Below are 57,671 nucleotides of genomic sequence, written 5' to 3'. Positions count from 1 at the left end.
CTCAATTAATATATTTGTACAAGGTGTGCGCGTCAATAATGGCACGAAGAACTAGGAGGACATTACGCAATGGTTAGCAAAATAAATGGTAAATTATTTGCCGAAATGATTATACAAGGGGCACAAAATTTATCAAATCATGCAGATTTAGTTGATTCATTAAATGTATACCCGGTACCTGATGGAGACACAGGAACTAATATGAACTTGACTATGACATCTGGTAGAGAAGCAGTAGAAGAGAATTTATCACAACATATAGGTGAGCTAGGTAAAACATATTCTAAAGGTTTATTGATGGGTGCGAGAGGTAACTCTGGTGTAATACTATCGCAACTATTTAGAGGTTTTAGTAAAAATTTAGAAGACTATGACGAAATCAATGCACAACAATTTGCTGAAAGCTTTAAAGCTGGTGTAGATACAGCATATAAAGCAATTATGAAACCAGTAGAAGGTACAATCTTAACAGTAGCTAGAGATGCAGGAGATGCTGCAATGCGTAAAGCTGAAGAAACTGAAGATTGTATTGAGTTGATGACTTATATTTTAGAACAAGCAGAAATTTCACTTGAAAACACACCGAACTTATTACCAGTTTTAAAAGAAGTAGGAGTTGTTGATAGTGGTGGTAAAGGATTAGTAGTGGTTTACGAAGGCTTCCTAAAAGCGTTAAAAGGAGAAAAAGTATCCGCGCAATCACCAAAATTAGACAAAGATTCATTGGTAAGTGAAGCACATGATTTTCATGGTGTGATTAATACTGAAGACATTGAATACGGTTATTGTACCGAAATGATGGTTCGTTTTGGTAAAAATAAAAAAACTTTCGATGAACAAGAATTTAGAGAAGATATGAGTGCATTTGGTGATTCTTTATTAGTGATTAATGATGAAGAAATAGTTAAAGTACACGTACATACTGAAAAACCAGGTGATGTATTTAATTTTGGCCAACAATATGGTGAATTAATTAAATTAAAAGTAGAAAATATGCGTGAACAACACAGAGAAGTTGTGAAAAAAGAGCAAAATAATCAACCTGTATCTCAAAGTGATGAAAATGAAACTGTTGAAACTGCTGTAATTGCTATATCAATGGGTAATGGTGTTTCTGAGTTATTTAAATCAATGGGCGCAACACATATGATTAGTGGTGGCCAAACTATGAACCCATCGACGGAAGATATAGTGAAAATGATTGAACAATCACAATGTAAACGTGCAATCATTTTACCAAACAATAAAAATATCCTTATGGCTAGTGAACAAGCAGCTGATATTGTTGAAGCAGAAGCTATTGTTATTCCAACAAAATCTATTCCTCAAGGGATTGCTGCATTATTTAATTATGATGCGTCTGATTCACTTGATGATAATAAATCTCGTATGATTGAATCATTAGAAGCGGTTAATTCTGGTTCAGTTACTTATGCTGTTAGAGATACTAAAATAGATGGTGTTGAAATTAAAAAAGGCGCATTTATGGGCTTAGTAGAAGATAAAATTGTTACTAGCGAAGATAATGAGTTTGATACAGTTAAGGGCTTGCTTTCTCAAATGATTGAAGAAGATAGTGAAATCATAACTATGATTGTTGGGGAAGATGCAAATGAGGCTGTTACTGCCGAAATAGAAGCATGGGTAGAAGAAACTTATCCGGATGTTGAGTTAGATCAACATGATGGTCAGCAACCTGTATATCAATATTTATTTTCAGTAGAATAATTGCCGAATAGTCATTGATTTCAACACATTGACATTTACATGTGCTTGAAATTTAAACGTCATTTTAAATAGGTTATGTTGTCGAACAATGGTTTGAATACAAGTTTTACTATAGAATGTTTATGAAACAATCTGATATTGTGAGAGCGAGAGTACGAAATCAAAATTAGTTTTGATTTCTATCTCGCTCTCGTTTTTATGTAATAATTCAGGTGATTCTCAAATTTATACGAATTGTAGTCAATTATATTTTAAACTTAAAAAGAACAATGCAACCAGTTTTGGTTTATAATGTCTTATGAACTTGTTATAATGAACTAGATGTTTGAGAATGTAAGCGCAACACTTTAGAAACATTAAAAACAAGAGTGGGGTATGATTATGAAATATAAAACAGTTTTCGATATAATTGGTCCAACAATGGTAGGCCCTTCATCGTCACACACAGCAGGGGCAGTAAGAATTGGATTGGTAGCAAGAGATTTATTTAACCAATTACCAAGTCAAGTTGACATCTATTTGTATGGCTCTTTTATGGAAACATATAAAGGTCATGGCACAGATGTTGCACTTGTAGGTGGTTTGTTAGGTTATGATACTGACGACGATAGAATTCAAACGAGTTTGGAAGCAGCAGAAAATGCAGGAATGAAAGTTAATTTTATAGAAATGGCTGAAGAGAGATCGCATCCCAATACAGCTATTATAAATATGCGTAACGCTGAAAAGGAGATTTCAGTGGAAGGTGTATCTATTGGTGGCGGTAAAATTGAAGTTGTTGCAATTAATGGCTTTAATATTGCAATCAGTGGAAATTACCCGGCATTACTTGTATTTCACAAGGATACATTTGGTACGATTGGTAAAGTAGCTAATATTTTAGGAGATTCAAGTATTAATGTGGGAAGTATGCAAGTATCGAGAAAAGAAAAAGGCGATCAAGCGTTAATGACTTGTGAGTTAGACGATGCTGTAAACAAAGATATTATAGAGAAAATTAAAAACGTCGATGGTGTAGTGACGGTTTCACTCATGGGAGACGCCTAACGGAGGTATTGCATGTTTAAAAGCGTGAAAGAATTAATAGAGATGTGTGAAGCACAAGATAAGAAAATTCATGAAATCATGTTAGAACAAGAGATGGAAGTGACAGGGTTATCTGAAGCTGATGTGTATGCACATATGGATAAAAATTTACAAACAATGGAAAATGCATTGGATGAAGGACTAGCGGGAGTAACATCAACGACAGGACTAACTGGTGGAGATGCTGTACTAATTAAAGAATATTTAAAAACAGGGAAATCATTATCAGGTGCAACATTATTAGATGCAGTTAGTAAAGCAGTTGCAACAAATGAAGTCAACGCGGCAATGGGAAAAATTTGTGCGACACCGACTGCAGGATCAGCTGGCGTAGTGCCAGGTGTATTGTTTGGCTTGAAACCTAGACTTGAACCGACACGTAAAGATATGCTTAACTTTTTATTAACTTCAGGTGCATTTGGTTTCGTTGTAGCTAACAATGCGTCCATTTCAGGTGCAGCTGGTGGTTGTCAAGCTGAGGTAGGCTCGGCAGCGGCTATGGCTGCAGGTGCAACAGTTGAACTTGCTGGAGGTACGCCACAACAATCAGCTGAAGCCTTTGCAATTTGTTTGAAAAATATGCTAGGTTTAGTATGTGATCCAGTTGCTGGTTTAGTAGAAGTTCCTTGTGTAAAAAGAAATGCTGCAGGCGCTTCTAATGCAATCGTATCTGCGGACATGGCGTTGGCAGGTGTGACATCTAGAATACCGACAGATGAAGTGATTGAAGCAATGTATAAGATTGGCCAAACAATGCCATCTGCTTTGCGTGAAACTGGTCGTGGAGGTTTAGCTGGTACGCCTACAGGTCAGCGTCTAAAACAAGAAATATTTGGTGATTAATAATGTCAAAAGTCAATTTAATAGAAAGCCCATTTCCGTTATCTCAAATTAAAGGTCTAGGACCTAAACGTTTAGCGGTATTAAATGAATTAAATATTTATACCGTTGAAGATTTAATCTTATATTTACCGACACGTTACGAGGATAATACTGTAATTGACTTAAATGAAGCAGAAGACCAAGCGACAGTGACAGTGATAGGTGAAGTATATTCTACACCGACTGTCGCTTTTTTTGGTCGTAATAAATCTAAGTTAACAGTACATATCATGGTCAATAACATTGCAGTAAAGTGTACTTTTTTCAATCAGCCTTATTTGAAAAAGAAAATTGAACTACATGGAATGGTTACGGTCAAAGGTAAATGGGACAGAAGAAAGCAAGAAATTAATGGAAATAGAATGTTTTTCAATCAACAGGTTACTGAGTCTGCCCAATTTGAACCTGTGTATCGAATTAAAGAGGGTATTAAGCAAAAACCATTAAGAGATATGATACGTCAAGTATTAGATCAAGTAACGATACATGAATGGCTATCAGCAGATTTAAGGGAAAAATATAAACTAGAATCATTAGAAAATACAATTAAAGCACTTCATTTTGCAACTGATAAAGCTTCATTATTAAAAGCGCGAAGAACGTATGCATTTACAGAGTTGTTTATGTTTGAACTAAGAATGCAATGGTTGAATAGGCTTGAAAAAACTTCGGATGAAGCTATTGAAGTTGATTATGATATCAATTTAGTTAAGCATTTTATTGATAGTTTACCTTTTGAACTGACTGATGCTCAGAAACATAGCGTTAATGAAATCTTTCGTGATTTGAAGGCTCCGATACGTATGCATCGTTTACTCCAAGGAGATGTGGGCTCTGGGAAAACTGTTGTTGCAGCTATTTGCATGTACGCACTTAAAACTGCTGGTTTTCAATCGGCATTAATGGTGCCGACTGAAATTTTAGCAGAACAGCATGCTGAAAGTTTAGTGGATATATTTGGTGACAGGATGAATGTCGCGTTATTAACAGGATCAGTAAAAGGTGAAAAACGGCAACTATTATTAGATCAATTAAATAATAATGAAATTGATTGTTTGATTGGAACACATGCATTGATTCAAGATGATGTGAAATTTAATAATGTTGGACTTGTTATTACTGATGAACAACATCGATTTGGTGTGAATCAGCGACAACTACTTAGAGAAAAAGGCGCAATGACAAATGTACTATTTATGACAGCAACGCCAATTCCTAGAACGTTAGCTATTTCTGTATTTGGTGAAATGGATGTTTCATCAATTAAACAGTTACCAAAAGGTAGAAAACCAATTATTACTTCATGGTCAAAACATGAAGCGTATGAGAGCGTTTTGAATCAAATGACTAATGAATTAAAGAAAGGCCGTCAGGCTTATGTTATATGTCCGTTGATTGAAAGCTCTGAGCATTTAGAAGATGTTCAAAATGTGGTTGAATTATATGAATCATTACAAGCTTATTATGGTACTGACAAAGTGGGATTATTACATGGTAAAATGCATTCTGATGAAAAAGATGAGGTCATGCAAAAATTCAGTAATCATGAAATAGATATTTTAGTTTCAACAACCGTAGTTGAGGTAGGGGTTAATGTACCAAACGCTACATTTATGATGATATATGATGCCGATCGTTTTGGATTATCTACATTACACCAGTTAAGGGGTCGTGTGGGTAGAAGTGAGCATCAAAGTTATTGCGTACTTATTGCTTCGCCAAAAACCGAAACGGGTATTGAACGCATGAATATTATGACACAAACAACAGATGGTTTTGAACTCAGTGAACGAGATCTTGAAATGAGAGGTCCCGGAGATTTCTTCGGCGTAAAACAAAGTGGTTTGCCAGATTTCTTAGTTGCAAACGTCGTCGAAGACTATAAAATGTTAGAAGTTGCTAGAGATGAAGCGGCAGAATTGATTCAAACAGGAATATTTTTTGAGCCACAATATCAAACTTTAAGATCATTTATAGAGAAGAATTTACTGTATATGAGTTTCGATTAATAATGAGTAAAATTAAGGCACTTACCTGTAAAATCATATGACTTTGTCATTGTTTTACAGGTAAGTGCCTTGTTTTTTATACCAACTTAATGTGATATTTATATGTTGGTTTTGAATTTGAATTTAAATCGTCCGCATAATCATGTGTTTTCTGATGTTACTAGTGTTAACCGCTTTTTAGCTATTTCACACCAACATCGTCCCATGCTTTCTCAATCGCTTTACCTTCTTCGCTATTATCGCCATATAATTTATCTGCAGCAATAGTAAGTGCTGTTTTAGCATCTGTAAATTGAGCATTTGGTGTTAAGTATTCTGTGAGGGCAAGATAATAAATTTGTTCTGCTTTGTCTTTACCGATATCTGTAATTGTTAGATAAGCAGCCTTATTTGGTATACCACTATTGGCATGGACTCCGCCGTTATCTTCGCTGCCTTTTTGGTATTGATCCATGTGTGCTGGTTGATTATAATCTTCAGGGTTTTTTAAGCTTCTTAAAGCATCGCCATCTTGGTCAGGTGTATACACATCTTCACCCATTAACCAATTATCTGGATCGACAAAATAACCAAATACGTCAGAGAATGATTCATTTAATGCTCCTGATTGATAGCTATATTCTAAGCCGGCAGTACGCTCAGTTACTGCATGTGTTAGTTCATGAGCGACAACATCTTTAGCGCCCGATAGTTCTTTAAAGGTTTGGCCGTCACCATCACCGTATATCATATATTGTCCAGTCCAGGCAGCATTATTGAAATTCTTATCGTAATTTACAATAGAATTAATAGGGCCCCCTTTATCGTTATAGCTGTCTCTGTCAAATGTATCTAAATAATAATCATAAACTTCTTTAGCATAGTAATGTGCATCAACACCAGCTCGTTGAGATTTTTTATTGAAATTCGTATTATCATTGGTAATAGGGGCTATCGTGTCTGTCGTGTTATTGGCGGTTTGGGTGTCAATTGTTGCATTTTGAGACGTATCATGTAGCGTATATTGATTTTGTGATTGAGTTATGTTAAGTGGTGATTTTACATCTCCATTAACACCGGTACCTTTTCCTTCAGTTGTTGCTTTTTGAAGTGTATTTTGTTTTTTTATAATTTTACCTGTTGTAGCATCAACTTGAATCTTCCAACGTGCTACCTTAGGAGACACATAATTCAATTCAATATTATAAACGAGTTTTTGTTTATTACTATTTATATCCAAATTGTTTTTACTGACGATGTCATAGCCTTTGATATTTTCAACTTCTGCCTTTGATTTACCAATGGCTTTAAATGCATTTTTTTCAGCTTGAGCAGAAGTTATCTCGTTTGAATTTTTTACATTTATGTATGGTTTGTCGATACTACCATTTATCAATTTTACGTCACCGTTTTTGTTTACATGTACCTTAAGTGTACTATCACTAGAAGTAACGTCATTAATTTTAGCTTTCAGTGTGTAGTGTGTCACACCAGTTTTATCTGTGTTTTTATTTGCTACTTCATATTGTTTAAAGGCATTTTTATTAAATGCTTCATTTTTAGTTTTACTTGTATCCTTAACCAAATCTTGTGCATGTTGATTTAAATATTGTTTTACATCCGTCTCATTTTGAATAGTTGAATTATCAGCTTTTTTAAAACTCTCAGGTTGTACACTGTTACTTTCCTCGGCGTGAACGTTACCAGATGTAATAGCTAATATTGAACTAGCTAGTAACGTGGTAGAAAAAATTTTCCTCATAATATCCTCCTAGAAATGAATGGTATAAAAATAAATTTCTGATTATTTTAAATATATTTGAAATTTCAAATTATTTAAGATTATACGTATAGTTTATAATTAATTCAATAGGAAATAGCGAAAATAATTTTATATTTAAAATGGATAAATACAAATTATGTATAACTAATGCTAAAATTTATTATATATAAAAATTTAAATAATGATATTAAGTATTTTGTCGTTGTACAATTCAAAGTGGTTACCCTAAGCTTAGTTTTAAAATAAGTTCAGAGAAATTAATGAAAGATGAACTTTCATTGTTTACTAGCTGAAAAAGTACTCTAACCTCGGTATAGTAAAATATATTTACTTAAAAGTTACTAAATTCAAACTTACGTATGTTTTTTGTTGAGCAATTGAAAAGGAAAGTGTTATGATATGTTAGGAGTGTTTAAGACTTGGTACTAAAAACATGGGAGTTTGAATGCGATGAAATTAAAAAAACAAGAACGGCGCGATGCAATAAAAAATGAAATAGCTAAAAATCCGTTTATTACAGATTTAGATTTAAGTACTTTGTTTTCAGTAAGCATCCAAACAATTAGGTTGGATCGTACACACTTAAATATTCCTGAGTTAAGAACACGAATTAAGTCTGTAGCTAGGAAAAATTATGAAAGCATTCGTTCTATTGAAGGTAATGAAATCATAGGGGACGTGATCAATGTAGAACCTGATCAATATGCTACTTCAATTATTAATATTGATGAAGATTCTGTTTTTACAAAAAATAAGATTGCAAGAGGGCACGTTCTATTTGCTCAAGCAAACTCTTTATGTGTAGCACTTATACATAAACCAGTCGTATTGACAAGTGAAAGTAATGTTGCATTTACAAAACCAGTGAAATTGAACGAAACGGTACGTGCAAATGCGCAAACCATTGAAATTACAAATAAATTTTATATTATAAAAGTTGAATCGTATGTTAAAGATACGGTTGTTTTTAAAGGGACATTTAAAATGTATTATACAAGTGAGGATGAACAAAATGGTTAAATTAGCGATTGATATGATGGGTGGAGATGACGCACCTGAAATCGTTTTGGAAGCTGTTGAAATGGCGGTTAACAAATTTGAAGACTTAGAAATCATTTTATTTGGTGATGAGTCAAAATGTACACTAAAACATGACCGTGTAGAAGTACGTCACTGTACAGAGTCTATAACTATGCATGACGAACCTGTTCGAGCAATTAAGCGTAAAAAAGATAGCTCAATGGTTCGTATGGCAGAAGCAGTAAAATCTGGAGAAGCAGATGGATGTGTTTCAGCAGGAAATACAGGTGCGCTAATGTCAGCTGGGTTATTTATAGTCGGCCGTATCAAAGGCGTAGAACGTCCGGCGTTAGTTGTAACGTTGCCAACAGTTTCGGGTAAAGGCTTTGTATTTATGGATGTTGGTGCAAATGCGGAAGCGAAGGCAGAACATTTATTACAATATGCTCAACTTGGTAATATTTATGCACAAAAGATTAGAGGTATTTCGCAACCTTCAGTAAGTTTATTGAATATTGGAACTGAAGCTGCCAAAGGTAATTCATTGACTAAGAAGGCTTATCAATTGATGGAAACGCAAAATGACTTTCACTTCACAGGTAACGTAGAAGCTAAAGGGTTGATGAATGACGCCGCCGATGTTGTTGTTACTGATGGTTATACTGGTAATATGATTTTGAAAAATTTAGAAGGTGTAGCTAAAGCAATGGGCAAAATGTTTAAGTCTACACTTTTAAGCAGCTTGAAAAATAAAGTGGCAGCACTAATTTTGAAAAAAGACCTAAAAGGATTAATGTCGAAAATGGATTATGCTGAGTATGGTGGATCTGTATTATTAGGACTGAACGGCACAGTGGTAAAAGCGCACGGTAGTTCTAGTGCTAAAGCATTTTATTCAGCGATTCGTCAGGCGAAAATTGCGGGTGAACAAAAAATTGTTGAAACTATGAAAGAAACGGTGGGAAAAAAAGATGAGTAAAACAGCGATAATATTTCCAGGCCAAGGCTCACAAAAAGTTGGTATGGCAAACGATTTATATGAACATGACGAAGTAGCAACATCAATTCTAAACCAAGCACAACAAGCTTTAGATTTCGATATCTTAGAAACAATGTTTACAGATAGCGAAGAAAAACTTGGCCAAACTGAAAATACACAACCCGCTTTATTAACCCATAGCATAGCATTATTTAATGCGTTAAATGATTTGAATGCAGATTACACAATGGGGCATAGTTTAGGCGAGTATGCAAGTTTAGTCGCTAGTAATGTGTTGAAATTTGAAGACGCAGTAAAGATTGTAAGAAAGCGTGGTCAACTTATGGCTGAAGCTTTCCCAAATGGTGTGGGGAGCATGGCGGCTGTATTAGGCTTAGATTACGAAGAAGTTGATGCAATATGTAAACAATTATCAACTGAAGAGGAAATTATTGAACCAGCCAATATCAATTCTCCTGGACAAATCGTTGTTTCAGGCCATAAAACGTTAGTTGATCAGTTAGTAGCTGAGGGTAAATCATTAGGCGCTAAACGTGTACTACCATTAGCAGTATCAGGTCCGTTCCACTCATCTATGATGCAAGTAATCAAAGATGATTTTGCATCATTTATTGATCAGTTCGAATGGCAAGATGCTCAATATCCTGTGGTACAAAATGTACATGCCAAAGGTGAAACGGATGCAAATGTCATTAAAGCAAATATGATAGAACAATTATATTCACCTGTTCAATTCATAGATTCAACGCAGTGGTTAATTGAGCAAGGTGTGGATCACTTTATTGAAATTGGCCCTGGCAAAGTACTATCAGGTTTAATTAAGAAAATTAACAGAGATGTAAAAGTAACTTCAATTCAAACACTAGAAGATGTGAAAGGTTGGAATGAAAATGACTAAAAGTGCGTTAGTAACAGGAGCATCAAGAGGTATTGGACGCAGTATTGCAATCCAATTAGCAGAAGAAGGCTATAATGTCGCAGTAAATTATGCCGGTAATAAAGAAAAAGCTGATGCTGTCGTAGAAGAAATCAAAGCTAAAGGCGTTGAAAGTTTTGCTGTTCAAGCAAATGTAGCAAATGGCGATGAAGTCAAAGCGATGATCAAAGAAGTAGTTAGTCAGTTTGGCTCAGTAGATGTACTTGTAAATAATGCCGGTATTACACGCGATAATTTATTGATGAGAATGAAAGAGCAAGAGTGGGATGATGTAATTGATACAAACTTAAAAGGTGTCTTTAATTGTATTCAAAAAGTAACACCACAAATGTTAAGACAAAAAGGTGGCTCTATCATCAATTTATCAAGCGTTGTTGGTGCAGTTGGTAATCCAGGTCAAGCTAACTATGTTGCGACAAAAGCAGGTGTTATCGGATTAACTAAGTCAGCTGCAAAAGAATTAGCATCTAGACACATTACTGTTAATGCTGTTGCGCCAGGTTTTATCGTTTCAGATATGACAGATGCTTTAAGTGACGAACTTAAGGCACAAATGTTAGAACAAATCCCATTAGCTGAATTTGGTGAAGATTCCGATATTGCTCATACTGTAGCATTTTTAGCTTCTGAAAAAGCTAAATATATTACTGGTCAAACAATCCATGTCAATGGTGGCATGTATATGTAACCTATGAGCTATTCAATTGTTCACAAATCGTTGTTCATTTGAACGTGATAGTAGTATTTCTAGAGTAATACTATGAATTACTACTTGTATTTCAATTGATAAAATGGGAAAATATAAAAGTCTATAAGTAGACTTTTAAAAGGAGGTGAATCGACGTGGAAAACTTTGACAAAGTAAAAGATATTATTGTTGACCGTTTAGGTGTTGACGCTGAAAAAGTTACTAAAGATGCATCTTTTAAAGATGATTTAGGCGCTGACTCACTAGATATCGCTGAATTAGTAATGGAATTAGAAGACGAATTTGGTACTGAAATTCCAGATGAAGAAGCTGAAAAAATCAACACAGTTGGTGACGCGGTTAACTTTATCAATAGTATTCAAAAATAATAAGCAAATATCTGAGTCGTAGTAAAAACGGCTCAGATTTTTTTGTTTGAAAAACATCTATATTTAAATCATAGATGATTTAGGTAAACGTTAACACGAATTGATTACACACTCGTTGTAAAGCGTTACAAACTTATATATGACAAACAGTTTTTTCTTTAGTTTTATTGCACTTTCACGTAGAATAAAAGCGTATACAGTATTTTTAGCATATAGTTGTTTTTATCTGAGGAGGAAAGAGATTGACCAATCATAAAAAGAAAGAAATGGTTCAAGCATTCCAAAAAAAGTTTGCCAAAAAAATGCAAGAATTAGATTTGAATTTTAATCAAGTCGATTTATATCAACAAGCATTTTCGCATTCTAGTTTTATAAATGATTTTAATATGGATCGCTTAGATCACAATGAAAGATTAGAATTTTTAGGAGATGCGGTATTAGAATTGACGGTTTCACGCTATTTATTTGATAAATATCCAGAATTGCCTGAAGGTAATTTAACAAAAATGCGTGCAACAATTGTATGTGAGCCATCACTTGTAATATTTGCGAAAAAAATTCAATTGAATGAATTAATTTTATTAGGAAAAGGCGAAGAAAAAACAGGGGGAAGAACTCGCCCCTCTCTAGTTTCTGATGCTTTTGAAGCATTTGTAGGTGCGCTATATTTAGATCAAGGCGTAGAAGCAGTATGGAAATTCTCTGAAAAGATTATATTCCCTTATGTAGAAGATGATGAATTAGATGGTGTTGTAGACTTTAAAACACAATTTCAAGAGTTTGTGCACAGACAAAACCAAGGCGATGTGACTTATCGACTCATCAATGAAGAAGGACCGGCACATCATCGATTGTTTACTTCTGAAGTTATTTTAGAAGATAAAGCCGTAGCAGAAGGAAAAGGAAAGACTAAAAAAGAATCAGAACAAAAAGCTGCTGAACAAGCATACAAAAAATTAAAAAATAAGTGAATAGCTTAAATGCATTTTTATAATAAGTAACACATTGATAATATTAATTCTAAAAATATCGTTTATTAAGCAATGCATTAACTTAAAGGTTAATGTAAAAGTGTTTCTAAATTGATACAAGAGAAGGAACATTTTGAAGGAGAATAGCATGGTTTATTTAAAATCTATAGATGCCTTTGGTTTTAAATCTTTTGCTGAGCATACAAATGTTCAGTTTGATGAAGGCGTAACAGCAATAGTTGGACCAAACGGTAGCGGGAAAAGTAATATCACTGATGCAATAAAATGGGTGTTAGGTGAGCAGTCGGCTAAATCTTTACGTGGTGCAAAAATGGAAGATATTATTTTTTCAGGTGCAGAACATCGTAAAGCCCAGAATTATGCAGAAGTAAAATTAAAGTTAGATAATAGTGCAGGCAAGTTACAGGTAGAAGCTACTGAATTAACAGTGACGCGTCGTTTGTATAGAAGTGGCGAAAGTGAATACTACCTGAACAATGATAGAGCAAGGTTAAAAGATATTCTGGATTTATTCTTAGATTCAGGTTTAGGAAAAGAAGCGTTTAGTATTATTTCACAAGGTCGTGTGGATGAAATATTAAATGCCAAACCCATCGATAGAAGGCAAATTTTAGAAGAGTCTGCAGGCGTGTTGAAATATAAAAAGAGAAAAGCAACTTCAGTACAAAAGTTAGATCAAACTGAAGATAATCTTTCACGTGTAGAAGACATTTTATATGACTTAGAGGGTCGAGTTGAACCGTTAAGAGAAGAGGCTGCAATTGCTAAAGAATATAAACACCTTTCAAAGGAAATGGAAAAGAGTGATGTATTAGTAACGGTCTATGATATTGAGCAATATAATAATAACATTCATGAACTAGATGAAAAATTAAATTATTTAAAAAGTCAACAATCAACAAAAGATGGTGAAAAAGTACAACATACACAATCACTTAATAAGTTTAAAGCTGAAAGACAACAATTAGATGAACGCATCGAAACTTTAAATTATCAGCTCGTTAAAGCTACAGAAGAAGTTGAAAAATATACAGGTCAATTAAATGTACTAGAAGAACGTAAAAAGAACCAATCTAAAACAAACGCAAGATTTGAAGAAGAACAAGAAAGTCTCTTGAATCAAACTGCTACATTAAAGCAAGAGAAAGCTGATGCACAAGCAGAGATAGACCGACTAAAATCACAACAAAAAGAATTAAACGAAAAAATACAACAATTCGAATCTCAACTTTATGTAACGGATGATCAACACGATGAAAAGCTAGAAGGCATTAAAGACGAGTATTATCAGTTGATGTCTGAACAGTCAGATGTGAATAATGATATACGCTTTTTAGAGCATACTATACAAGAAAATGAAACTAAACAATCACGCTTAGATTCAAGACTAGTTGAAGCATTTGAACAATTGAAACAAATTCAACACGATATTAACGAAGCTGAAAAAAATAGTGCAACGGCACAGAAGGATTTAAAAAAAGCAGAGCAGCAACTTAATGAGTATGAGCACAAATTAACAGAACTTAAACAGCAACGTAGTGAATATGAAGAGAAATTACATCAGGCTTATCGGTTTAATGAAAAGCTTAAGTCACGTATAGATAGTGCTGCGACACAACAAGAAGAATATAGTTACTTCTTTAACGGAGTGAAACATATATTAAAAGCAAAAAATAATCAGTTAACAGGAATTCGAGGTGCGGTAGCAGAAGTTATCCAAGTACCTTCAGATTTGACTAAAGCTATTGAAACGGCTTTAGGCGCCTCTTTACAACATGTTATTGTTGATTCTGAAAAAGAAGGACGACAAGCGATTCAATACCTAAAACAACATGGTTTAGGCAGAGCAACATTCTTACCATTAAATGTTATTCAGCCACGTCAAATCGCTAGTGATATATTGACAACAGCTCAAGAGGCGGAAGGTTTCGTTAATATCGCATCCCAAGCAATCCAAGTTGAAGCGGATTATCAAAACGTCGTCCAAAATTTATTAGGTAATACAATTGTCGTTGATGAGTTAAAAAATGCTAACGAACTAGCACGAAAAATTAAATACCGTACACGTATTGTTACATTAGATGGTGATATAGTTAACCCTGGTGGTTCTATGACCGGTGGCGGCGATCGTAAATCGAAAAGTATTTTAGCTCAAAAAGATGAACTTGCTAAAATGCGTGCACAATTAGCAGATTATCAAAAGCAAACTGTTCAATTTGAAAAACAATTCCAAGAAATTAAAGAAAATGCGGATCATATTAGTGAAAAGTACTTCGAAACAAGTCAAATTTATAATTCAGTGAAGCAAAAAGTTCATGATTATGAATTAGAATTGGATAGACTACGTAAAAATGAAGCACATTTAAAAGATGAACATGAAGAATTTGAATTTGAAAAAAATGATGGATACCAAAGTGCAACAAGCAAGCAAACCTTAAATGATAAAAAACAAAAATTAGCTAAAATTAAAGCCAAATTGCAAAAATTAGAAGAAGATATTGATCTTTATACAAAATTATCTAAAGAAGGTAAAGAAAGTACAACACAAATCCAACAACAGTTACACCAAAAGCAATCGGATTTAGCGGTAGTAAAAGAAAGATTAAGTGCACAAAAGCAAACTTACGCAAGAATTACTAAACAACTCTCATCGGTTGCAAGCCAACAGGAAAAATTGGATGATCAAATAAAGTTATTTAATTCTGATGAAATGACTGGTGAAAAAGCTTTTGAGACAATTCAAGGTAATATTGAGCAAAGTAAAAATGCTAAAGCTCAATTAGCACAAGACATCGAAGAAGTGAAATCGCGTAGACTAGAATTAAATGATAAAATTGAAGAAACAGATCAAATGTTACAAGAAGCCAATCAAGATATTTTATCTATTGAAAATCGCTACCAAGATATTAAATCTGAGCAATCACGTTTAGATGTACTGATCAATTATGCAATCAACCACTTGAATGATACTTATCATATGACGTATGAACGTGCGAGTGAGTTATACGAATTAGATGAGGATATTGAAGCGTTGCGTAAAAAAGTCAAGTTAACAAAAATGTCTATTGAAGAATTAGGGCATGTTAATTTAAATGCGATTGAACAATTTGAAGAAGTCAACGAACGTTATACATTTTTAGATGAGCAGCGTGCTGATTTAAGGGCAGCTAAAGCAACATTAGAACAACTTATAGAAGAAATGGATCAAGAAGTAAAAGACCGTTTTAAAGAGACTTTCCATGCTGTACAAGGTCATTTTGCTGAAGTGTTTAAATCACTTTTTGGTGGTGGACAAGCAGAATTACGTTTAACGGATGATGATTACCTATCTGCAGGGGTAGACATCATTGTTCAACCTCCAGGCAAAAAACTGCAACACTTATCTTTATTAAGTGGTGGAGAACGCGCACTAAGTGCAATTGCTCTATTATTTGCAATATTAAAAGTAAGGTCAGCACCATTTGTTATATTAGATGAAGTAGAAGCTGCATTGGACGAAGCAAATGTTATTAGATATGCACAATATCTTAAAGCTTTATCAGACCAAACACAATTTATTGTGATTACTCACCGTAAAGGGACGATGGAATTTTCAGACCGATTATATGGTGTAACAATGCAAGAATCTGGTGTATCCAAATTAGTGAGTGTTAATTTAAATACGATTGATGAAGTTATTAAGGAGGAACAAGCATGAGCTTTTTCAAACGATTAAAGGATAAATTTTCCAGTACCTCAGAAGAACCAAAGCAACAAGAAGATCTAGAACAATTATCTGAGGACTCTCAAAAGGAAATAGATGAGCCTCAAGATGAACAACCCGCCAAAAAGCCAAAAAAATTAAAAGAAGCAGATTTTGATGATGATGGCTTAATATCAATAGAAGACTTTGAAGAAATCGAAGCACAGCAATTAGGTGCGAAATTCAGAGCAGGATTAGAAAAATCTCGTGAAAACTTCCAAGCCCAACTTAACAATTTAATTGCGCGTTATCGTAAAGTGGATGAAGAATTTTTCGAAGCGCTAGAAGAAATGCTTATTACAGCTGACGTTGGATTTAACACGGTAATGCAATTAGTGGAAGAATTGCGTGAAGAAGCGCAACGTCGTAATATTTCAGAAACAGAAGATTTGCGTGAAGTTATTGTAGAAAAAATAGTAGAAATTTATCACCAAAATGATGATAATTCAGAAGTGATGAATATAGAAAATGAAGGCCTTAATGTCATATTAATGGTGGGGGTTAATGGTGTTGGTAAAACAACAACAATTGGTAAATTAGCTCACCGTTATCAAGCAGAAGGTAAGAAAGTAATGTTAGCGGCAGGGGATACTTTCAGAGCCGGCGCGATTCAACAACTTAAAGTTTGGGGAGAGCGTGTTGGAGTTGAAGTAATGAGCCAGAGTGAAGGTTCAGACCCAGCTGCAGTAATGTATGACGCAATAAATGCTGCGAAAAGTAAGAATGTAGATATTCTTATTTGTGATACAGCAGGGCGTTTACAAAACAAATCTAATTTAATGAATGAATTAGAAAAAGTGAAACGTGTCATAGGACGTGCTGTCCCAGAAGCACCGCATGAAGTATTACTATGCTTAGATGCGACTACAGGTCAAAACGCATTGTCACAAGCTAAATCATTTAAAGAAGTTACTAATGTTACAGGTATCGTACTTACAAAACTGGATGGTACTGCCAAAGGTGGTATTGTGTTAGCGATACGTAATGAATTACACATACCTGTGAAATATGTAGGTTTAGGCGAAAAATTAGATGATTTACAACCATTCAATCCAGAAAGTTATGTTTATGGACTATTTGCTGATATGATTGAACAAAATGTAGATGAAAATGAAGCGCCTAATGAAAACGAAGCAGAAATTGAAGGTCACTCAGATGAGTCAAAATGATTTAATTAAAACGATTCGGATGAATTATTTGTTTGATTTTTATCAAGCGTTACTCACTCAGAAACAAAGAAATTATCTAGAGTTATTCTATTTACAGGACTATTCTTTAAGTGAGATAGCTGATACATTTGATGTGAGTCGACAAGCAGTGTATGATAACATAAGAAGAACTGGCGATTTAGTTGAAGATTATGAAACAAAATTAGGTTTATACCGTAATTTTGAACAGAGACAAAATCTATATGAACAAATTAAACAGCATGTTAATGATCCAGAAAAAATACAACAATATATTCAAGCACTAGAAGATTTAGATTAGAGAACATAAAGGAGGTATTTGATATGGCATTTGAAGGATTGTCCGATCGTTTGCAAGGAACGATGCAAAAAATCCGCGGTAAAGGTAAAGTCACAGAAGCTGATATTAAATTAATGATGCGTGAAGTTAGATTAGCATTATTAGAAGCAGATGTTAACTTTAAAGTCGTTAAGGATTTTATCAAAACTGTATCAGATAGAGCACTAGGTTCAGATGTAATGAAATCATTAACACCTGGACAACAAGTAATTAAAATAGTGCAAGAAGAACTGACGCAATTAATGGGTGGGGAAAATTCAACCATCACAATGGCTAATAAACCACCAACAGTTGTAATGATGGTTGGTTTACAAGGTGCAGGTAAAACAACAACTGCAGGTAAATTAGCACTACTAATGCGTAAAAAGTATAATAAAAAACCATTGCTTGTTGCAGCAGATATATACCGTCCAGCTGCAATTGATCAATTACAAACTGTAGGTAAACAAATTGATATCCCTGTATACAGTGAAGGCGATCAAGTAAAGCCACAACAAATAGTTGAAAATGCTATTAATCATGCTAAAGATGAACATTTAGACTTTGTAATTATTGATACTGCAGGCCGTTTACATGTCGATGAGGCCTTAATGGAAGAATTGACAGACGTCAAAGAAATTACAAAACCAAATGAAATTATGCTTGTTGTTGATGCGATGACGGGTCAAGACGCTGTTAATGTAGCGCAATCATTTGATGAACAACTAGACGTTTCAGGTGTAACATTGACGAAACTAGATGGAGATACTCGTGGTGGTGCTGCATTATCCATTAGATCTGTAACGCAAAAACCAATTAAATTTGTAGGTATGAGTGAAAAACTTGATGGTTTAGAACCATTCCATCCTGAACGTATGGCTTCACGTATCCTCGGTATGGGAGATGTATTAAGTTTAATTGAAAAGGCACAACAAGATGTTGATGAAGATAAAGCCAAAGATTTAGAGAAAAAAATGCGTACCTCATCGTTTACGCTTGAAGATTTCTTAGAACAATTAGACCAAGTTAAAAATCTAGGACCACTTGATGATATTATGAAAATGATACCAGGTATGAACAAGATGAAAGGCATGGATAAATTGAATATGGACGAAAAGCAAATCGATCATATTAAGGCAATTATTCAGTCTATGACACCAAGTGAACGTAATGAACCTGAGACATTAAATGTATCTCGTAAAAAACGTATCGCTAAGGGTTCTGGTCGGTCAGTTCAAGAAATAAATAGATTAATGAAACAATTTAATGATATGAAGAAAATGATGAAACAATTTTCCGGTGGCGGAAAAGGTAAAAAAGGTAAACGTAAGCAAATGGAAAATATGATGAATGGTATGAACTTACCATTTTAAAATGTGCTTCTTAAAAAGATTAATCTAATAATAATTTAAAAAGTAGTAATCCACATCGACAGTGTGAATTACTACTTTTTTGTACTCGTTTTAGAACGTAAACAAACCTTAGGATTATCATCTAAGGTTTGTTTATTTGTATTCGTATAGTTAATTTTTTAAATAGCAGTGGTCTTTCAGACTAAATTAGGTTCTATTATCAATTGACTTATTCAACACAATAACAGAACTACTATTTAATTTATATATACTATGATTTTAAAATGTGACTTGGTCAATGATTTGGGCCGACGCTATGGAATGAGCTCTAGCCAACGACCACAGGATAAGGCAGTGCCTGCGGAAAGCGTGTACAAAACTGCTAACAAAATCGGAGGTTTTGTCGATAGTATGCCCCTATATTATGGCGATTTTGCTTATAACAAACGTGTTGTTTTGAGGAGAAGATATCGATAAATAATTTATTAATGAATACCGATATTTTCTCTAAATGTTTTGCCTTCATATTCAGTTCGGTATAAACCACGCTTTTGTAATTCAGGTACGATATCATTGACGAAATCTTGTAAACTATTTGGGAATACTGGGGGCATTAGGTTAAAACCATCCGCAACCCCTTCATTAAACCAACGTTCCATTTCATCCACAATATCCTTTGGTGTCCCAATAAGTGTTAAATGTCCGCCACCTGCACTTAAATAGCCTAATAATTCTCGCAATGTTGGATTTTTATCTTTGATGATTTCTAACACAGTTTGATAACGTCCTTTAGGTCCATTAAAAGATTCTACGGGTGGTAACGAGGGTACAAGTTCATCCAAATCCCAGTTATGACAATCTTGACGAATAAAAAACTCTAATTGATTTAAAGCTGTATCAACTTCTAAAGATTTATCAAGTTGTTGTTTTTTGGCATAAGCTTCTTCATATGATTGTCCAACGTACGTTACTAAACCAGGGAATACTTTCAAGCTATTTTCGGACTTTCCTTGTTGTATTAATTTTTGGTTTAATTTCTTTTTAAAAGTATTTGCTTGATCAAAATTCCAAGCCACAGCATAGACTGCATCTGCGTATTTAGTTGCCAATGCGATGCCAGGATCTGATGCACCGGCTTGCATTGCAATTGGTTTTCCTTGAGGGCTACTTGGTGTTGTCAATGGTCCCTGTACACTGAAGTGTGAACCTTTATGATGGATAGCATTGATTTCAGAATGATTAATTAAGCTATTGTCTTCTTTATTATGTAAAAAATCATCCACACTCCAAGATTCAAGTAATCGATTCATCACTTGAGCGAATTCATCTGCTTTTTTATAGCGTGCTTCGTGTTCAGGTAAGTGATCCATTCCATGGTTTGCAGCTTCCAAATCTGTCATGGAAGTGACTAAATTCCAACCAGCGCGACCTTGACTAATATGGTCAACACTCAATAGTTGTCTAGCCGCTGTAAAAGGGTTAGAAAATGTACTGGATATAGTAGCAACTAGTCCAACATGTTGTGTAACTTGTGATATCGCTGTTAAATTAATTAGAGGATCGAACCAAAATGCAGGCATATCACTTTTAGAATTAGCTGGAAACGATTGATTGTCAGCGAAAAATATAGCATCAAATAAGCCTTGTTCTGCAATTTTTGCCAACGACTGATAATACGTAATATCACCAATACGTTCAACGCTTGAATGGGGCATGCGCCATGCGGCTTGATGGTGACCACAGCCATAGATGAGTACACCGATATTTAAATGTTTTGTTTGTGTCATAGAATCCATCGCTCCTCCTTATTAATTCATTGTTAAGCCGCCGTCGACTGTAAAGTTCTGACCTGTAATACCATCAGATTGATCTGATACGAGATACGCGACCATATTAGCTACATCTTGTGGTGCGGTAACGTTTTTGATAGGTGTTGTTTGCGCAATTAAATCAAAGACCTCAGTTGATGTCGTTGCACTTGCATCGGTTGTTTTTAACAAACCGCCAGATACTACGTTGGATGTGATACCATATTGTCCTAATTCGGCAGCCAAATTACGTGAAAATCCAATTAATCCAGCTTTAGCTGTTGTATATTCATGATAAGGGACAACAGGATTTTGAAATAAATTCGTACCTATCGAGATGATTTTACCTTTTTGTCTTTGAAGGAATTGTGGTATAACGCTTTGACATATATTGAAAGCCGCTTTTAATGTGCCATCAATTTGTTGCTGGTAATCTTCCCATGTAAGATCTGCAAATGCTTTTTGTTCAACAGGATCAAATTTAAATCCAACTAGGGCATTATTAATTACAACATCTATCTGACCAAAATATTGTGTAGCTTCATCAACTAATCTGTCAATTTCATTTCGTTTTGTCACATCTGCTTGTACAGCGATGGCTTGTCGAGTTCCAATTTCATCAACAAGTTTTTGTGCAGCATGTTCACTTTTATGATAGTTTATGACAACGTTATGGCCATGCTGAGCTAGTGTTTTTACTATAGCTGCGCCTAATCCACGACTACTGCCAGTTACTATGACGTTTTTTTTCATTGATATACACTCCTTAATTTTCAATAAAAAAATACACAACCCTTCAGAAAGAAAGTTGTGTATTAGAAATATCAACATATGTATAAAAAGTGCTTCAACAAGCTTTTGAAATATGCTAGATTTCACACTTTCCTCCGCTAGTTTAAACTAGATCAGGTTCAAAGGGTTTGAGTCAGACTCATCTCAGTTAGAAACACCCCTAGTGCATTTGGTTATTTAATTTAATTTCAATGTATATTTTTTAGTGAATAATGTCAAGTTTAGGAAAATTTAAGATTTTATATGATATCATTTTGAGCTGTAAAAAAGAAATTGGCTGAATATTGAAATTGGTAAAGAAGAAACTCTTTACAAAGTTGAAGATTACTGTTATTATTATTTCTTGTAGAAAATAAAAACTATGAAAATTAAAGGAGCGAATATAAATGGCAGTTAAATTACGTTTAACACGTTTAGGTTCAAAAAGAAATCCATTCTATCGTATCGTAGCAGCTGATGCTCGTGCACCACGTGACGGTCGTAATATCGAACAAATCGGTACTTACAACCCTAACAATGTTAATGCACCAGAAGTTAAAATCGACGAAGAATTAGCACTTAAATGGTTAAAAGATGGTGCGAAACCAACTGATACAGTTCATAACATTTTATCAAGAGAAGGTATCTTGAAAAAATTTGATGAGCAAAAATAATTTTTAACCTAATATACATTCTGTATATTTGTAAGAGTACCTCGAGAGGTGCTCTTTTTTTATTGCGAAATATCCAATATAATTCAACAAAAATGAAAAAAGGCTATATATCATAGAGCCTTTATTTTTTAAATGTAATGAGTCACAGTGATTGAACTTACGTGTTATAATGAGCTAATAAAATAGCGAAGATACATAATTAAAAATAATAGAAATAGTCTAATTATTATGGAGGAACATATATGAAAGTTGAAGTAGGCAAGATTGTAAATACACATGGCATAAAAGGAGAAATTAAGGTGAAATCAAATTCAGATTTTATCGATATACGTTTTCAACCCGGGGAAATCGTTGAGATAGAACGTAAAGACAAAGCATCATTAACATTTACAATTTCATCATATAGAATGCATAAAGGACTTCATATGTTAACATTTGAAGGAATCAATAATATTAATGATATTGAGCATTTAAAAGGTGAAACATTAGTGCAAGAACGCGACCATGAAGAAATTGAATTAGGTGAACATGAATATTATTATTCAGATATTATTGGTTGTACGGTTTTCGATGAAGAAGATACTCCAATTGGTCGTGTGATAGAAATTTTCGAAACAGGTGCCAATGATGTTTGGGTTGTTAAAGGGGATAAAGAATATTTAATACCTTATATTGCAGACGTAGTTAAAGAAATTGATGTCGAAGGTAGACGTATTCAAATCTCACCAATGGAAGGATTGTTAGATTAATGAAGATTGATTATTTAACTCTATTTCCAGATATGTTTAATGGCGTGTTAAATCATTCTATTCTGAAGCGTGCTCAAGAAAAAGATGTGTTACAAGTCAATACTGTAGATTTTAGACATTTTGCAGAAAATAAACATAACCAAGTAGATGATTATCCTTTCGGTGGTGGGCAAGGAATGGTATTAAAGCCTGAACCTATATTTAATGCGATGGACAGTATCAATAAGACAGCTGACACAAGAGTGATACTAATGTGTCCTCAAGGACGTCCGTTTAATCAAGCCATTGCTAATGAACTTAGTCAAGCGGAGCATATTGTTTTTATTTGTGGTCATTATGAAGGTTATGACGAAAGAATCCGTGAAAATTTAGTAACGGATGAGATTTCCATGGGAGATTATGTATTAACTGGTGGAGAGCTACCAGCAATGGTAATGACTGATGCAATTGTTAGGTTACTGCCTGGTGTATTAGGTAATCAACAATCACATGAGGATGATTCATTTCAAGATGGTTTACTAGAATTTCCACAATATACGAGACCACGTGAATATAAAGGGATGGGTGTACCAGATGTATTGTTGTCAGGTAATCATGCAAATATTGAAAAGTGGCGTCATGAGCAGAAAATTATCAGAACTTGGACGAAGCGACCAGATCTTTTAAATTTCGATACGATGTCTCAAGAAGACAAAGAGATTATAGAAAGATACAAAAAGCATTTGAAAAAAGACTAACGATGTGCTAACATATTTTAAGTGTGCGACACACGAAAAATCACTATGATCCGCTGCTATATTTTGTCGAGGCAAGAACATAGGTTGAAGGAGAGAAAAATAATGAGTAATCACAAATTAATCGAAGCAGTAACTCAATCGCAATTACGCACAGACTTACCTTCATTCCGTCCAGGTGACACTTTAAGAGTGCACGTACGTATTATTGAAGGTACACGTGAACGTATCCAAGTATTCGAAGGTGTAGTAATCAAGCGCCGTGGTGGAGGTATTTCAGAAACTTTCACTGTTCGTAAGATTTCTTCAGGTGTAGGTGTGGAACGTACATTCCCATTACACACACCAAAAATCGAAAAAATCGAAGTTCCACGTCGTGGTAAAGTTCGTCGTGCTAAATTATACTACCTACGTGAATTACGTGGTAAAGCTGCTAGAATTAAAGAAATTCGTTAATCAGCATAATCAGCATAAAAAAAGCGGTCCTCATAAAGAGGGCCGCTTTTTTGTTTATTGATAAAGAAAAAGCAAAGCCATTGGACGAACTTCATTATCTAATGGGAACTAATTAAAGCTTGTGGGATCAGATGTAAGTATCATGAGCAAAACATTTTACTTATGATTAGTGATTCCAAAGTGAAGTATATAAATTGAGAGCTCTCTACAAAGGTTAGTAGCGCTTAAATAAAAACTTAGACTACTAAACATCCATTTGGACCTATATAATCTGTGAATAGACCGTAATTAGCATTGATAGTTACTACATAGTAGACTTAGTATGGCTAACTAAATCAGTATTGTTTTTTTAATATCGATGTGCCAATACCATATAAATCTTTGTTTGGTATTGGCACATTTAAACATATATTCTACCTACGTATACGATTTTTAGATTTATTTCTTAACCACCATAAAAAGCCAATGCTAGAAATTACACCGAAAACAGACAATGTGATTAATAGTAAGGTGTGTGGTGGTGTATATTTTAAGGTGATTGTTTCTTGACCTTTCTCAGTAGGAATCACCGTCATAATACCGTTACCTTGCTTGACAGGCAATTCTTGTTTGCCTGAATAAGCTTTCATACCATTACGATAGGCCATAGGAAGTACAATGTATCCTTCATCTTCTTTGTGCTTAGTTATTGTATAACCTGTACGTTGTTGAGAGACTTTGACAGGGTTTAAGGATTTTGTTGCGTTACGTAATGTTTGATAATCTTCACCATAGATTCCTTTGATATTAAATCGGTAATCACCTTTAGATAATTGAATGTTTAAGTCTTTATTTGCTTTAACGCGCATAGTTACTGGTGTAACAAAGCGTCTATACTTATAGGTCAATTCATTGCGTTGTTGGCTGTATTCGTTAACACGGACATCATGTGCTTTATCAGGTGAGAGTAACTCCACGTCCATCTCAACATACATATCTTCATATTTGTCAGCAATAGATTTAGGTAAATGATAACTTATGCCGCCAGTATCTTTAGAAACGACTAAATGATTATCCTTGTTTCTATGCGCATGGTTAAATGTTGGTGTCGCTTCAGTTAATAAATTTTTATTAGCTTTGAATGTTTGATTGGATGAAGTGCTACTATCATTCAATACAACACCTTGTAACATGGCTTGCTCTCTATCTAACGGTGATTTAAGGTCTTTGGAATCAAAAACTTTATCCGTGATGTGTGCACTTGGGTATGCTATTTGATTAGTAGAATGTAAAAATGACTCTTCTTTAGAATGCTCAACAGTACTTTCATGTTTAAATCCGTATGGAATATTTAAGTCATTTGGACGACGTATACGATCTTGTACATTCCATAAAGCCATTAAATTAGCACGATTAGATAATAAACGATACGTACTATTTTTATCAGTGTGCATGTTGATTTGTAAAGTTTTATCGTAATATTTTAAGATATCACCATCGAATATACTTGAATACAAAGCGGTGCCATTAAAATGATATAACATCGGTGAATTTAAACCATATTGCGACATATAATCAATTCTATTTAATGGATCGTCACTATGTTGCTGGTTGATTGCATTTATTTTTTTAGTTAATGCAGGACTTTTATATTTAGCATCGTGCATAGCTGAAACGGTTGATTCGTAGTTTTTAACATTATTAAAATGATTGTTAGATAATATAAAGGCTTGCTGCACAATAAACAAGCATAGGATGGTAAATATAACCCATCGTTGTTGCAATAAACATTTTTTAAACAGTGTAAATGCTATGAAAAGCATAAGTATTAAACATACGACCATCCAGGAGATTTTTTGATCAGTCACTACAAATGACATCATACCCATAATTATTAAAACTGGTAGACAAGAGATGACATAAGATTTTAGATTTAACTCAGAAAGATGCTGAATAAATAAAGCGATTAATCCTGATGTTGTTAATGCAAAAATATAAACCCATCTACGTTCTGGCGTTGAAAAACCATTAAACATACTATCGAAATAAGGTGTTAACGAACCTATTAACATAATCCATGTTGCAATTGCAAAAAGCCTATAGTAATAATGCTTGTAAAGTTTGAAAGATAATAAAGCGATGATCGTAATCAATGATACTGTAATGTAAAAGCCATTGCTAAAAAAGTTTTTCTGACGTGCAAAGTCAGTAAATAGATTTATGCTGAAATGTGGATTACTCACTCTATCGTTATTAAGAAATGAAGATACCCCAGTATAGAACCCCCAAATACCAATTAACGTGCTCAATATAACTGCAATAGGTATCATCCACAACTGCTGTTTTCGAGAAACTATGTCTCTTGGATGTGGAAATATAAAGCGATAAATGACATAAGCTAATATCACAATCGCTTCATAATAACTAAAGTAAAAATTTGAAAAAAGTGTTAATGCAATTGCGAAAATAAAAAGCCCTAATTTCTTTTCTCTATAAAAACGTTCAATACCTAATAGTGACAAGGGTAGAAAAATTAGTAAATCGCCATAGTAAGACCACGTAAAATTAAAGTATATAACTGTTGTAGAAGCACCATAGAGCAATGCAGCTAAAAATATTGAATGATTTTTAAACTTTAAATATTTAAAGAAGTAAAAAGTTATAACAAAAGTTGCTACGCCTTTAACAAAGGCAACGATTAACTGATTACTAGTCCAAAACGTAATTTGACTTGGATTACTATTGAATATCACTTCCGATAACCATACAAATATAAAATTTATATAAGTAAATGGGGAGGTTGAATAGTAATAAGATAAATCTTGTACAAAATTGCCCCCAAGGCCAAATGAGTGATCGTACGAACTTTTAAACTGACTAAAATGTTCATATAAGTACATTTGAAAAGGCATCATTTGCCTGTAACCGTCACCATAACCGCTAAATACAACGCCATGGGTTAGATAGCGATAAATATATGGTGTGAATGTGAGAAGTGCTACGAAAACACCCATTGTAATGATGCATAATAATCTCGTTGTTTTATTGGACCAAAGCTTACGAAACATGGTCATACCTCATCTCTGACAAACTCCTTTTATAAAGTGATTTAATTGCTCTTGAATCTTTTACGAATTAGCCATGTAATTGTAGATAATGTAAATATGGCGGAAATAATGATCAAGGTATACCAATATTTAGGGCGATATTTGAGAATTATTTGACTAGTATCTCTATTTACAGCAACGCCTGTCATCATATAGTTTACCTTAAAAGGTTTTACTTTTTTGCCATCAATATAAGCTGTCATGCCATTACGATACGGAATATTAATAGAAGCGATTCCTTTTTGATGTGGGGACAAGTTAACTTTGACACCATTTTTAATATCATGATAGCTACCTATATTAGTTTTAGAACCATGGGCAGATTTTAATTTTTGGTAATTTTCACCGTGTAAACTTTTAATATCTAATTGATAATTTCCAGATGGACTGAGATTTATATTTATGTTGCCATGTTCATCTGGTTGTGCTTTGTAAAGTTGAGTATCTACGCCTGTTCGATATGTAGAATTATTGAATAATCGATGGTTTGCATAGTCATTTATATTCACTGTAAAGTTGCTGTCTGGATAACCGCGTTTGACTTTTAAAGTTAAATAAAAATCATTAAAACGCTGTCTCAGATGTTCTGGTATGTGCAATTGAATTTGGCTATTATCGTTACGAAGTTGTATATGTTGCCCAGCCAATTTATTTATATTTTGATACGATATTTGAGTTTGATTTAATAAATTTTTAGTGGTATCTGTATATTCTTTCCCTTTACCATTAACTACAACGCCATCGATCATGGCATGTTCTCTATCAATAGCTGTATTAATAGAGTTTGAATCATAAATATTATTTGTGACACGAACAGATGGAAGGTTTAATGTATTTTCATAAATTTGATACTGTCCTTCAGTTTTTATTTTCTTAAAATAGGTTGGCACATTATTTTGATAATCTTTAAGCATTAAAAATTTGATTGAAAATAAGCTGTTAATATTTTGACGTGCATTGGTGGATTGATATCTACTAACTGATTCTTCTTGCATATTAATCTTCAGCGCATCATAGTAGTAATCTAAAATATTATGATTAAAAATACTTGAATAAATACTCACGCCTTTAAAGTGTTGATACATAGGTGTATTATCTTGTTCATTAACACGCCAATCAATACGTTCATCCTCAGATTTATGATGTGTCATTTGTGATATTAATTGTCGTTGGAGAGGCGTGTTAAAGAGACTGGCATTAATATAACTTTTATTAGCTCGTTCAACATGGTCTTCAAAGTAAATTTGATTGCGAATAAAGACAAAAGAAATTAGCAAATTAAGAATCATAATAGAAATAATAAATAAATATGTTAATTTAACACGTGATTTCGCCTCATTGACTAAAAGTATCAGAAAGCCAATGACACTTACGATAGGTGTAAACCACAACCATGACACAAAGTCACTATAATACCATGCACTGATAAATAGATAACTTAATGCAACTATAGCTGACAAAACATAATTTTTTATTGATATGGTTCTAAAATATTTGATGTAGAAGCTAATTAAAACTGCAGCATTCAATGCAATAAGATAATGCCATCTTTTTTGAGGTGCAGAAAATCCATTAAATATTTGATCGATAAATGGAATGAAACTTGCGCCAATAGATACAATGGTAAATATAGCAAATAATCTAAAATAATAGTGCCTATATAATTTGAAAGATAATAATGCTTGTAAAACAATAAATGATAAGACAATTAAATAGTTATCGTAAAAAACATTTGTATTCTGATTAAAAGGTTCAAACCAATCTACTTTACTATCAAAAGGTGTACGTCTATTGTTTAAGAAACCTTGGACGGCGTGGAAAAAAATAAATAAACTACAACCCAAAGCAATGAAAGATGCTAAAGTTAACGACCAAAATGCTTTAAACCTAGGGACTAAATCATTTTTATGTCTGAGTAAGATTCTAATTGATAAGTATAAAATACCAGTTAATAATTGATAATATGCAAAATAAAAATTATTAATTAGTGAAATAGCAACAATTAGTATAAACCAACCTATTTTCCCATTTTTGAGGAAATGTTCTATGGACCATAACAATAGCGGCAGCCATATAAATATATCGCTGAAAAATGGCCAGTATACTGTGAATCTAAAGTAAAGCGGTGATATAACAAAAATGAACGCACCAAGTATAGCCATATTACGATTAAATGAAATACTACGCACAAATATAAAGGTTCCTAGCATAGCAATAGCAGATTTAATGATTGATATAATCAGGGCATTTGTTGTCCAAAACAAAACATCTGAAGTGTTTATTGGAATAAAGATTTTAAGTATTACAATGGCCACTACATTGCATATAAAAATAATGTTAGTGGAGAAATAGTAGCTTAGATCAGTGGAAAAATCTCCCCCTAAACCGAAATCAGATGCGTAGAACCAATTCCCCTTACTCCAATTATCAAACAAGTACATTTGAATTGGCACCATCTGTTCTATCCCATCATTAGGACCAGTAAACAATACACCATCATAAACATATCTATAAATAACATAACTATGCCCAATAATTGCTAATATAATAAACAAACAGACGTACAATAATTTACGTTTCATAGGTAATCTCCTATATATGTATTAAGTATAATGCTATTGTAACGATTTTTTACAAATTGAGTTTAAAAAGACTATATATTTTATGTGAAATTAATCTTTTTAAGATATATCTTAATTTTCTCAAAAAACCAGAGATAAATAAAACATTAACCTATATACAGATATCTAAAGCACAACTATAAATCATCTATATTTATATATTAAATAATAGTGTAAAATTGAAGATGGTAAATAAGCCATGACGTTATTTTGTTTATCAAGCACTATGTAGCGTGTTATGATTTTAAAGTCAAAGCAACGTGCAAGTATAATGATATATTTAAATTAATAAAAATCTGAAATTCGCAAAAATAGAAAGGTGATATAGATATGGTAATACAATGGTATCCAGGCCATATGGCTAAAGCAAAAAGAGAAGTATCAGAACAATTAAAAAAAGTCGATGTCGTGTTCGAATTAGTTGACGCTAGAATTCCTTATAGTTCTAGAAATCCTATGATTGATGAAGTGATACAACAAAAACCACGTGTCGTCATTTTAAATAAGAAAGATATGGCAAATTTAAAAGAATTAGAAAAGTGGGAATCATTTTTTAAAGATAAAGGTTATTACCCTGTGGCAATTGATGCAAAACATGGTAAAGGACTTAAACAAGTAGAACAGACGGCCATTAAAGCTACCAAAGAAAAATTCGAAAGAGAAAAACAAAAAGGATTAAAACCTAGAGCGATTAGAGCAATGATTGTCGGCATACCTAATGTAGGGAAATCAACATTAATTAATAAATTAGCTAATAAGTCTATTGCTAAAACAGGTAATACGCCAGGTGTAACCAAACAACAACAATGGATAAAAGTAGGGAATTCACTTCAATTGCTAGATACGCCAGGGATTTTATGGCCTAAATTCGAAGATCAACTCGTTGGTAAGAAACTAAGTGTTACTGGAGCAATTAAAGATAGTATTGTTCATTTAGACGAAGTTGCTATTTATGCTTTAGATTTCATGAAAGCACATGACTACGAAGGTTTAAAGCAGCACTATAAAATTGATGTCCCTGTAGATGCAGAAAACATAGAATGGTTTGATACGATCGGACGTAGACGTGGATTGTTGCGTCGAGGTAATGAAATAGATTATGAAGCGGTAATCGATTTGATTATTCATGAAGTTAGAAATGCTAAAGTTGGTACGTACACGTTCGATATCATCAATGAAATGGACGTGTAGACAAATATGAAACAAACGATTCAAGAAGTGAAGACGATATTGCAAACAATACAATCTATAGAAGAACTTAATACACACATGTTTGTTGAAGATGAACGTAAGGGTGTGCAAAATGCTATCAAACAAAGACGTAAACAATTAGAAAAAGAAGCGTTATTGCTAAAAAATTATGAGGAAATGTCAGCGTTTGAAATCGCATTGTTAGCGCAAAATAGTGATGCGCTTATTTGTGGTATCGATGAAGTTGGTCGTGGCCCATTAGCTGGCCCGGTTGTGACATGTGCTGTCATTTTAAATGAGAATCATTATTTTACAGGGTTAAATGATTCGAAGAAATTATCTGCAAAGCAAAGACAAAGTATAGAGAAACAGCTATTAAATGATGTTTTTGCGTATGCTTATGGTTATGCAACAGTGGAAGAGATTGATCGATTAAATATTTATGAGGCCACAAAAATTGCTATGTTAAGAGCAATTAAAGCATTACCAGTACGCCCTACACACTTACTTGTCGATGCGATGACTTTAGATATAGATATTCCACAAACATCATTAATCAAAGGTGATGCTAGAAGTGTATCTATTGCAGCTGCAAGTGTGCTGGCAAAAGAGCATAGAGACAAATATATGCGTGAATTAGCTGAGAAATATCCTGGGTACGGTTTTGAAAAAAATGCTGGCTATGGTACCCAACAACACTTAGACGGTATTAAACAATTGGGTATTATACCTGAACACAGGAAAACATTTGAGCCAATTAAATCGCTCACAAATTAATAGTTAAAATGAAATAATTGAAATAAGTAGAATAAATGAGTTTACAATAGCGCTTTCATTTCTTATAATTGATTATGAACTTAACCTAAGAAACAGGAGGATGGAGAATGAATATCCACGAGTATCAAGGTAAAGCAATATTTCGTTCTATGGGCGTTGCTGTCCCAGAAGGACGCGTAGCATATACTGCTGAAGAAGCGGTTGAAAAGGCAAAAGAATTAGATTCAAAAGTTTATGTGGTAAAAGCACAGATTCATGCAGGGGGTAGAGGTAAAGCTGGCGGTGTGAAAATTGCAAAATCATTATCCGAAGTGGAAACTTATGCAAATGAATTATTAGGTAAGACGCTTGTTACACATCAAACTGGGCCTGAAGGTAAGGAAGTTAAACGCCTTTACATAGAAGAAGGCTGCGATATTCAAAAAGAATATTATGTTGGTTTTGTAATTGATCGTGCAACAGATAGAGTTACTTTAATGGCTTCAGAAGAGGGCGGTACAGAAATTGAAGAAGTAGCTGCTGAAACACCTGAAAAAATATTCAAAGAAACAATTGATCCTGTTGTCGGGTTAGCACCATATCAAGCAAGAAGAATCGCATTCAACATTAATATTCCAAAAGAATCAATTAATAAAGCGGCTAAATTTTTAGTATCATTATATAATGTGTTCATCGAAAAAGATTGTTCTATCGTTGAAATCAACCCACTTGTAACTACAGGTGACGGTGAAGTATTAGCTTTAGATGCAAAAGTAAACTTTGATGATAACGCATTGTTTAAACATAAAGATATTCAAGAATTACGTGACTTAGAAGAAGAAGATCCAAAAGAAATCGAAGCATCTAAATATGATTTATCATATATTGCATTAGATGGAGATATCGGTTGTATGGTAAATGGTGCCGGTTTAGCAATGGCTACTATGGATACAATTAATCACTTCGGTGGAAATCCGGCTAACTTCCTTGACGTAGGGGGCGGCGCAACTAAAGAAAAAGTTACTGAAGCATTTAAAATTATTTTAGGTGATGAGCAAGTTAAAGGTATCTTTGTAAATATCTTTGGTGGCATTATGAAATGTGACATCATTGCAGAAGGTATAGTTGCCGCAGTTAAAGAAGTAGAACTTACGCTACCACTTGTTGTACGTTTAGAAGGTACAAACGTTGAAAAAGGTAAAGAAATCCTTAAAGAATCTGGATTAGCAATTGAACCAGCAGCTACAATGGCTGAAGGTGCACAAAAAATCGTAAAACTTGTTAAAGAAGCATAAGGAAAGGATGGGAGCACGAAGATGAGCGTATTTATTGATAAGAATACAAAAGTAATTGTACAAGGTATCACAGGGTCAACTGCCCTTTTCCATACAAAACAAATGCTTGAATATGGTACACAAATTGTTGCTGGGGTTACTCCAGGTAAAGGCGGACAAGTTGTTGAAGGCGTTCCAGTATTCAATACAGTTGAAGAAGCACAAGAAGAAACAGGTGCTACAGTTTCAGTAATCTACGTACCTGCACCATTCGCTGCAGATGCAATTTTAGAATGTATTGAAGCTGAGTTAGATTTAGCAATCTGTATTACAGAACACATCCCAGTAGTTGATATGGTTAAAGTTAAACGTTACTCAGAAGGTAAGAAGACACGTGTTGTTGGACCAAACTGTCCTGGTGTTATTACTGCTGATGAATGTAAAATCGGAATTATGCCAGGTTATATCCATAAAAAAGGTCATGTAGGCGTAGTTTCACGTTCTGGTACATTAACTTATGAAGCGGTACATCAATTAACTGAAGAAGGTATTGGTCAAACTACTGCAGTAGGTATTGGCGGAGACCCTGTTAACGGTACAAACTTTATTGATGTATTAAAAGCATTTAATGAAGATGAAGAAACTAAAGCAGTTGTTATGATTGGTGAAATTGGTGGTACTGCAGAGGAAGAAGCTGCAGAGTGGATTAAAGCTAATATGACTAAACCGGTTGTCGGGTTCGTTGGTGGACAAACAGCGCCTCCTGGTAAGCGTATGGGCCATGCTGGTGCTATTATCTCAGGTGGTAAAGGTACTGCAGATGAGAAAATTAAAACGCTTAATAGCTGTGGTGTGAAAACTGCAGATACACCTTCTGAAATTGGTACGACATTGATAGATGCTGCAAAAGAAGCAGGTATATACGAACAATTATTGACTGTTAAATAATTATTTGTCTTATAACACGCACAAATTCCGATAATATGTCGGAGTTTGTGCTTTTTTAGGTTGCGTTTCTACCATATTAATAGTCAATCAGCTCAAATTGTGTTCAATTTCTAATGAAAGATGGTTTGAAAATTTGGATTTTTCCATAGTGAATATTTTAAGAATAATAATATCCCTCAATTTTTCAGGCTAACACGTTTCTATAGCGAAAATTACTCTTTAAAGTTATATTAAATTTCATGAAAAATGATTTTATAATGTAAAATAAATCCAATAGAAACTCCTTTATAATGTACATATAAAGGAGCGCGATATATGAAAGAACAACTTTATTTAAAACTGAGATTTGCAGGGTTAACTACACGTCATTTACACCAACTATTTGAATTTTCACCGTCATTTATATATGAACACGAATTAGAGCAGAATCACACCCTTAAAAGATTTTTAACAAAATCAGCAATAACTCGAAAACACATCATTTATGACAATTTTTTAAATTTAGAGTGTGAACATATTTTCAAACTACTAAAGCAATGGCATATTAGTTATGTGGCTATTGATTCCAATACTTATCCTAAATTATTACGTGAAATACATGATCCACCATTCATCCTTTTCTATAAAGGTAATCCTACTTTAATGCAGTCTACGCGAATACTTGCTATTATCGGTTCGAGGCAAGCTACTAATTATACTCGAAGAACACTAGAAACATTTTTCCCTAATTTTGAAACTGAGAATTTAATTATCGTATCCGGTTTAGCTAAAGGAGCAGATAGCATAGCTCATGAGCAAACACTGAAACATAATATGGGTTCGATTGCTGTATTAGGATTTGGTCATAACCATCATTATCCTAAAGAAACTTATGCCATTCGAAAACAAATTGAGTCTAAAGGTTTAGTAATTAGTGAGTATTTACCAACAGATGGAGCTCGAAAACATTATTTTCCCGAAAGAAATAGGCTTATTAGCGGTCTTTCTAAGGGCGTTTTTATCACAGAATCCACTGTGAGTAGTGGGACAAATATAACGATGGATTGTGCATTGGAACAAAATAGGGAAGTATATGTATTACCGGGATCTATATACAATCCTATGGTCCAAGGAAATTTAGTTAGTGCACAAGAAGGAGCAAAGATTGTCGTGAAGGCATGCGACATTTTAGAAGATTACCGTCAATCATAATAAAATAAGCGTATATAACGTTTAAATCAGTAGAAATATAGTTTTATATAAAACATATGTAAAAGCAATGACAATAATAAATTTTGACCACAATCATACGCTAATTTAATACACACTAAAATTAAAAACATTGACAAAAACAAAATACACCGTTTATCATTTATCTTTGTAATTAGAAAATGCAAGGGGGTAACTACTTTGGCAGAAAATTTAGTCATAGTTGAATCGCCTGCAAAAGCTAAAACTATTGAAAAATATTTAGGGAAAAAATACAAAGTTATCGCGTCAATGGGGCATGTTCGAGATTTACCTCGTAGTCAAATGGGCGTAGATGCAGAAAATGATTATGAACCCAAATATATAACAATACGCGGCAAAGGTCCTGTAGTTAAAGAATTAAAGAAACATGCTAAGAAAGCCAAAAAAGTTTTCCTAGCGAGTGACCCGGACCGTGAAGGTGAAGCTATTGCTTGGCATTTAGCAAATATATTAAATTTAGAAGATTCAAAAGAAAATAGAGTAGTGTTTAATGAAATAACAAAAGATGCTGTGAAAGATAGCTTTAAACATCCAAGAGGTATTGAGATGGAACTTGTTGACGCACAACAGGCGCGTCGTATATTGGACCGTTTAGTAGGTTATAATATTTCACCAGTACTTTGGAAAAAAGTAAAAAAAGGGCTTTCAGCCGGTCGCGTACAATCAGTAGCACTGAGACTTGTTATTGATCGAGAAAATGAAATAAGAAACTTTAAACCAGAAGAATATTGGAAAATTGAAGGCGAATTTAGATACAAAAAATCTAAATTTACAGCTAAATTCTTACATTTAAAAAACAAACCATATAAATTAACAAACAAAGATGACGTTGAAAAAGTAACAACGCAGTTGGACGGAGATCAATTCGAAGTAACGAAAGTAACGAAGAAAGAAAAAACACGTTACCCTGCAAACCCATTTACAACTTCAACGTTACAACAAGAAGCTGCGCGTAAGTTAAACTTTAAAGCGCGTAAAACAATGATGTTAGCGCAACAACTATATGAAGGTATTGACTTAAAACGACAAGGCACGGTTGGTTTAATTACCTATATGCGTACAGATTCAACGAGAATATCCGATCAAGCCCAAGCGGAAGCCAAAAACTATATTGAAGAGACTTATGGCCAAAATTATATATCAACACGCAAAGCAAAAGGTCAAGGGGCTCAGGATGCTCACGAAGCAATCAGACCTTCAAGTACGTTACGTACACCAAATGAAATGAAACAATTTTTAACGAGAGATCAACATAGATTATATAAATTAATTTGGGAGCGTTTTGTAGCAAGTCAAATGGCACCAGCAATCTTAGATACGGTTGCCATGGATATAACGCAAAATGATATAAAATTCCGTGCAAATGGTCAAACGATCAAATTCAAAGGTTTTATGACTTTATATGTTGAAGCAAAAGATGATAACGATGATGGTAAAGATAATAAATTGCCGAATATTGAAGAAGGCGAAATGGTTACAGCTACAGATATTGAACCATCACAACATTTCACGCAGCCGCCACCACGTTATACTGAAGCTCGGCTAGTTAAAACAATGGAAGAGTTGAAGATTGGGCGACCTTCTACGTATGCACCAACTATTGATACAATACAAAAAAGAAATTATGTAAAGAATGAAAGTAAACGGTTTGTGCCAACAGAATTAGGCGAAATCGTACACGAACAAGTAAAAGATTACTTCCCAGAAATCATAGATGTTGATTTCACTGTGAATATGGAAACATTACTAGATAAAGTGGCAGACGGTGAAATTCCATGGAAAAAGGTAATAAGAGACTTTTACAGTAGTTTCAGCCAAGATGTTGAACGTGCTGAAGAAGAAATGGAAAAAATTGAAATTAAAGATGAACCTGCTGGTGAAGACTGTGAAGTATGTGGTTCACCAATGGTCATTAAAATGGGACGTTATGGTAAATTTATGGCGTGCTCAAATTTCCCGGATTGTCGTAATACAAAAGCCATTGTTAAAACAATTGGGGTAACTTGTCCAAAATGTAAAGAAGGCGACGTCGTAGAGCGTAAATCGAAAAAAAATCGTGTGTTCTATGGTTGTTCGAAATATCCAGAATGTGATTTTGTTACATGGGATAAACCAATAGGTCGAGACTGTCCGAAATGTGAACAATATCTTGTTGAGAAAAAACAAGGACGTAAGAGCCAAGTTGTATGTTCTAATTGTGATTACAAAGAAGAAGAACAGAAATAAATAATGTGATATCGCTGGTTGTTTTAAATAATTATATATGAATGATAGTAGCAACTTACGACATATATTTATAATTTAGATGATATATTTATAAATATGATAGAATGTCTAAGTTGCTATTTTATAAGTAGGAGGTAAATAAATGACTCAAGTAGTAAACGTCGTAGGTGCTGGGCTTGCCGGTTCAGAAGCTGCATATCAATTGGCACAACGAGGTATAAAAGTCAATCTTATTGAGATGAGACCGGTTAAGCAAACGCCTGCACATCACACTGATAAGTTTGCTGAATTAGTGTGTTCTAACTCGTTAAGAGGTAATGCGTTAACAAATGCAGTAGGTGTACTTAAAGAAGAAATGAGACGTTTGGATTCATTGATTATTCGTGCTGCAGATAAAGCAAGAGTACCAGCAGGAGGGGCTTTAGCGGTTGATCGCCATGATTTTGCAGGTTATATTACAGAAACATTAAAAGAACATCCAAATATAACGGTATTAAATGAAGAAATAAATAGCATTCCAGAAGGATATACTATTATTGCTACTGGACCTTTAACAACAGATAAATTGGCAAATGAAATTGTCGAAGCCACTGGTAAAGATCAATTATATTTTTATGATGCAGCGGCGCCTATCGTTGAAAAAGATAGTATAGATTTAGACAAAGCATATCTAAAATCACGTTATGACAAAGGTGAAGCAGCCTATTTAAATTGTCCTATGACTGAAGAAGAGTTTAATACATTTTATGATGCTCTAATGGAAGCAGAAGTTGCTCCAGTCAATGAATTTGAGAAAGAAAAATACTTTGAAGGTTGTATGCCGTTTGAAGTTATGGCTGAGCGTGGTAGAAAGACTTTATTATTTGGTCCAATGAAGCCTGTAGGACTCGAAGATCCAAAGACTGGGAAAAGACCATATGCTGTTGTTCAATTGCGTCAAGATGATGCGGCAGGTACGTTATATAATATCGTTGGATTCCAAACACATTTAAAATGGGGCGCGCAAAAAGACGTTATTCGCCTGATACCTGGCTTAGAGAACGTTGAAATTGTAAGGTATGGCGTGATGCATCGTAATACCTTTATCAATTCTCCTGATGTTTTAACAGAAACGTATGAACTAAAAGGGAGAGAAGAACTATACTTTGCAGGTCAAATGACAGGCGTAGAAGGTTATGTAGAAAGTGCAGCGAGTGGCCTTGTAGCTGGTATAAATGTTGCACATAAAATTCAAAACAAAGGTGAGGTCATTTTCCCTAGAGAAACAATGATTGGAAGTATGGCATATTATATTTCACATGCAAAAAATGAAAAGAACTTCCAACCGATGAACGCTAACTTTGGCCTTTTGCCTACTTTGGAAAATAGAATTAAAGACAAAAAGTTACGTTATGAAACATTAGCAAATCGTGCATTGGACTATTTAGATAACTATAAAAAAACGCTATAAAAATATCACATTTAACAAACAAATTCGAAAATTTTGAAAGTTTTACTCAATTTAATAGTTTTTTTTCGCAGACTCCTCTTTCAATATGCTACAATTCATATTGATGGAGGGGTTTTTAATGGAAAAAATCCAACAAGCATATTTATATATGTTGAAAGTTGAGAAACATTTTTCAGAACATACATTGAAATCATATCACGATGATTTAGAGCAGTTTAATGATTTCTTATCACAGGAACATCTTGTATTAGCTACATTCGAATACAAAGATGCTAGAAATTATTTAAGTTACTTATATTCAAAAAACTTGAAAAGAACATCAGTTTCCCGTAAAATTTCTACGCTGAGAAGTTTTTACGAATATTGGATGACTCAGGATGAACAAGTAGTTAATCCATTCATACAATTAGTACACCCCAAGAAAGAACAATATTTACCTCACTTTTTTTATGAAGAAGAAATGAAAGCCTTGTTTGATACGGTTGAAAGTGATGCTAAAAAGGGTTTGAGAGACAGAGTAATCTTAGAATTACTTTATGCAACTGGAATTAGGGTTTCTGAATTGGTTAATATAAAAGAACAAGATGTAGATATGTATGCACCAGGAGTCAAAGTATTGGGTAAAGGTGGTAAAGAACGCTTTATACCTTTTGGTGAATTTTGCAAGCAAAGCATAGAACGTTACTTAACACAATTCAAACCTAAAACAAATAGTGATCATGCGTATTTATTAGTCAACATGAACGGAGCGCCCATTACAGAACGTGGTATACGTTATGTATTAAATGATGTTGTAAAACGTACTGCAGGTGTGACTGAAATTCATCCTCACAAATTAAGACATACGTTTGCAACGCATATGTTAAATCAAGGCGCTGATTTACGAACAGTACAATCGCTGTTGGGTCATGTCAATTTGTCCACAACAGGACGATATACACATGTAACAAATGAACAATTAAGAAAAGTCTATTTAAATGCACACCCACGTGCAAAAAAGGAGAATTAGTTTATGAGTACATCTATCCATGCAACAACTATATTTGCAGTACAACATAATGGTCATTCGGCAATGGCTGGTGATGGTCAAGTTACGCTTGGAGAGCAAGTCATTATGAAACAAACAGCTAGAAAAGTAAGGCGTTTATATAATGATAAAGTTTTGGCAGGGTTTGCTGGCAGTGTAGCTGATGCATTTACCTTATTTGAAAAGTTTGAAACAAAACTACAACAGTTTAGCGGTAATTTAGAAAGAGCTGCGGTAGAATTGGCTCAAGAATGGCGTGGAGATAAACAACTTAGACAATTAGAAGCGATGCTTATAGTTATGGATGAAACTTCAATTCTTGTAGTTAGTGGTACTGGTGAAGTTATTGCTCCAGATGACAATTTAATCGCTATAGGTTCTGGCGGTAACTACGCATTAAGTGCAGGTAGAGCCCTAAAGCTTAACGCAACGCACTTAACAGCGAGTGAAATGGCATATGAAAGCTTAAAAGTTGCTTCAGATATTTGTGTATTTACAAATGATCAAATCATCGTAGAAGAATTGTAAATAATAAAAGTGAGAACTTTATTGTTTGCAATGTAAAATTGTTTAACATTAAGATATAGTTGAAATAGTAAAAATTTTCCATAAATAGCTATTAATATGTTTCAGAGATAAAAAATGATTATAACGGAGGTAACTTGTCTAATGGAGACGAATGGTATTAAATTAACACCTAAAGATATTGTTACAAAACTTAATGAATATATAGTCGGACAAGATGACGCAAAACGTAAAGTTGCGATAGCTTTAAGAAATCGATATAGAAGAAGTCTTTTGACTGAAGAAGAAAAACAAGAGGTTGCTCCGAAGAATATATTGATGATTGGACCAACAGGTGTTGGTAAAACGGAAATCGCTAGACGCATGGCAAAAGTAGTAGGCGCGCCATTTATTAAAGTAGAAGCTACGAAGTTTACAGAAGTTGGTTATGTAGGTCGAGATGTAGAAAGTATGGTACGTGACCTCGTTGATATTGCAGTAAGGCTAGTGAAAGAGCAGAAAAAAACACTAGTACATGATGAGGCTCAAACTAAAGCTAATGAGAAGTTAGTTAAATTATTAGTGCCAAGCATGAAGAAAAAGGCAACGACAAACAATAATAACAACCCATTAGAGTCACTTTTCGGAGGTTCGATACCTAATTTCGGTCAAAATAATGACGAAGAGGAAGAAACACCTACTGAAGAAGTGAAAACAAAACGTTCAGAAATCAAACTGCAACTATTAGATGGTAAGTTAGAAGAAGAAAAAGTAAGGTTAAAGGTTGAACAAGATCCTGCTGCGATGGGAATGTTAGGTACGAATCAAAATCAACAGATGCAAGATATGATGAACCAATTAATGCCGAAGAAAAAAGTTGAACGAGAAGTACCTGTTAAAACAGCGCGCAAAATATTGACGGACGAATTTGCCGACGAGTTAATCGATCAAGAGACAGCAAATCAAGAAGCGATTGAATTAGCGGAACAAATGGGAATTATTTTTATCGATGAAATAGATAAAGTAGCAACAAATAATCAAAGTTCGGGTCAAGATGTTTCTCGCCAAGGTGTCCAAAGAGATATATTACCAATTCTTGAAGGTAGCATGGTTCAAACGAAGTATGGTACTGTTAATACTGAACATATGCTATTTATTGGTGCAGGAGCATTCCATGTGTCTAAACCTAGTGATTTAATTCCAGAGTTACAAGGTCGTTTTCCAATTCGTGTTGAATTAGAAAGTCTATCGGTAGGAGATTTCGTTAGAATCTTGACTGAACCTAAACTATCACTTATAAAACAATATGAAGCGCTACTTCATACAGAGCAAGTAACAGTTAAATTTACCGATGATGCTATCAAACGACTAGCAGAGATAGCATTCCAGGTGAATCAAGATACTGATAACATCGGCGCACGTCGATTGCATACTATACTTGAAAAAATGTTGGAAGATTTATCTTTTGAAGCACCAAGTATGCCTAATGCGGTTGTAGACATTACACCACAATATGTAGACGATAAGTTGAAAACAATTTCAACAAATAAAGATTTAAGTGCATTCATTTTATAATATAAATAAAAAGGAGAAGGAATATGAGCTTATTATCGAAAACGAGAGAATTAAATACACTTTTACAAAAACATAAAGGTATTGCTGTAGATTTTAAAGATGTAGCACAAACGATAAGTAGTGTAACAGTTACTAATGTATTTATAGTTTCAAGAAAAGGTAAAATTTTAGGATCAAGTTTAAATGAACTTTTAAAAAACGAACGTATTATCCAGATGTTAGAAAGTAGACACATTCCTGTTGAATATACTGATCAGTTGATGGATGTTAAAGAAACTCAATCCAATATCGACATTGACAATGTATTAACTGTATTCCCACCAGAAAACAAAGACTTATTTGGTGATAGCAAGACGACAATTTTCCCAATTTTAGGCGGCGGTGAAAGATTAGGCACATTAGTACTTGGCCGTGTAACTGACGATTTCTCAGAAAATGACTTAGTTTTAGGGGAATATGCAGCTACAGTTATTGGTATGGAAATTTTACGTGAAAAGCATAACGAAGTAGAAAAAGAAGCTAGAGATAAAGCTGCGATTAGCATGGCAATCAATTCGTTGTCATACTCAGAAAGTGAAGCGATTGAACACATTTTTGAAGAATTAGGTGGCAAAGAAGGTCTCTTAATTGCATCTAAAGTAGCAGATCGAGTTGGCATTACACGTTCAGTAATTGTAAATGCGTTACGTAAACTTGAAAGTGCTGGTGTAATTGAATCACGTTCACTTGGAATGAAGGGTACTTTCATCAAAGTTAAAAAAGAAAAATTCTTGGATGAATTAGACCGTATTAAATAATACATTTGAGCTATTTACCGTACAAAAGTTTTTTATATGTATAAATATTTGTACAAACAAAGACAATTAACCAAGACAACATACTGCGTTTCTATAAGTGGAATTACATTCAATAGAACACATACAATACTAATTAAGAGGCTGAAACAGATTGCGACGTTTGAGCCTCTTAAATGTTTAAAATAGTAGTTTGAAAGTGTTGATTTATAGAAATGTATATGTTATATTTATTGACGGCTATGAAGCCAATACACACATGAAAAGTGAAAGTATAAAGGGTGCGACATATTTAATGTTGTGTTTATATGAGCTTTTTATGGAGGTAGAAAACCAATAGGAGGAATTTTATTATGGCAGTAATTTCAATGAAACAATTGCTAGAAGCAGGTGTTCACTTCGGTCACCAAACACGCCGTTGGAACCCAAAAATGAAAAGATATATTTTCACTGAAAGAAACGGTATTTATATTATCGACTTACAAAAAACAGTGAAAAAAGTAGAAGAAGCATATAACTTCATTAAACAAGTATCAGAAGATGGCGGAAAAGTTTTATTCGTTGGTACTAAGAAACAAGCACAAGATTCAGTTAAATCTGAAGCAGAACGTGCTGGTCAATTTTACGTAAACCAAAGATGGTTAGGCGGAATCTTAACTAACTATAAAACAATTTCTAAACGTATCAAACGTATCTCTGAAATTGAAAAAATGGAAGAAGATGGCTTATTCGAAGTATTACCTAAAAAAGAAGTTGTAGAACTTAAAAAAGAATATGACCGTTTAATTAAATTCTTAGGCGGAATTCGTGATATGAAATCTATGCCTCAAGCATTATTTGTAGTTGACCCTCGTAAAGAGCGCAACGCAATCGCTGAAGCACGTAAATTACACATCCCAATCGTTGGTATTGTAGACACTAACTGTGATCCAGATGAAATTGATTACGTTATCCCTGCAAACGATGATGCTATCCGTGCAGTTAAATTATTAACTGGTAAAATGGCAGATGCAATCTTAGAAGGTCAACAAGGTGTATCAAATGAAGAAGTAGCAGCTGAACAAAACATTGATTTAAACGAATCAACTGAAGCTACTGAAGCAGAAACAACTGAAGAAAACACTTCTGTTGAATCAAACTAAGAATAATGTAAAATGGGTGATAAGATATTTAAGCTTATCACCTTTTTTTAAAATAAATATAATAAAATTCATTAAATAATGGAGGAATATGAAATGGCAATTTCAGCTAAACTTGTAAAAGAATTACGTGAAAAAACTGGCGCTGGCATGATGGATTGTAAAAAAGCGTTAACAGAAACTGATGGTGACATCGATAAAGCAGTAGACTTCCTACGTGAAAAAGGTATTGCTAAAGCTGCTAAAAAATCTGACCGTATTGCGGCAGAAGGTTTAGTACACGTTGAAGCAAGAGGGAACGAAGCAGCAATTGTAGAAATTAATTCAGAAACTGACTTCGTAGCTCGTAACGAAGGATTCCAACAATTAGTGAAAGAAATTGCTATCCAAGTATTGGATACAAAAGCTGAATCAGTAGAAGCTTTATTAGAAACTGAATTATCAGATGGTAAATCAGTTGACCAACGTGTTAAAGAAGCTATCTCTACAATCGGTGAAAAATTAAGTATCCGTCGTTTTGCTATCAGAACAAAAACTGATAACGATTCATTTGGCGCTTACTTACACATGGGCGGACGCATTGGTGTATTAACAGTAGTTGAAGGTTCAACTGACGAAGAAGCTGCTAAAGATGTAGCTATGCACATTGCTGCAATCAATCCTAAATATGTTTCATCAGAACAAGTAAGTGAAGATGAAATTGATCACGAAAGAGAAGTATTAAAGCAACAAGCTTTAAATGAAGGTAAACCAGAGAAAATTGTTGAAAAAATGGTAGAAGGCCGTTTACGTAAATATTTACAAGAAATTTGTGCGGTTGACCAAAACTTTGTAAAAGATCCTGATCAAACAGTTGAAGCTTTCTTAAAATCTAAAGGTGGTAAACTTGTTGACTTCGTACGTTATGAAGTAGGCGAAGGTATGGAAAAACGTGAAGAAAACTTTGCTGACGAAGTTAAAGGACAAATGAAATAATTTTTCATAGTTAGAACAAGAAAGAAGACACCTTTTGTGCTCCGTATGAAAGATTCACTTTTGTATTGGAAGACCTATTGTGTCTTCTTTACTTGTATAATTACATATTTTACAATAGAGAGGATAAGACAATGGCTCAAACTTCTAAATACGAACGTGTTGTATTAAAATTAAGTGGCGAAGCACTAGCAGGTGACGATGGGTTTGGAATTAACCCAATTATTATTAAAAGTGTGGCAAAACAAGTAGCTGAAGTAGCAAAAATGGATTGTGAAATTGCTGTTATCGTTGGTGGAGGCAATATTTGGAGAGGCAAAACTGGTAGTGACTTAGGCATGGACCGTGGTACTGCTGACTACATGGGTATGTTAGCTACGGTTATGAATGCATTAGCTTTACAAGATAGCCTTGAACAATTAGAGTGCGATACACGCGTCTTAACTTCAATTGAAATGAAACAAGTTGCAGAACCATATATCCGTCGTCGAGCAATTAGACATTTAGAAAAGAAACGTGTTGTAATATTTGCGGCTGGTATAGGGAACCCTTACTTCTCTACTGATACTACAGCAGCATTACGTGCGGCTGAAGTTGAAGCTGATGTTATCTTAATGGGTAAAAACAATGTTGATGGTGTGTACTCTGCTGATCCAAAAGTAGATCAAAATGCAATTAAGTATGAACACTTAACACACATTCAAATGCTACAAGAAGGTTTACAAGTCATGGATTCAACGGCTTCATCATTCTGTATGGATAATAATATTCCATTGAATGTATTCTCGATAACAGAAGAAGGTAATATTAAACGTGCTGTTATGGGTGAAAAAATAGGAACGTTAATTACAAAATAATTTAGAGGTGTATGACTATGAGTGACATTATTAATGACACGAAATCAAAAATGCAAAAATCTGTAGATAATCTTTCTAGAGAATTAGCTAATATCAGTGCAGGTAGAGCTAACTCAAATTTATTAAACGGTGTAACTGTTGACTACTATGGTGCTCCTACGCCTGTACAACAACTTGCAAGCATCAGTGTGCCAGAAGCACGTTTATTAGTAATTTCGCCATATGATAAATCATCTGTAGGAGACGTTGAAAAAGCAATCAATGCTGCTAACTTAGGTGTCAATCCTTCGAGTGATGGTGAAGTTATTCGTATAAGTATTCCTGCTTTAACAGAAGAACGCCGTAAAGATTTAGTGAAAGAAGTTAAGAAAATCGGCGAAGACGCTAAAGTAGCTGTTAGAAACGTACGTCGTGATGCTAACGACGAACTAAAAAAACAACAAAAAAATGCTGACATCACTGAAGATGATTTAAAATCACAAACAGCAGATGTACAAAAGCTAACTGACGATTCAATTAAAGAAATCGATAAATTGTTAGAAGAAAAAGAACAAGATATTATGTCAGTATAAACATGGTAATGGATGGTAAGACTTCGCTTCACTTCTATTGTTAGAAATTAACCAATGGAATTCAAGAATCAGAGGTTTATCATATTTTATCTGAACTGTATCAAATCAGACTTTGGTACAGTTTTTTTATTTGTTTATTCAATGCACCTATCTAGTATGATAAAATGGTAGATAATTGCATCTAGAACCTATTATAATAAACATAGATGATCACGCTCGGAGGAAATACCATGTTTAAAAAGTTAAATAAGAAGAAAAATCAGCCTAACCAATCCGATTTTGAATTGGATCTACATAATATACCTGAACATGTTGCAATCATAATGGATGGTAATGGTCGTTGGGCGAAACAAAGGAAATTGCCTAGAATTAAAGGTCATTACCAAGGTACACAAACCGTTAAAAACATCACTAAAGTAGCCAGTGATTTAGGAATTAAATACTTAACGTTATATGCATTCTCTACAGAAAATTGGTCAAGACCGGAAAATGAAGTTAACTATATTATGAGCTTACCAGGTACATTTTTAAAAACGTTTCTACCGGAATTGATAGAAAATAATGTTAAAGTAGAGACAATTGGCTTTTTGGAACATTTGCCAAATTCTACACTCAAAGCAATAGCTAAAGCGAAAGAAGATACTAAAAATAATACAGGCTTAAAATTAATCTTTGCTATGAACTATGGTGGACGTGCCGAAATTGTAAACAGTGTGAAAAAAATCTATGACCAATTAACTGCTAAAGGTTTATCAAGTGATGAAATCACTGAACAAATGATTGATGAGCATTTGATGACTCATGCATATCCTGACCCAGATCTTTTGATAAGAACTTCAGGAGAACAAAGAATTAGTAATTTCCTTATCTGGCAAGTGTCTTATAGTGAATTTATTTTTAATGAAAAATTATGGCCGGACTTTAATAAGGAAGAATTAATAAATTGTATTAAAATTTATCAATCACGCCAACGTCGATTTGGTGGGTTATAAATAGTTAGGAGATTAGTATGAAAGTTAGAACTTTAACAGCAATCATAGCACTTATCATTTTTCTCCCTGTATTACTAAAGGGCGGCTTTATTCTAATGCTATTTTCATATTTATTAGCTTTTATAGCGCTAAAAGAATTGCTTAATATGAATATGATTAAATTCATATCGATACCAGGTATAATAAGTGCATTAGGTATATTAATTATAATGTTGCCTCAAGAGTCAGGCGACTGGGTTAATAACTTCCAATTGAAATCTTTAATAGCTATGAGTTTTATATTATTAAGTTATACTGTGCTTTCTAAAAATAGATTTAGTTTTATGGATGCAGCTTTCTGTCTTATGTCAATAGCATATGTTGGTATTGGTTTTATGTATTTATATGAAACTCGCTCAGAAGGATTACATTATATATTATTTGCGTTTTTAGTTGTGTGGTTAACTGATACTGGCGCTTATATTTTTGGTAGATTGATGGGTAAACATAAGTTATGGCCAGTTATTAGCCCTAATAAAACAATAGAAGGTTTTATTGGTGGATTAATTTGTAGTATTATTGTACCGCTTGTAATGATACTATTTGTCGATTTTAATATAGCTATTTGGTTATTAATTATAGTTACGATTATTTTAAGTATGTTCGGACAACTAGGAGATCTTGTTGAATCAGGTTTTAAACGTCATTTTGGTGTTAAAGATTCAGGCAGAATTTTACCAGGACATGGTGGTATTTTAGATAGATTTGATAGTTTTATGTTTGTATTGCCACTATTGAACATATTACTAATTCAAAGCTAATCGTATTTACTTTTAAAAATTTTATAAATCATACAGAAGGAGTTAATGAATTGGAGTAACTGCGTAAAGCATACAGTTAATATGATTCTTAACTCCTTTAATAAATCTTAAGATTTCAACTTAATACGATATTTTGTCGTTATAAAATATAAAAGTTAAATCAGGAGAATATGAATACATAATCATAGCATCTAAGGAATTAAATAAAACTAAACGGTAAGTTGATATGTTTTTACATAAAAAACGGCTACAATGATATATAATAGTTACGTGTGTCAGTTAGCATGATTGTGTTATAATTTTATAATCTGTAGTGTGAACAGTTAACTTTAAATCGTTAGATTTTTAAAGTGAAACGTATTTAATTTATTAAGAATATATGAGGTGTATCAAATTGAGTTTTCTAGTAACAATTATTTCTTTTATAATCGTCTTTGGTGTCCTCGTAACCGTGCATGAATATGGTCATATGTTTTTTGCCAAACGGGCAGGGATTATGTGTCCAGAATTCGCAATCGGTATGGGACCGAAAATTTTTAGTTTTAGAAAAAATGAAACATTATATACAATACGACTATTACCTGTAGGTGGTTATGTTCGTATGGCAGGTGATGGCCTAGAAGAGCCACCAGTTCAACCAGGAATGCACGTAAAAATTAAATTAAATGATAAAGAAGAAATTACACATATCATTTTAGATGACCAACATAAATTCCAACAAATTGAAGCTATGGAAGTGAAACAATGTGATTTTAAAGATGGTTTGTTTGTGGAAGGTGTGACTGCCTATGATGATGAACGTCATCGTTTCCCTATTGCAGAAAAATCATATTTTGTAGAAAATGGTAGTTTAATTCAAATTGCCCCAAGAGATCGACAATTCACATATAAAAAACCTTATCAAAAATTCTTAACGCTCTTTGCTGGACCATTGTTTAATTTCTTACTTACATTAGTCTTATTTATCGGTTTAGCTTATTATCAAGGTACACCGACGAATTCAGTTGATGAAGTAGCGAAAGGCACGCCGGCAGCTCAAGCTGGACTTAAATCTGGTGACACCATTGTGAAATTAGATGGCAAAACAATAGAAGACAAAAGTGATATTGATAAAACCACTGAGCAGAATAAAGACAAAAAAACAAAAATAACAGTAGAACGTGATGGTAAGACGCATACAATGGATATAAAGCCTAAAAAAGTAGAACAAAAAGTTACTAAAAACAAGAGTCAAACAAGATACTTATTGGGCTATACAGCTACCACAGAACACACTTTATTTAAGCCAATCGTTTCGGGCATTGACCGCACACTAGAAGCTGGAAAACTTATTTTTTCTGCAATTGTCGGTATGATTGCTAGTATTTTCACAGGGAATTTCTCCTTTGATATGTTGAATGGACCTGTTGGTATCTATCATTCAGTCGATTCTGTAGTTAAAACTGGTATCATAAACTTAATTTCTTGGACGGCATTATTAAGTGTCAACTTAGGATTAATGAATTTATTACCTGTACCTGCTTTAGACGGTGGTCGCATACTATTTGTCATTTACGAAGCGATATTCAGAAAACCTGTAAATAAAAAAGCAGAAACAACAATTATTGCAATTGGTGCAGTATTTGTCTTAATCGTCATGGTCTTAGTGACTTGGAACGATATACAACGTTATTTCTTATAAAGAGGGAGAGAAGTATATAAATGAAACAGTCTAAAGTATTTATACCAACTATGAAAGAAGTGCCAGCCGGCGCTGAAGCATTAAGCCATCGTTTGTTATTGAAAGCAGGTTTAATCAAACAAAGCACAAGTGGCATTTATAGTTATTTACCGCTTGCAGCTAGAGTGTTAAATAATATAGAGGCAATTGTCCGTGAAGAAATGGAACGTATTGATGCAGTGGAAATCTTAATGCCAGCACTGCAACAAGCAGAATTATGGGAAGAATCTGGCCGTTGGAGCGCATACGGACCGGAACTCATGCGTTTACAAGATCGTAATGGTCGTGAATTTGCCCTTGGACCAACTCACGAAGAAGTAGTTACTTCTTTAGTAAGAGATGAATTAAAATCTTATAAACAATTACCTTTGACATTATTCCAAATTCAATCTAAATATAGAGATGAAAAACGCCCACGTTTTGGTTTATTACGTGGCAGAGAGTTTATTATGAAAGATGCTTATTCTTTCCATGCTGATGAAGCGTCTTTAGATGCCTCATATCAAGATATGTACAATGCCTATGGTTGTATCTTTAAACGAGTTGGTATTAATGCGAGACCTGTTGTTGCTGATTCTGGTGCAATTGGTGGTAGTCATACGCATGAATTTATGGCATTAAGTGAAATTGGTGAAGATACGATTGTATTTAGCGATCAAAGTGATTATGCTGCAAATATTGAAAAGGCAGAAGTTATTTACCAACCAAATGAAAAGCATGATGAGGTTAAACCATTAACTAAAATAGAAACACCTAACGTCCATACTGCACAAGAGTTAGCATCATTCCTTGAAAAGCCATTAGATGAAATTACGAAATCTATGATATTTAAAGTGGACGGAGAATTCATTATGGTCTTAGTGCGCGGCCATCACGAAATTAATGATATTAAATTAAAAGCATACTTTGCCACAGATAACATTGAATTGGCAACGGAAGATGAGATTGTTAATCTGCTTGGTGCAAAACCAGGTTCTTTAGGTCCTATTTTCGATAAAGATATTAAGATTTATGCCGATAATTATATTCAAGACTTAAATAATATTGTTGTTGGTGCAAATGAAGATGGCTATCATTTATTAAATGCAAATGTAGGTCGTGATTTTGAAATTACAGAATATGGTGATTTTAGATTTATATTAGAAGGTGAGCCATTAGTAGATGGTTCAGGTTCAGCTCACTTCGCCGAAGGTATTGAAGTAGGACAAGTATTTAAACTAGGTACAAAATATTCAGAAAGTATGAATGCGACTTTCCTTGATAATCAAGGTAAAGCCAAACCACTCTTAATGGGTTGTTATGGTATTGGTGTTTCTAGAACATTAAGTGCAATTGTCGAACAAAATAATGATGAAAATGGTATTATTTGGCCGAAGTCAGTTACACCATTTGACTTACATTTAATAACAATTAATCCTAAAAAAGATGATCAACGTGAATTAGCAGATCAACTTTACACACAATTGAAAGAGCAATTTGACGTGTTATATGATGACCGTAAAGAGCGTGCGGGTGTGAAATTTAATGATGCAGATTTAATTGGTTTACCAATACGTGTCGTTGTTGGTAAAAATGCTGCTGAAGGTATTGTTGAGGTTAAGCGTCGTGATACTGGTGACAGTGAAGATGTTCACATTGACAACTTAACAAATTATGTAAATGACTTATATTCAAATATTTAAGTTGAAAGCAGAGTCGTTGACAATTTGTTATAATAGCTAATGTAAATAGGTAAATAATGCCTATAAAAATCATGAGGCTGAAACAAAATAAAGCATTTAATGCTGATGTGTATAGGTTTGAGCATACACAGTAGCTGTTTAGTATTTAAAATAGTGGTTTCAAGATTTTTAAATACTTATTCAGTCTTGTGGGGCGGGCATATGAAATCAAATTTAAAATTTTGATTTCTGTCCCGCTCCTATTTATTTGTTGGTAAAAATGATGCATTGCATCCTATAAGTTGAACTATTAGAATTTCGAATATAATTAGTTATAATAGAGAGAATGAAAAATAATACATACACCGTCATAAAATGTAATTAATAATATACAAGTAAAACAGTGTAATTAATAGTAAGGTGGTTATCGTCATGTCAATGACAAACGAGGAAAAGTTTAAAATCCTAGCTGACCAAATTAAAATCGCAGAGCATTTGGATTCTGAAATATTAACCAAAAGTGAATTAACACGCGTGGACGTTAAAACAGTGGATCGTTCATGGGTATTTCAAATCACGTTCCCATATTTTTTAGCAATAGAAGACTACTTACTTTTCACAAGTGCAATTACTGAAGAATTTAAATCAATTGCTGAGGTGAAGTGTAATATTACGATAAAAGATAAAGCTAACCAAGATGAATATGCTATTAAATACTTTAGCCATTGTATTGATCAAACAAAATTATCACCGAAAGTTAAAGGCCAATTAAAACAGAAGCGTTTAATTATGTCTGGAGATATTTTAAAAGTGATGTGTCAAAACGATGTTGAACGCGATCATTTTGATAAAACTTGTAACGGTAGTTTAATTGCAGCATATCAACAGTGTGGATTTAGCATAAGTAAAGTTGTTTTTGAAACCGATAGTGCAGTAAACGATGGTGATTTAGCATCACTAGAGGCACACATACAAGAAGAAGATGAAAAGAGTGCGCGTGAAGCAACGGAAAAATTAGAAAAAATGAAAGCTGAAAAAGCGAAACAACAAGATAATAACGAAAGTTCTGTTTCAAAATGTCAAATTGGTAAGCCAATTCAAATTGAGAATGTACGTACAATTGACTCTATTATTGAAGAAGAGTTTAAAGTAGCAGTCGAAGGTGTCATTTTTGATATTAATCTCAAAGAGTTGAAAAGCGGCCGACACATTGTAGAAATCAAGGTAACAGACTATACAGATTCTCTCGTATTAAAAATGTTCACACGTAAAAATAAAGATGACTTAGCACATTTTAAAGCTTTAAGTGTAGGGAAATGGGTGCGTGCACAAGGTAGAATAGAAGAAGATACTTTCGTACGAGATTTAGTTATGATGATGTCAGACATAGAAGAAATTAAAAAAGCAACAAAGCAAGATAAAGCTGAAGAAAAACGAGTAGAATTTCATTTGCACACTTCAATGAGTCAAATGGATGGTATTCCCAATATTTCTACATATGTAGACCAAGCTGCTAAATGGGGGCATAAAGCTATTGCTGTTACGGATCATAACGTTGTCCAAGCATTTCCAGATGCACACGCGGCAGCAGAAAAAAATGGAATTAAAATGATATATGGCATGGAAGGCATGCTTGTAGATGATGGAGTGCCAATAGCGTATAAACCTAAAGATTGCAATTTGAAAACAGCAACCTATGTTGTGTTTGACGTTGAGACGACAGGATTATCTAACCAATACGACAAGATTATTGAGCTTGCCGCAGTCAAAGTTAAAGACGGTGAAATCATAGATAAGTTTGAACGTTTTAGTAACCCACATGAACGTTTATCAGAAACGATTAAAAATTTAACACATATTTCTGATGATATGTTAGTAGATGCGCCAGAAATTGAAGAAGTGTTAACAGAATTTAAATCATGGGTTGGGGATGCAATCTTTGTTGCTCATAACGCTTCCTTTGATATGGGCTTCATTGATACGGGCTATGAACATGTAGGTATAGGTGCTTCTACAAACGGTGTTATTGATACATTAGAATTATCTAGAACAATTAATACTGAATATGGTAAGCATGGACTGAATTTCTTAGCTAAAAAATATGGTGTGGAATTGACGCAACACCATAGAGCTATTTATGATACTGAAGCAACAGCATATATGTTTATAAAAATGTTGAAACAATTAGAAGCGCTCGGTGTTCATAATCACCAAGACATCAATACTTCTTTAACCAACGAGGACGCGTATAAACGTGCGAGACCTAACCATGTTACGCTGATTGTTCAAAACCAAGAAGGATTGAAAAATCTCTTTAAAATTGTAAGTGCTTCGTTAGTTCAATATTACTATCGTACGCCGAGAATTCCACGTTCACTACTAGATGAGCATCGGGAAGGGATACTCGTAGGTTCAGCTTGTGATGAAGGTGAAGTCTTTACCGCAGTAATGCAAAAAGACCAATCCCAAGTAGAACGAATTGCTAAATACTATGATTTTATTGAAGTACAACCTCCAGCACTCTATCAAGATTTAATCGATAGGGAACTTGTGAGAGATAATGAAACATTACATGAAATATATAATCGTTTAATTAGAGCGGGAGATGTTAATAATATTCCTGTAATTGCAACAGGCAACGCGCACTATTTAAACGAACACGATGCAATTGCGCGTAAAATTTTAATTGCATCACAACCAGGTAATCCATTAAATCGCTCTACTTTACCACAGGCACATTTTAGAACAACGGATGAAATGTTAGATGAATTACATTTTTTAGGCGAAGAAAAAGCTTATGAACTGGTTATTAAAAATACAAATGAATTAGCAGATAAAATTGAACGTGTTGTACCCATTAAAGATGAATTGTATACGCCAAGAATGGAAGGCGCAAACGATGAGATTCGTGAAATGAGTTATAATAACGCCAAAGCGTTATATGGGGAAGACTTGCCTCAAATCGTTATTGATCGTTTAGAAAAAGAACTAGAAAGTATTATCGGAAACGGATTCTCAGTTATTTATCTAATTTCACAGAGACTTGTAAAGAAATCATTAAATGATGGCTATTTAGTAGGTTCACGTGGTTCAGTAGGATCAAGTTTTGTGGCAACAATGACAGAAATCACAGAAGTAAACCCATTGCCACCGCATTATATTTGTCCTGAATGTAAAAATAGTGAATTCTTTGATGATGGTTCAGTTGGTTCTGGTTTCGACTTACCTGATAAAAAGTGTGAATCTTGTGGCTGTGACTTAATTAAAGAAGGGCAAGATATTCCCTTTGAAACGTTCTTAGGATTCAAAGGAGATAAAGTACCAGATATTGACTTGAACTTCAGTGGGGAGTACCAGCCAGAAGCACATAATTATACAAAAGAACTCTTCGGAGAAGATAAAGTGTTTCGTGCTGGAACGATAGGTACAGTTGCTGAAAAAACTGCATTTGGTTTTGTTAAAGGTTACTTAAATGATCAAGGTATCCATAAACGAGGTGCTGAGATTGATCGACTAGTAAAAGGTTGTACTGGGGTTAAACGTACAACAGGACAACATCCAGGTGGTATCATAGTTGTGCCAGATTATATGGACATATATGATTTCACACCGGTCCAATTTCCTGCAGATGATCAAGCTTCATCTTGGATGACGACGCATTTTGATTTCCACTCCATTCATGATAATGTCTTAAAATTAGATATTCTGGGACACGATGACCCAACGATGATACGTATGTTGCAAGATTTATCTGGTATTGATCCGAAAACGATTCCAGTTGATGATAAAGAAACAATGGGTATATTTAGTTCACCAGAACCCTTAGGTGTGTCTTCAGAAGAAATTCTATGTAAAACGGGCACATTTGGCGTACCTGAATTTGGTACTGGCTTTGTTAGACAAATGCTAGAAGATACAAAGCCTACGACATTCTCAGAACTTGTAAGAATTTCTGGTCTTTCTCATGGTACGGATGTATGGCTAGGTAATGCGCAAGATTTAATTCGTTCTGGAAAATGTGACCTAGCTAGCGTAATTTGTTGTCGTGATGACATTATGGTTTACTTAATGTATAACGGTTTAGAACCATCACTTGCCTTCAAAACAATGGAATTTGTGCGTAAAGGTAAAGGACTAACAGACGATATGGTTGAAGCTATGGTCGATAATGAAGTGCCAGATTGGTATTTAGATTCTTGTAGAAAAATTAAATACATGTTCCCTAAAGCACATGCTGCCGCTTATGTATTGATGGCGGTACGTATTGCTTATTTCAAAGTTCATTATCCGTTGTATTATTATGCAAGTTATTTCACAGTGCGTGCCTCTGACTTTGACTTGATTTCAATGATTAAAGATAAAGAGAGCATTCGTAATACAGTAAATGACATGTATTCAAGATATATGGATTTAGCTAAAAAGGAAAAAGATACATTAACTGTCCTGGAAATTATGAATGAAATGGCTCAACGAGGTTATCGTATGCAACCAATTAGTTTAGAAAAGAGTAAAGCCTTCGAATTTATTATTGAAGGTGATACTTTAATCCCACCATTTATATCTGTTCCAGGTCTTGGAGAAAATGTTGCACAAAGAATAGTAGAAGCACGTGAGGAAGGGCCATTCTTGTCTAAAGAAGATTTAAATAAGAAAGCTGGTTTATCACAAAAAGTAATCGAATATTTGGATGAATTAGGCTCATTACCTAACTTACCAGACAAAGCGCAACTTTCTATTTTTGACATGTAACGTGTTGCATTATAAATACAAAAGCCAATAGTATCATGAGTTAAAATAAGTTTGTAGAGATATTTATACTTTGAAAATACACTTAAGTGACTAAATGTTTATATTTTTGAATCATATGACATGAGCTTAATAGTGTACTCAAATAAATCGTGATTAAAACATAATCACGATTTATTTGAAACAATTCTTCAATAAAAAAAAATACTTTAAACGTATAAAATATAGCACAACAAAGTGACTGGCTTGTCATTACGGGATTTTTAAAATATAGTTATTTGTATAGAAAATAAACATATGATATAATAACAGTGCTTAAAAAATTAGACTCAGGCAGGAAGAGTGGGCATATTACCCGCTCTTTTCTATTTGCCAAAAAAGGAGGTCAGCATGAGTAAAATAACTGAACAAGTTGAAGCAATTATTCAACCTGTCCTTAATGACTTAAATTTTGAATTAGTAGAAGTTGAGTTTACAAAAGAAGGAAAAGACCATTTTTTAAGAGTATCTATTGATAAAGAAGGCGGCGTAGACCTAAATGATTGTGCGTTAGCTTCTGAAAAAATCAGCGAAGTTATGGATGCAGAAGATCCTATTCAAGAAATGTATTACTTAGATGTTGCGTCACCAGGTGCAGAAAGACCAATTAAAAAAGAAAAAGATTTCCATAATGCTGTATCAAAACCTATTTTTGTATCTTTATATGCACCAATTGAAGGTTCTAAAGAATGGTTGGGTATTTTAAAATCTGTTGATGACGAAACGATAACTATGGAAGTTAAGGATAAGTCAAAAACAAAACAAGTTGAAATATTAAGAAGTAAGATCGCTAAAGCACGTCATGCTGTAATGATATAACGTGATAAGGAGGATGATAAGTCGTGTCAAGTAATGAATTATTATTAGCAACTGAGTACTTAGAAAAAGAAAAAAAGATTCCTAGAGAAGTGTTAGTTGATGCTATAGAAGCAGCTTTAATCACTGCTTATAAAAAGAACTATGATAGCGCAAGAAGCGTACGTGTTGAATTAAATATGGATAATGGTACATTTCATGTTATCGCACGTAAAGAAGTTGTAGAAGAATCAATGGATGATAGAGAAGAAATTGATTTAAGTACTGCACTTGTTAAAAACCCTGCATATGAAATTGGTGATATTTATGAAGAAGATGTTACACCAAATGACTTCGGACGTGTGGGTGCTCAAGCGGCCAAACAAGCTGTGATGCAACGTTTACGTGATG

Annotated in this window: 46 protein-coding genes and 1 riboswitch (2 of these 47 cut by a window edge); of the genes, 41 read left to right on the top strand and 5 right to left on the bottom strand. The window is 33.9% G+C overall.

Annotated features, from left to right (window positions below):
• From D9V42_RS10320 to recG, 5 genes are all read left to right on the top strand, one after another.
• Positions 1–55: the end of an Asp23/Gls24 family envelope stress response protein gene (locus D9V42_RS10320; protein ID WP_017724257.1), read on the top strand. It extends 317 nt beyond the left edge of the window; 55 of the gene's 372 nt are visible here — the last part of the coding sequence; its start codon lies off the left edge, out of view; it ends in the stop codon at positions 53–55.
• Positions 56–69: 14 nt separating this feature from the next.
• Complete coding sequence (gene fakA / locus D9V42_RS10315; RefSeq protein ID WP_107556246.1) at positions 70–1,728, top strand: fatty acid kinase catalytic subunit FakA; 1,659 nt, start codon at positions 70–72, stop codon at positions 1,726–1,728.
• Between the two features lie 381 nt (positions 1,729–2,109).
• Positions 2,110–2,775, top strand: a complete 666-nt coding sequence (gene sdaAB, locus D9V42_RS10310) for an L-serine ammonia-lyase, iron-sulfur-dependent subunit beta (RefSeq protein ID WP_107556245.1) — start codon at positions 2,110–2,112, stop codon at positions 2,773–2,775.
• A gap of 12 nt (positions 2,776–2,787) precedes the next feature.
• On the top strand, positions 2,788–3,657 hold the full coding sequence (sdaAA, locus tag D9V42_RS10305) for an L-serine ammonia-lyase, iron-sulfur-dependent, subunit alpha (protein ID WP_029377504.1): 870 nt from the start codon (positions 2,788–2,790) through the stop codon (positions 3,655–3,657).
• Positions 3,658–3,659: 2 nt separating this feature from the next.
• The gene (gene recG / locus D9V42_RS10300) at positions 3,660–5,705 is read left to right on the top strand and encodes an ATP-dependent DNA helicase RecG (RefSeq protein WP_122064848.1); all 2,046 of its coding nucleotides are present in this window, start codon (positions 3,660–3,662) and stop codon (positions 5,703–5,705) included.
• A 181-nt stretch (positions 5,706–5,886) separates the two neighbouring features.
• On the opposite strand, the gene D9V42_RS10295 is transcribed toward recG, so the two are convergent.
• Entirely contained in the window at positions 5,887–7,446 is a 1,560-nt protein-coding gene (locus tag D9V42_RS10295; protein WP_122064845.1) for a M4 family metallopeptidase, read from the bottom strand.
• A gap of 471 nt (positions 7,447–7,917) precedes the next feature.
• Between D9V42_RS10295 and fapR the strand changes: the two genes are divergently transcribed.
• The 10 genes from fapR (at position 7,918) to ffh (ending at position 19,114) form a co-directional block, all read left to right on the top strand.
• Positions 7,918–8,487 carry a transcription factor FapR gene (fapR, locus tag D9V42_RS10290; protein ID WP_107531374.1) on the top strand — a complete coding sequence of 190 codons (570 nt, stop codon included), beginning with the start codon at positions 7,918–7,920 and terminating at the stop codon, positions 8,485–8,487.
• Positions 8,480–9,466, top strand: a complete 987-nt coding sequence (gene plsX / locus D9V42_RS10285) for a phosphate acyltransferase PlsX (protein WP_122064843.1) — start codon at positions 8,480–8,482, stop codon at positions 9,464–9,466. The genes fapR and plsX overlap by 8 nt, the downstream gene beginning before the upstream one ends.
• The gene (fabD, locus tag D9V42_RS10280; RefSeq protein WP_122064841.1) at positions 9,459–10,385 is read left to right on the top strand and encodes an ACP S-malonyltransferase; all 927 of its coding nucleotides are present in this window, start codon (positions 9,459–9,461) and stop codon (positions 10,383–10,385) included. Before plsX ends, fabD begins: the two co-directional genes overlap by 8 nt.
• On the top strand, positions 10,378–11,112 hold the full coding sequence (fabG, locus tag D9V42_RS10275; RefSeq protein ID WP_122064839.1) for a 3-oxoacyl-[acyl-carrier-protein] reductase: 735 nt from the start codon (positions 10,378–10,380) through the stop codon (positions 11,110–11,112). The genes fabD and fabG overlap by 8 nt, the downstream gene beginning before the upstream one ends.
• A 155-nt stretch (positions 11,113–11,267) precedes the next feature.
• Positions 11,268–11,501, top strand: coding sequence for an acyl carrier protein (locus D9V42_RS10270; protein WP_017724267.1), 234 nt, complete (start codon positions 11,268–11,270; stop codon positions 11,499–11,501).
• A 266-nt stretch (positions 11,502–11,767) separates the two neighbouring features.
• Positions 11,768–12,472, top strand: coding sequence for a ribonuclease III (gene rnc / locus D9V42_RS10265; RefSeq protein ID WP_409349603.1), 705 nt, complete (start codon positions 11,768–11,770; stop codon positions 12,470–12,472).
• A 148-nt stretch (positions 12,473–12,620) separates the two neighbouring features.
• Positions 12,621–16,190 (top strand): chromosome segregation protein SMC, encoded by a 3,570-nt coding sequence (smc, locus tag D9V42_RS10260; RefSeq protein ID WP_122064837.1) that lies wholly within the window; start codon positions 12,621–12,623, stop codon positions 16,188–16,190.
• On the top strand, positions 16,187–17,404 hold the full coding sequence (gene ftsY / locus D9V42_RS10255; RefSeq protein ID WP_107556062.1) for a signal recognition particle-docking protein FtsY: 1,218 nt from the start codon (positions 16,187–16,189) through the stop codon (positions 17,402–17,404). Before smc ends, ftsY begins: the two co-directional genes overlap by 4 nt.
• The gene (locus tag D9V42_RS10250; RefSeq protein WP_107556063.1) at positions 17,391–17,723 is read left to right on the top strand and encodes a putative DNA-binding protein; all 333 of its coding nucleotides are present in this window, start codon (positions 17,391–17,393) and stop codon (positions 17,721–17,723) included. Before ftsY ends, D9V42_RS10250 begins: the two co-directional genes overlap by 14 nt.
• Positions 17,724–17,746: 23 nt before the next feature.
• Complete coding sequence (gene ffh / locus D9V42_RS10245) at positions 17,747–19,114, top strand: signal recognition particle protein (protein WP_017724272.1); 1,368 nt, start codon at positions 17,747–17,749, stop codon at positions 19,112–19,114.
• 464 nt (positions 19,115–19,578) lie between these two features.
• Here the strand turns inward: ffh and D9V42_RS10240 are convergent, their stop codons facing one another.
• Both D9V42_RS10240 and D9V42_RS10235 read right to left on the bottom strand, forming a co-directional pair.
• Positions 19,579–20,880 carry an LLM class flavin-dependent oxidoreductase gene (locus tag D9V42_RS10240; RefSeq protein WP_107556068.1) on the bottom strand — a complete coding sequence of 434 codons (1,302 nt, stop codon included), beginning with the start codon at positions 20,878–20,880 and terminating at the stop codon, positions 19,579–19,581.
• Between the two features lie 21 nt (positions 20,881–20,901).
• Complete coding sequence (locus D9V42_RS10235; RefSeq protein ID WP_122064834.1) at positions 20,902–21,654, bottom strand: 3-oxoacyl-ACP reductase; 753 nt, start codon at positions 21,652–21,654, stop codon at positions 20,902–20,904.
• Between the two features lie 112 nt (positions 21,655–21,766).
• Positions 21,767–21,865: riboswitch (TPP riboswitch) on the bottom strand.
• A 214-nt stretch (positions 21,866–22,079) separates the two neighbouring features.
• Here D9V42_RS10235 and rpsP point away from each other — a divergent pair.
• The 4 genes from rpsP (at position 22,080) to rplS (ending at position 24,285) form a co-directional block, all read left to right on the top strand.
• On the top strand, positions 22,080–22,346 hold the full coding sequence (rpsP, locus tag D9V42_RS10230) for a 30S ribosomal protein S16 (protein WP_017724275.1): 267 nt from the start codon (positions 22,080–22,082) through the stop codon (positions 22,344–22,346).
• A 242-nt stretch (positions 22,347–22,588) separates the two neighbouring features.
• The gene (gene rimM, locus D9V42_RS10225) at positions 22,589–23,095 is read left to right on the top strand and encodes a ribosome maturation factor RimM (protein ID WP_122064832.1); all 507 of its coding nucleotides are present in this window, start codon (positions 22,589–22,591) and stop codon (positions 23,093–23,095) included.
• Positions 23,095–23,832 carry a tRNA (guanosine(37)-N1)-methyltransferase TrmD gene (gene trmD, locus D9V42_RS10220; RefSeq protein WP_122064830.1) on the top strand — a complete coding sequence of 246 codons (738 nt, stop codon included), beginning with the start codon at positions 23,095–23,097 and terminating at the stop codon, positions 23,830–23,832. Before rimM ends, trmD begins: the two co-directional genes overlap by 1 nt.
• Before the next feature lie 102 nt (positions 23,833–23,934).
• Positions 23,935–24,285 (top strand): 50S ribosomal protein L19, encoded by a 351-nt coding sequence (gene rplS / locus D9V42_RS10215; protein ID WP_042362844.1) that lies wholly within the window; start codon positions 23,935–23,937, stop codon positions 24,283–24,285.
• A gap of 413 nt (positions 24,286–24,698) precedes the next feature.
• Here the strand turns inward: rplS and D9V42_RS10210 are convergent, their stop codons facing one another.
• Positions 24,699–27,332: a YfhO family protein gene (locus D9V42_RS10210; protein WP_122064827.1), complete on the bottom strand. Its 2,634-nt coding sequence runs from the start codon at positions 27,330–27,332 to the stop codon at positions 24,699–24,701.
• Positions 27,333–27,373: 41 nt separating this feature from the next.
• Entirely contained in the window at positions 27,374–29,953 is a 2,580-nt protein-coding gene (locus D9V42_RS10205; protein WP_122064825.1) for a YfhO family protein, read from the bottom strand.
• A 369-nt stretch (positions 29,954–30,322) separates the two neighbouring features.
• Here D9V42_RS10205 and ylqF point away from each other — a divergent pair, with 369 nt between their 5' ends.
• The 22 genes from ylqF to nusA form a co-directional block, all read left to right on the top strand.
• Complete coding sequence (ylqF, locus tag D9V42_RS10200) at positions 30,323–31,183, top strand: ribosome biogenesis GTPase YlqF (protein ID WP_107555123.1); 861 nt, start codon at positions 30,323–30,325, stop codon at positions 31,181–31,183.
• 6 nt (positions 31,184–31,189) lie between these two features.
• Positions 31,190–31,960 (top strand): ribonuclease HII, encoded by a 771-nt coding sequence (locus D9V42_RS10195; protein ID WP_122064823.1) that lies wholly within the window; start codon positions 31,190–31,192, stop codon positions 31,958–31,960.
• Between the two features lie 107 nt (positions 31,961–32,067).
• The gene (gene sucC / locus D9V42_RS10190; protein ID WP_107555125.1) at positions 32,068–33,234 is read left to right on the top strand and encodes an ADP-forming succinate--CoA ligase subunit beta; all 1,167 of its coding nucleotides are present in this window, start codon (positions 32,068–32,070) and stop codon (positions 33,232–33,234) included.
• Positions 33,235–33,255: 21 nt separating this feature from the next.
• Positions 33,256–34,161, top strand: coding sequence for a succinate--CoA ligase subunit alpha (gene sucD, locus D9V42_RS10185; protein ID WP_017724283.1), 906 nt, complete (start codon positions 33,256–33,258; stop codon positions 34,159–34,161).
• Between the two features lie 315 nt (positions 34,162–34,476).
• On the top strand, positions 34,477–35,352 hold the full coding sequence (gene dprA / locus D9V42_RS10180) for a DNA-processing protein DprA (RefSeq protein ID WP_107555126.1): 876 nt from the start codon (positions 34,477–34,479) through the stop codon (positions 35,350–35,352).
• Positions 35,353–35,550: 198 nt separating this feature from the next.
• Complete coding sequence (gene topA / locus D9V42_RS10175; protein ID WP_122064821.1) at positions 35,551–37,617, top strand: type I DNA topoisomerase; 2,067 nt, start codon at positions 35,551–35,553, stop codon at positions 37,615–37,617.
• Positions 37,618–37,759: 142 nt separating this feature from the next.
• Positions 37,760–39,067 (top strand): FADH(2)-oxidizing methylenetetrahydrofolate--tRNA-(uracil(54)-C(5))-methyltransferase TrmFO, encoded by a 1,308-nt coding sequence (trmFO, locus tag D9V42_RS10170; RefSeq protein WP_122064819.1) that lies wholly within the window; start codon positions 37,760–37,762, stop codon positions 39,065–39,067.
• 118 nt (positions 39,068–39,185) lie between these two features.
• On the top strand, positions 39,186–40,076 hold the full coding sequence (gene xerC / locus D9V42_RS10165) for a tyrosine recombinase XerC (protein WP_107555129.1): 891 nt from the start codon (positions 39,186–39,188) through the stop codon (positions 40,074–40,076).
• A gap of 3 nt (positions 40,077–40,079) precedes the next feature.
• Complete coding sequence (hslV, locus tag D9V42_RS10160) at positions 40,080–40,622, top strand: ATP-dependent protease subunit HslV (protein ID WP_122064817.1); 543 nt, start codon at positions 40,080–40,082, stop codon at positions 40,620–40,622.
• 141 nt (positions 40,623–40,763) lie between these two features.
• Positions 40,764–42,173 (top strand): ATP-dependent protease ATPase subunit HslU, encoded by a 1,410-nt coding sequence (hslU, locus tag D9V42_RS10155; RefSeq protein ID WP_122064815.1) that lies wholly within the window; start codon positions 40,764–40,766, stop codon positions 42,171–42,173.
• A 23-nt stretch (positions 42,174–42,196) separates the two neighbouring features.
• Positions 42,197–42,970, top strand: a complete 774-nt coding sequence (gene codY / locus D9V42_RS10150; RefSeq protein ID WP_017724290.1) for a GTP-sensing pleiotropic transcriptional regulator CodY — start codon at positions 42,197–42,199, stop codon at positions 42,968–42,970.
• A 350-nt stretch (positions 42,971–43,320) separates the two neighbouring features.
• Complete coding sequence (rpsB, locus tag D9V42_RS10145) at positions 43,321–44,109, top strand: 30S ribosomal protein S2 (RefSeq protein ID WP_017724291.1); 789 nt, start codon at positions 43,321–43,323, stop codon at positions 44,107–44,109.
• Positions 44,110–44,202: 93 nt separating this feature from the next.
• A complete protein-coding gene (tsf, locus tag D9V42_RS10140) occupies positions 44,203–45,081 on the top strand; it encodes a translation elongation factor Ts (protein WP_017724292.1) in 879 nt (292 codons plus the stop codon).
• A 131-nt stretch (positions 45,082–45,212) separates the two neighbouring features.
• A complete protein-coding gene (gene pyrH, locus D9V42_RS10135) occupies positions 45,213–45,935 on the top strand; it encodes a UMP kinase (RefSeq protein ID WP_017724293.1) in 723 nt (240 codons plus the stop codon).
• Positions 45,936–45,952: 17 nt separating this feature from the next.
• On the top strand, positions 45,953–46,507 hold the full coding sequence (gene frr / locus D9V42_RS10130) for a ribosome recycling factor (RefSeq protein ID WP_107530592.1): 555 nt from the start codon (positions 45,953–45,955) through the stop codon (positions 46,505–46,507).
• A gap of 230 nt (positions 46,508–46,737) precedes the next feature.
• Positions 46,738–47,499 carry an isoprenyl transferase gene (locus D9V42_RS10125; RefSeq protein WP_107530593.1) on the top strand — a complete coding sequence of 254 codons (762 nt, stop codon included), beginning with the start codon at positions 46,738–46,740 and terminating at the stop codon, positions 47,497–47,499.
• 17 nt (positions 47,500–47,516) lie between these two features.
• Positions 47,517–48,299, top strand: coding sequence for a phosphatidate cytidylyltransferase (locus D9V42_RS10120; protein WP_122064813.1), 783 nt, complete (start codon positions 47,517–47,519; stop codon positions 48,297–48,299).
• A 394-nt stretch (positions 48,300–48,693) separates the two neighbouring features.
• On the top strand, positions 48,694–49,980 hold the full coding sequence (gene rseP / locus D9V42_RS10115; RefSeq protein WP_122064811.1) for an RIP metalloprotease RseP: 1,287 nt from the start codon (positions 48,694–48,696) through the stop codon (positions 49,978–49,980).
• A gap of 20 nt (positions 49,981–50,000) precedes the next feature.
• Positions 50,001–51,701 carry a proline--tRNA ligase gene (locus tag D9V42_RS10110; RefSeq protein WP_107555135.1) on the top strand — a complete coding sequence of 567 codons (1,701 nt, stop codon included), beginning with the start codon at positions 50,001–50,003 and terminating at the stop codon, positions 51,699–51,701.
• Between the two features lie 411 nt (positions 51,702–52,112).
• Positions 52,113–56,429 (top strand): PolC-type DNA polymerase III, encoded by a 4,317-nt coding sequence (locus tag D9V42_RS10105; RefSeq protein ID WP_122064809.1) that lies wholly within the window; start codon positions 52,113–52,115, stop codon positions 56,427–56,429.
• 387 nt (positions 56,430–56,816) lie between these two features.
• On the top strand, positions 56,817–57,284 hold the full coding sequence (rimP, locus tag D9V42_RS10100; RefSeq protein WP_107551594.1) for a ribosome maturation factor RimP: 468 nt from the start codon (positions 56,817–56,819) through the stop codon (positions 57,282–57,284).
• A 23-nt stretch (positions 57,285–57,307) separates the two neighbouring features.
• On the top strand, positions 57,308–57,671 hold the start of the coding sequence (gene nusA, locus D9V42_RS10095; protein ID WP_122064807.1) for a transcription termination factor NusA. 809 nt of this gene lie beyond the right edge of the window; only the first 364 of its 1,173 coding nucleotides appear in the window; the start codon lies at positions 57,308–57,310; the stop codon falls past the right edge of the window.

Origin of the sequence: Staphylococcus pseudoxylosus (genome assembly GCF_003697915.1) — a bacterium.
GTDB lineage: Bacteria > Bacillota > Bacilli > Staphylococcales > Staphylococcaceae > Staphylococcus > Staphylococcus pseudoxylosus.
Note: the sequence above shows the minus strand (reverse complement) of the source record. Positions and strands in the feature narration are given on the sequence as shown.

Bases quoted from the DNA above. Each gene is read 5' to 3' on its own strand.
- rplS (WP_042362844.1), top strand. From the start codon at position 23,935: ATGAGTAATCACAAATTAATCGAAGCAGTAACTCAATCGCAATTACGC.
- xerC (WP_107555129.1), top strand. From the start codon at position 39,186: ATGGAAAAAATCCAACAAGCATATTTATATATGTTGAAAGTTGAGAAA.
- ffh (WP_017724272.1), top strand. From the start codon at position 17,747: ATGGCATTTGAAGGATTGTCCGATCGTTTGCAAGGAACGATGCAAAAA.
- recG (WP_122064848.1), top strand. From the start codon at position 3,660: ATGTCAAAAGTCAATTTAATAGAAAGCCCATTTCCGTTATCTCAAATT.
- sdaAB (WP_107556245.1), top strand. From the start codon at position 2,110: ATGAAATATAAAACAGTTTTCGATATAATTGGTCCAACAATGGTAGGC.
- trmD (WP_122064830.1), top strand. From the start codon at position 23,095: ATGAAGATTGATTATTTAACTCTATTTCCAGATATGTTTAATGGCGTG.
- D9V42_RS10205 (WP_122064825.1), bottom strand. From the start codon at position 29,953: ATGAAACGTAAATTATTGTACGTCTGTTTGTTTATTATATTAGCAATT.
- D9V42_RS10250 (WP_107556063.1), top strand. From the start codon at position 17,391: ATGAGTCAAAATGATTTAATTAAAACGATTCGGATGAATTATTTGTTT.
- D9V42_RS10105 (WP_122064809.1), top strand. From the start codon at position 52,113: ATGTCAATGACAAACGAGGAAAAGTTTAAAATCCTAGCTGACCAAATT.
- codY (WP_017724290.1), top strand. From the start codon at position 42,197: ATGAGCTTATTATCGAAAACGAGAGAATTAAATACACTTTTACAAAAA.
- fapR (WP_107531374.1), top strand. From the start codon at position 7,918: ATGAAATTAAAAAAACAAGAACGGCGCGATGCAATAAAAAATGAAATA.
- rnc (WP_409349603.1), top strand. From the start codon at position 11,768: ATGGTTCAAGCATTCCAAAAAAAGTTTGCCAAAAAAATGCAAGAATTA.
- hslU (WP_122064815.1), top strand. From the start codon at position 40,764: ATGGAGACGAATGGTATTAAATTAACACCTAAAGATATTGTTACAAAA.
- hslV (WP_122064817.1), top strand. From the start codon at position 40,080: ATGAGTACATCTATCCATGCAACAACTATATTTGCAGTACAACATAAT.
- rpsB (WP_017724291.1), top strand. From the start codon at position 43,321: ATGGCAGTAATTTCAATGAAACAATTGCTAGAAGCAGGTGTTCACTTC.
- D9V42_RS10120 (WP_122064813.1), top strand. From the start codon at position 47,517: ATGAAAGTTAGAACTTTAACAGCAATCATAGCACTTATCATTTTTCTC.
- D9V42_RS10110 (WP_107555135.1), top strand. From the start codon at position 50,001: ATGAAACAGTCTAAAGTATTTATACCAACTATGAAAGAAGTGCCAGCC.
- D9V42_RS10240 (WP_107556068.1), bottom strand. From the start codon at position 20,880: ATGACACAAACAAAACATTTAAATATCGGTGTACTCATCTATGGCTGT.
- plsX (WP_122064843.1), top strand. From the start codon at position 8,480: ATGGTTAAATTAGCGATTGATATGATGGGTGGAGATGACGCACCTGAA.
- fabG (WP_122064839.1), top strand. From the start codon at position 10,378: ATGACTAAAAGTGCGTTAGTAACAGGAGCATCAAGAGGTATTGGACGC.
- D9V42_RS10125 (WP_107530593.1), top strand. From the start codon at position 46,738: ATGTTTAAAAAGTTAAATAAGAAGAAAAATCAGCCTAACCAATCCGAT.
- ftsY (WP_107556062.1), top strand. From the start codon at position 16,187: ATGAGCTTTTTCAAACGATTAAAGGATAAATTTTCCAGTACCTCAGAA.
- smc (WP_122064837.1), top strand. From the start codon at position 12,621: ATGGTTTATTTAAAATCTATAGATGCCTTTGGTTTTAAATCTTTTGCT.
- pyrH (WP_017724293.1), top strand. From the start codon at position 45,213: ATGGCTCAAACTTCTAAATACGAACGTGTTGTATTAAAATTAAGTGGC.
- D9V42_RS10210 (WP_122064827.1), bottom strand. From the start codon at position 27,332: ATGTTTCGTAAGCTTTGGTCCAATAAAACAACGAGATTATTATGCATC.
- ylqF (WP_107555123.1), top strand. From the start codon at position 30,323: ATGGTAATACAATGGTATCCAGGCCATATGGCTAAAGCAAAAAGAGAA.
- fakA (WP_107556246.1), top strand. From the start codon at position 70: ATGGTTAGCAAAATAAATGGTAAATTATTTGCCGAAATGATTATACAA.
- tsf (WP_017724292.1), top strand. From the start codon at position 44,203: ATGGCAATTTCAGCTAAACTTGTAAAAGAATTACGTGAAAAAACTGGC.
- frr (WP_107530592.1), top strand. From the start codon at position 45,953: ATGAGTGACATTATTAATGACACGAAATCAAAAATGCAAAAATCTGTA.
- D9V42_RS10235 (WP_122064834.1), bottom strand. From the start codon at position 21,654: ATGAAAAAAAACGTCATAGTAACTGGCAGTAGTCGTGGATTAGGCGCA.
- sdaAA (WP_029377504.1), top strand. From the start codon at position 2,788: ATGTTTAAAAGCGTGAAAGAATTAATAGAGATGTGTGAAGCACAAGAT.
- trmFO (WP_122064819.1), top strand. From the start codon at position 37,760: ATGACTCAAGTAGTAAACGTCGTAGGTGCTGGGCTTGCCGGTTCAGAA.
- D9V42_RS10195 (WP_122064823.1), top strand. From the start codon at position 31,190: ATGAAACAAACGATTCAAGAAGTGAAGACGATATTGCAAACAATACAA.
- rpsP (WP_017724275.1), top strand. From the start codon at position 22,080: ATGGCAGTTAAATTACGTTTAACACGTTTAGGTTCAAAAAGAAATCCA.
- rimM (WP_122064832.1), top strand. From the start codon at position 22,589: ATGAAAGTTGAAGTAGGCAAGATTGTAAATACACATGGCATAAAAGGA.
- fabD (WP_122064841.1), top strand. From the start codon at position 9,459: ATGAGTAAAACAGCGATAATATTTCCAGGCCAAGGCTCACAAAAAGTT.
- sucC (WP_107555125.1), top strand. From the start codon at position 32,068: ATGAATATCCACGAGTATCAAGGTAAAGCAATATTTCGTTCTATGGGC.
- sucD (WP_017724283.1), top strand. From the start codon at position 33,256: ATGAGCGTATTTATTGATAAGAATACAAAAGTAATTGTACAAGGTATC.
- rimP (WP_107551594.1), top strand. From the start codon at position 56,817: ATGAGTAAAATAACTGAACAAGTTGAAGCAATTATTCAACCTGTCCTT.
- D9V42_RS10295 (WP_122064845.1), bottom strand. From the start codon at position 7,446: ATGAGGAAAATTTTTTCTACCACGTTACTAGCTAGTTCAATATTAGCT.
- dprA (WP_107555126.1), top strand. From the start codon at position 34,477: ATGAAAGAACAACTTTATTTAAAACTGAGATTTGCAGGGTTAACTACA.